Genomic DNA, 55,863 nt, shown 5'->3' with positions numbered 1-55,863 from the left:
CGACGGCGCCCGCGTAGGTGAGCCCGAAGGGAACCACGCCGCGCAGCAGGAGCAGGTGCAGGCCCGCGCCCAGGCCGACGATCAGGGCGAACTCGGCCGCGCGGACGAGGCCGGCGATCACCACCGGCGAGATCGCCTTGGCGGGCAGCGACACCACCGTCTCGGCGAGCGGTACGGAGGCCGCCCCGGGCTCGGCGCGGCCCGCGGCCACGGTCTCGCCGCGTCCGGCCACCTCGAGGAGCTCACGGACGTCGAAGGCACTCATCGGTCGCATCCCCGCCGTCTTGCGGCCTAATCCCGGTCGCCGCGAATGTCGCAAGACTGGCTATCGGAATGCTTAAGGAGCGGCCGCCGCGGCGGTGCTTCTCCGCTTGACCGCAAAGGTCTGGCCGCAAAGGACCGGATCACGTTCGCGCGACGCAGCGCAGGGCGGGTTCGAGCGGCTTCAGGCCGGCTCGACCCGTCCGGGCTCGGCCGGCAGCGCGGGGCGGCCGGCGCGCGCGCGGAAGGCGGCGGCGTAGCCCGAGAGCACGTCGGCACCCATCCGCTCCATCGAGAAGCGTTGGCGTACGGAGTCGCTGAGCGCCTGGAAGCGGGCCCTGCGGCGCTCGGGCGCCTCGTCGAGGACGCGGGCGATGGCGTGCTGGAGCGCGACCGGGTCGCGGGCCGGGACGAGGTCGCCGGCGGCATCCCCGAAGATCTCGGGAATGCCGCCGACGTCGGTCGCGACCATCGGCTGCGCGGCGGCCGCGGCCTCGAGCACGACGTAGGGGAGGGACTCGGCAAACGACGGCACCACCATGATGCGCCCGCGGGCGAGCACCGGGCGGATCGCCTGGGCCGGCTCGAAGGCGATCGCGCCGGCGAGCCCGAGCGCCTCGGCCGAGGCCTGGAGCAGGCCGGCATCCGGGCCGGAGCCGACCATCAGCAGCCGGACCTCGCGCCCTTCCGCGCGCAGCCGCGCCAGCGCCTGGAGCAGGACCGGCAGGCCCTTGGCCTCGCGCAATTCGCCGACATAGAGCAGCTCGAACGGATCGGCGGACGGCGTCACGGGGGCGAATTCGGCCTCGCTCAGGCCGTTGTGGACGATGCGGCCGACGCGGCCATGGCTGCCGACATAGGCGCGGTGGCGCCCGGCGACGTACTCGCTCTCGAACAGGAACACGTCGGTGCGGCGCGCCAGGATGCCCTCGGCGCCCATGTAGAGCCGGTGCAGCAGGGTGCCGGGCCGGTAGTTGTAGCTGCCGCCGTGCGGGGTGTAGGCGCGGATCATCGGCCGGCCGGCGGCCGCCGGCGCGAGGCGGGCGTAGACGCCGCCCTTGGCGCCGTGCCCGTGCAGCACGTCCGCCGCGACCGCATCGGCGCGGGCTGCCACCGCGCGCAGGCAGGCGAGGTCGGAGAGGTGCGGGTTGCGCCGCATCGCGATCCGCGTGACGCCGAGCGCGAGGCAGGGCGCGAGGTCGGAGAGCGCCTGGACGGCACGTTCGCCTCCGGTCGTCGCATCGCAGACGATCCCGACCGCGTGGCCCGCGGCGGCCTGCAGCCGGGCGAGGTCGACCACGTGCCGGAACAGCCCGCCCACGGGCGCGCGGAAGACGTGCAGGATGCGGTGGGAAATGGTGTCGGCGGGGCTGACGGACGGGACCACGGCGGACGTCTCCAGGCGGCGCTCGGCCGGCCCGGAGGTTGTCCCATGCCGGCGATGTCCACCCGGTTAAGCGCGCGGAGGCCGGCGGACCGCGTGATCGGACGGGTCCTGCGTTTCGGCGATGACGGTCAACGTCCGGCTAACGCGGGCGTCCGCGATGCCGCGCGCCTTGGAGCATTTTCCAGCCAGGTGGATACCGGCTCGCGTGAAGAAAATGCGACCACTCGAATGCTCTAAGCAGGCATTCGTGGGCCGCCCCACGAATGCCTGATTCGATCTCTTCGATGTCGCATCATTTTTTCGCGCGAACCGGCTGCCACTTCGCGCAATGATGCTTAGAAGAACCGCTCCTTGACGACGATGGTGTCGCCGGGACGCACGGGATAGGTCATCGGCACGATCCCCGAGACGAGCCTGTCGCGGCCCGGCTCGCCCGTCGGCCCGAGGCCCTGGCCCTTGCCCTCGCGGGTGAGCACGGCGTAGTCGCGCGCCGCCCGCGGCCCGAAGCCGGCGGCGATCGCGACCGCGGTCTCGACCGTCATGCCGCTGACGTAGGGGTACTGGCCCGAGGTGGTGACCTCGCCCAGGATGTAGAACGGGCGGTAGGCATCGACCTCGACGGTGACGTGCGGCTCGCGCACGTAGCCCGCCGCGAGCTTGCCCTCGATGGTGCGCGCGGCCTGCCCCGTGGTCTGGCCGCCGATCGCGACGACGCCGATCAGCGGCATCGCGATGCGGCCGCCGCCGTCGACGGCGTAGATGTTCGACAGGTTGTCCTGCCCGAACACGATCACGCGCAGGCGGTCGCCCGCCGAGAGCGTGTAGCGCGCGCCGATCGAGCCGGTGCCGGTGGCGTCGAGCTGGTCGGTCCGGAAGTCCGGCCGCAGGCAGCCCCCCAGCGCGAGGCTGGCGGATAGGGCGAGGAGGAGTGCGCGTCGGTTCATCACCACAGCCGTCGTGATTGCCTGATGACCGGTCGGTAAAACGTTAGGGTTAAGGAATGCTGACGTTCCGAAACGGGCAGGTCGCGCCGGCGCCGCCCTTAACCCTCAAGCAACCTTAACGGGTTCTACTGCAGGGACGTCCGGGTGCCCGGCCCACCATCGGCCCGGCATCGCGAAAAGATCGTGCGAAGAGTATCGAGCCATGTCCCGTATCGTCCCGCGCGCGACAGCCCATGCCGACCGGCCGCCGGTCGCGGAACGGCCGGCCGACGGCCTGAGCCTCGCCCAGGTGCCGTCGCTGCTGCGCCGGTCCTGGATCTGGATCGCCGTGCCGACGCTCGTCGCCGCCGGGCTCTCGGCGGTGTTCGTCCAGGTGGTGTCGCCGCGCTACACCGGCGAGGCGAAGCTGCTGCTGGAGAGCCGCGAGGCAGCCTTCACCCGGACAGTGCAGGAGCGGGCCGAGCAGGCTCTGCCGATCGACGAGCAGGCGGTGGCGAGCCAGGTTCAGGTGATGATGTCGCGCGATCTGGCCCGCGAGGCGATCCGCCGGCTGAAGCTCGTCGGAAACCCGGAATTCGACCCCGGCGCCGGCACGATCGGCCCGGTGCAGCGCACGCTGATGCTGCTGGGGCTGGCCGCCAACCCCCTCGACCGTCCGGCCGAGGATCGGGTGCTGGAAGCCTATTTCGAGCGCCTGCTGGTGTTTCCGGCGGGCAAGTCGCGCATCCTCTCGGTCGAGTTCCGCTCAAAGGACGCGGACCTCGCGGCCCGGGGCGCCAACACGGTGTCCGAACTCTACATCGCCGCGCTGGAGGCCGCCAAGGTCGACACCGCCCGCTACGCCTCGACCTGGCTCGGGGGCAACATCGACTCCCTGCGCAAGCGCGTCGCGGAGGCCGAGGCGCGGGTCGAGGCCTACCGGGCCGGCAACGGGCTCGTCGGCGCCACCGGCTCGACCGGGCAGCCGCTGAACGCGCAGCAGCTCGGCGAGCTCTCCACCCAGCTCTCGCAGGCCCGCATCCTCAAGGCGGATCTGGCCGGCCGGGCGAAGGCCGTCAAGGAGATGATCAAGGACGGGCGCGCCTTCGAGATCCCGGATGTCGCCAACAACGAGGTGATCCGGCGCACGGTGGAGAACCGCATCACGGTGCGTGCCCAGCTTGCCCTCGAAGCACGCACGCTGCTCCCGGCGCACCCCCGCATCAAGGAACTGACCGCGCAACTCGCCGACCTCGACGCCCAGATCAAGGCCTCGGCCGAGCGCGTCGGCCGGACGCTGGAGAACGACGCTAAGATCGCGGCCTCCCGCGTCGAGAGCCTGCAGGCGGCCGTCGACGGCCAGCGCGACGTCGTGGTGAAAGGCAATTCCAGCGAGATCCAGCTTCGCGCCCTGGAGCGCGAGGCGCGGGTCCATCGCGAGCAGCTCGAATCCTACCTCTCGCGCTACCGCGAGGCCTCGGCCCGCGACGGCGAGAGCGCGACGCCGGCCGATGCGCGCATCATCTCGCGGGCGGTGACGCCGGAGCTCCCGTCGTTTCCCAAGAAGCTCCCGATCGTCGCCTTCGCCACCCTGCTGACGCTGATGGTCTCGGCCGGCGCGGTCATCGCCCGCCAGCTCCTGTCCGATCCCGGCGGCCGCGCGCCGCTGGCGCGCGAGGACGAGGTGGCAGAGCCGGCCGAGGCGCACGCCCCGGCCGTGCGGCCCGACCGCTTCGCCTTCCCCGAGGCCGCCCCGCCCGCGCGCTGGGCCGCGGCCGAAGCCGGACCCGCCGCCGAGGCGGTGGCGGAGGACGCGACCCGCGCGATGCCGGAGCCGGCGACGGCCCCGCAGGCGGCGCCCGCCACGCTGCACCCGTTCCCGCAGCCGGCCGCGCCCTTCGACCTCGCGCCGCTGATCGCCCGCATCGAGGCCGCCCCGCGGACGGGCAGCGGACGCACGCTCCTCGTGGTCGAGACGCGGCAGGCCGGCCGGCCGGCACCGGAGGGGCCGCGCCTCGCGGCCGCCCTTGAGGCGGCGCTCTCGGCCCGCGCCGCGACGCTCGGCCTCGACCTGAACGGCCCGGCCTCCGGCATCGACGCGCCGGGGCTGACCGACCTCGTCGCGGGCCAAGCCGCCTTCCTCGACGTGATCCAGGCGGAGCCCGGCTCCAGGCTGCACCGGATCGCCACAGGCTACCTCGAGACCGAGGTGCTGTTCGAGGAGCCGGATGCGGTGGCGATCGCCGTCGAGGCGATGGCCGAGGCCTACGACTGGGTGATCTGCCGCCTGCACGCCGAGCCCGGCGCGCGCGATCTGCTCGGCGCGCTCGGCGCGCTGATGGACACCGTCGTCATCGCCTCGAACGCGGCCATCGACGACCCCGACCTCGGCGACCTGTTCGCGATGGCCGAGGATTCCGGCGCCGGCCAGGTCCTGGTCGCCCAGGACCGCCCCGCCGAGGCACGCATCGCCCGCCCCGAGCCGATGCCGCTCCGGCTGTCGGCGGCCTGATCGGGCGGGTCGCGCAGACGTTTGCGCGTTCCGCGGCCGACCCTCCGCAAAAACCTCAGCCCGCCTTCAGCCGCCGCACCCGCCGAACCAGGTCGTACAGGCGCGGGTCGCGCTTGATCCGGCGCTTCAGCCGGGTGAGCCGCGTCGCGATCAGGCCGTAGGCGTGGCCGCGCAGCGTCACCGGCAGCACCACGTCGACGAGCGGGATGGTCTCGTCGCAGATGCTCGCCTTGTAGCGCGCCTCGCCGACGCCGAGATCGAAGGCGCGGCGGCCGCGCGCGGTCTGCTCGCGCACGAGGTGGTGGAGCAGCAGGTCGCCGGGGCTGAAGCGGGCGATGTCCGGATCGGCGTCGAAGGCCGTCATCATGCCGCTGTAGCGGCCTGCGTCGACGGCGCCGCCGAAGACCGCGAGCACCCGGCCGCCCGCGGCGAGCACCAGGGCGTGGACCTCCATCGCCGGCCGCTCGCCCGCGGCTGCGGCGGCGAGGAAGCTGCGGATCGCCGGGTCGGCGTAGGGGTCGCCGATGCCCATCGCGGCAAAGCGCGCCGCCTTCTGCGCATGGAAGGCGGCCAGGAACCGCTCGGCTTCCGCGCGCGTCCCGGCCTGCCGGTAGGCGATCGCCCCATGGGCCTCGACGAGGCGCTTCTCCTTCGAGCGCAGCTTCTTGCGCGCATCCGCGCTGAAGGCGCGGCGGACCGTCGCCTCCGGATCGGGCCCGAGCATCAGGCCGTAGCCGTCGCTCGGCGCGGGCTCGCCCACGAGCGCCAGCGGGTTGACCGCCCCGTCCCAGGTCCGTGGCTGGTGGCTGAGCGCGTAGACGTCGATGCCGGCCGAGCGCCCGATCGCCACGAGCGCCGCGGTCACGTCCTCCACCGGCACAGCCGCCGCGTCACGGCCGGAGAACAGCGGCAGGTGGTAGTTGGCGTGGTCGCCGCCCAGCATCCTGGCGATCGCGACGCCGCGCGTGCGGGCGACGGTGAGCGGCATCAGGATGCGCGGCCGGCCGGCGTGGTCGCGCAGCACCACGATCCGCAGCGCCTCCGGCGCGCCCTTCGCCCGCTGGTAGGCGCGGACCCAGTCGAATCGCTGGTAGGGCGTCGCGAGGCAGCCGGGATCGGCCTCGAGCCCCCGCCACAGGGCCTCGACCGCGTCGAGGTCGGAGAACACCTCGGCCGTCAGGCCGCCGGCAACCCGCGCGCGGGCCATGGTCGCTCCCGTGAGATCCCGGCCCATCGGACCCTGCGCGAGAACCGTCATGACACATCCCCGTCCGCCGGGCCGCCGCACGAAGCCGCGCACCCGAGCCCGTCCCGTTCTGGGCGTGGGCGTTTAAGCCGCGGTGTACGGCGCGGCGCGATCACGGCGCCGCCGCCGGGCAAGCGCGGGCGTGGATAACGGAACGTTGCCGCGGCGCCCGGCGCGTTCACCACGCTCCGTCGGGCGCCGAGCCGCAACCGCAGCCCCGGAACCTCAGCCTTTGTTTACGCCGAACCCGGAAGGCTGACGCCGCCCTTCACGCGCCGAGGCGGTGCCATGCTGTCCTCCCGAAACCGTCACCGGCTGTTCGAGGCCGGGTTCCGGGCAGTCTCGGCCACCGGCGCCGACCGCTGGCTGGCGCCGGCCGCCCGCGGTCTCGGGGTGATCCTGACGTTCCACCATGTCGGCCCGGAGGCGCCGGCCGGTTACGCGCCGAACCGCCTGCTCTCGATCACGCCGGACTTCCTCGACGCCACGCTGCGCGAACTCCACGCCCGCGGCTTCGAGATCGTCGGCCTCGACGCGGTGCCCGAGCGCCTCATGGCCGCGCGCGACCGGCCGCCCTTCGCGGTGCTGACCTTCGACGACGGCTACCGCGACAACGTCGTGCACGCGGCCCCGGTGCTGCGCCGTTACAGTGCGCCGTGGACGCTGTTCGTCACCGGCGACTTCGCCGACGGGCACGGCCGGCTGTGGTGGATCGAGCTGGAGCGGGCGATCGGCCGGCTCGACCGCGTCCGCGTCGCCATCGGCGACCGCAGCGTCGACCTGCCGGCGCGCAGCCCGCAGGAGAAGAGCCTGGCCTTCGAGGCGGTCTATCGCGACCTGCGCGGCGGATCGGAGGCGCGGCTCCTCGACCGGATCGCGGCGCTCTGCGCGGAAGCCGGCTTCGCGGCGGGCGCGGCGGCGACGGAGCTCTGCCTGTCGTGGGACGACCTGCGGGCGCTGGGCACCGACCCGGCGGTCACCTTCGGCGCGCACACGAAGAGCCATCCGATGCTGGCCAAGCACGACCCGGCCCTCGCCGCCCGCGAGATCGGGGCGGGGCGTGACCGGCTCGCGGCCGAGCTGGCGCGGCCGGTGCGGCACCTGTCCTATCCCGTCGGCGACCCGACCTCGGCGGGCGCGCGGGAATTCGCGCTCGCCCGCGACTTCGGCTTCGACACCGCGGTGACGACGCGGCCGGGGCACCTGTTTGCCGGCCATGCCGGCCACCTGCACGCCCTGCCGCGCGTCTCGGTCAACGGCTGCCACCAGTCGCGGGCCGCGCTCGCCGGCCTGCTCTCGGGCGTGCCGTTCCTGGCCTGGAACCGGGGCAGGCGGCTCAACGTCGCGTGACGGGTCGGGCGCGTCAGCGCCGGCGGCGGCGGTGCCGGTAGGCGCGGCCCTCGCCGCTGCCGGCGGTGAACACCGCGCTCTGCCGGCCGCGGCGGACGCGGTAGCGCCCGCGCCGGCCGCCGCGCGCCTCCTCGGCCGGTTCCTCGGCCCGGGGCGTCGCCGCCGCGGTCGCGGGGAGGGTGGGGGCGGCCGGCGTCTCGCCCGCCGCGTAGCCGCCGGCGACGTTCTTGGCGGCGGGACCGAACAGCGCGAGGCACTGGTTGTAGGCGAGGTCGTTCTTCAGGCGCTCGCATTCGCCGACCGATCGCGGCGTCCCTTGCGCCGCGGCGGCGAGCCCGAGGAGGAGCAGGCCGGCGAGGGCGGCAGGCGGCGTCGGGTGCGGCATGGACGGCATCTGGACGGGGTGCGGCGGCGCGCGGCGCGGGGTGGCCGCTTGTCGCGCCCGAGTGCGGCGAAAACGCGGGCGCCTCAGCGGTCGGGCCGCTCCATCCACTTGATCACGGGCATCAGCGGGAAGATCCAGGCGATGCCGAGGATGCTGTAGAGCACGGTCTGGATCAGGGCGGGGGTCTCGGCGATGCGGCTGTCGGCCAGCGCCATCGCGAGCGGCGCGTAGACGATGACGAAGGCCATGATCCCGATCGTCCCGATCAGGGTGCGGGTGCGGCGGCGCATGCGGTTCCTCTCGAGAGCGTCCGCGGGGGGTAGCGCCGGGCCACGGGGATGGCAACGCGTCGCTCCGGCGCGCCCTGCGTCAAAGCCGGGCGTTGCCGCGGGCGCCGGCTTTGCCTAACCCGTCTCGGACGTTTCGCAGCGCGTGATCCCCCTCCGATGAGCCCTTCCGATTCCCAGCGCCGTGCCGGCGCCGTCCGTGCGTGGCTCTTTGTGCTCGCCGCCCTCGTCGTCGCGATGGTGGCGGTCGGCGGCGCGACGCGGCTGACCGGGTCCGGCCTGTCGATCACCGAGTGGCGCCCGGTCACCGGCGTGGTGCCGCCGCTCTCGGCCGCCGACTGGGCGATGGAGTTCGGGAAGTACCGCGACACGCCGCAATACCGCATCCTCAACCAGGGGCTGGGGCTGTCCGACTTCAAGGTGCTCTACGCCTGGGAATGGGGGCACCGCCTGCTCGGGCGGATCGTCGGCCTCGCGTTCTTCCTGCCGCTGGTCGCGTTCTGGTGGCGCGGGATGCTGAGCCGGCGGCTCGGCCTCGGCCTGCTGGCGCTCGGAATCCTCGGGGGCGCACAGGGTGCGATCGGCTGGATCATGGTGGCCTCGGGCCTTCAGCCCGGCATGACCGCGGTCGCGCCGATCAAGCTCGCCCTGCACCTGACCATGGCGAGCCTGATCCTGGCGGGCCTCGTCTGGCTCGCGGCCGGCGCGCGCGGCGACACCGTCGCCCCGGTACCGACGCGGCTGCGCGCCGTGGCGCTCGGCCTGCCGGCGCTGGTGCTGGTGCAGATCTTCCTCGGCGGGCTGGTGGCCGGCTCCCATGCCGGCCTCGTCCACAACACCTGGCCGACCATGGACGGGGACCTGATCCCGCCGGCGGCGACGCTGTTCTCGGTCAGGCCCTGGATCGAGAACTTCGTCGACAACGCGACCCTGGTGCAGCTCGACCACCGCCTCTCCGCCTACCTGCTGCTCCTCGTCGCCATCCTGCACGCGCTCGACGCGCGCATCGCCCGGCCCGGCAGCCCGGCGGCGCGCCGCGCGGCCGGGGTCGCCGGGCTCGCGCTGGCCCAGGGCGCCCTGGGGATCGCGACGCTGCTTCTTGGCGTCCCGCTCTGGGCGGCGCTCGCGCATCAGGTGCTGGCGATGGCCGTGCTGGCGATTGCGACCGTCCATGCACGCCTGAGCCGCGGCCTCGCGCAGGCGCCCCGCGCCGTGAGCCCGATCCCCGCGCCGTTCGGCTTCGAGGGGCTCGCCGGCCGAGGGGCGTGAACCCGACCGGGCACCGGTCGGCGCTTCGAGCGGTACGACGCGTCGCTCCGCCCAAGAAAAACCGGGGACGGGCCATGACTGCGCAGTCCGACCGTGGAACGGGCGCCCTGGAAAAGGCTTAGTCTCCGGACGTTGCAGGAGGCCGTGATGTCCCTGGCGGAAGACGGGCGACCGCTGTCCCTGACCTGGCACTATACGCCGCGGGAGGTCTTCGCCGACGGCGTGGTGCACGGCCTCGGCGTCCTCCTCGGCCTCGCCGGGGCGGTCGCCCTGGTGGCAACGGCGCTGACCGGGCATCTCGGCTGGGGCGAGCGCGTCGCCGTGGCGGTCTACGCCATGGCCCTGGTCGCGATGCTCGCCGTGTCGGCGACCTACAACCTCTGTCCGGTGAGCCCGCGCAAGTGGCTCCTGCGCCGCGCCGACCACGCGCTGATCTACCTGATGATCGCGGGCACCTACACGCCGCTCGTCGCCCTGGTCGGCACCGGGCCGGTCGCCTGGGGCTTGCTGGCCTTCATCTGGATCGTGGCCGGCATCGGCATCGCCGTGAAGCTGCTGCTGCCGGGCCGCTTCGACCGGGTATCGATCGGGCTCTACCTGCTGCTCGGGTGGAGCGGGCTGTTCGCCTACGAGTCGGTGATCGCGGCGCTGCAGCCGACGGCCCTGTGGCTGCTGGCGGCCGGCGGGGTGCTGTACTCGGTCGGGGTGGTCTTCCACGTCTGGCGTGGGCTCCCGTTCCAGAACGCGATCTGGCACGCCTTCGTGCTCGCGGCCGCAGCCTGCCACTACGGAACGGTCTGGGCGAGCCTCACGGGTGCCGCGGTGGCCTGATTGCCTACGGGGCGACGATCCAGGGGCTGACGACCCGCATGGCGGCCTGCTGCGGGGCCAGGGCGGCGGGCGTCCGCGGCGTGCTCTTCAGCGTCTCCACGAACCTGCGAGCCTGATCGGCGGGGAGGGCGGCGGGCGGCGCCATCAGCGCGGCGAGTTGCCTGCGGGTGCTGCGATCGACGTAGCCGGACCGCTCGACCGGCACGAAATCGCGCAGCGTATGAGCCGTGTCGGGGTCGCCGGTGAAGACCCGGGCGCCGGTGTTCAGGACGACGATGTCGCCGGGCCGCAGGGTCTCGTCCTTCATCAGGGCGGCGACCGGGCCGGCCTTCATGTCGAGCGGCGTCTGACGATCGGTGATGCGCACCTTCAACGGCTCCGCGCCAGGCAGGGCGGCGTAGCGGGTCCGCACGTGCTGGCGGGAGGCCCGGCGGCCGTGCCGGCGATACGCGCCGCCGTCGTAGGCGGACTGGCTCGGCTGCACCGCCTGCGCTGCGGGCCGGCCGCCGCCGAACAACGCTTCGAAGAACCCCAACTCGGCCGCCTGCGCGGACATGACGGTGCCGGCGAGGAGGCCGCCGGCGACCAGGGCGGCGCGGGCGTGGCGGTTCCGGAACGGCATGGTCGTCCTTCCGAGGGGGTTTTCGCTGCGCGCGGACGGGTTCCGCGGGGCCCGTGGCACCGCATCCATCGGTTAACGGAAGGTCAAGCGGGACAGTTCCCGCAATCGCGAGATCGGCCACCGGCCGCGGCGGCGCGAAGACCGGCTCTCGCGTCGATCGGACCCCGTCATCGGACGGCGCACCCAAGACGGGCGCTGGCGCGCTCAGGCCGGCGCGGCCTGCTCGCCCTCGCCGATGCAGTCGAGCGCGCGCTCGACGGCACTCACCGCGTCGAGCAGGTGCTGCACCGTCCGCTCGACCTCGAGCGCCGGGCGGCCCATGGCGGCGGCACGGGCGCCGACCGCCTCGAGCTGTTCCAGCAGCGTCAGGAGGTCGCCGGCCACGGCCACGACCTCGCAGCGGGCGAGTTGCTGCACGGGCGTGCGCGGACGGAAGGGCAGGACGTTGCTCATCGGGTCGTTTGTCGCCGGAACCGGGGGACTTGGCCAGGGGCGGCCCGGCGATCCTCCACACGAATGCCCGGCGGCGCGGCGGCCAAGCCACGCCGTGGTGAGTTTTTCGTGGCGTGCCGACATCACATCGTCGGCAACCTTCGGCGGCGTCGCACCTCTCGCCTTGACGCGGACACGCAAGCCGGACCACCTCGCCGCCGGACGATCCTTGCCGCAAGACTATGCCTTCCCGCAAAGACCATCCCCGAAGACGCCCCAGGACCCGCGATGCGCCCCACCTCCCTCGTGCTTGCAGCCACCCTTCTCGGCGGGCTCTCGACCTGCAACAGCGTCGACGGCCCCGACAGCCGCAGCGGCCTGGCGGAGACCTTCAACACCGACAACTACCGGCGCTCGAACGACACCAACGGCACCCAGACCCGCCCCGACGTGAACCGTGCCTATACGCAGCCCTCGCTCCCCTCCATCGCCAACCGCGGGTTCTGAGGCTTATCGGCGATCGAAGACCCGTTCCTTCGACGGATCGCCGGCCGCGCATCGCTCAGCGTCTGCCCAGCGCGTCGGCGAAGGCCGCGATGCGGTTGCGGGCGTAGGTCGGCAGGCCGGCGCTGATCGAGGTGCCGGTGTTGAAGCTCGAATGGCCCATCAGCACCTGCGCCGGCAGCAGGTTCTTCAGCACCGGCACGCGGGCGTATTCCGCCTTGCGGTCGAGCACGTCGGCCTTGATCGCCAGCGCCATCCAGGTGGTGACGACGGTCTTGGTCGGGTCGCCCGGCAGCGGCTGGAGCACCGCCAGGAACTTGCCGAAGCGCAGGATCTGGTTGACCCAGAAGATCGTCTGCTCCAGCCCGCCGGTCACCTCGGTGTCGAGCCTGGTCAACGGCGCAAGCGCCGCCGCCCGCTCCGGCGACAGGGCGCGCAGCTCGCTCTGGAATGCGACGAACTCGGCGATCTTCTTGGCGGTGCCCTCCTCCAGCTTGTTGGCGAGCTTCACGCCGAGCGGCAGCTTGCCTTCGAGGTCGTAGCGGGACTCGATGCAGACCGTGCCGGGCTCGCACCACGGCCGGTCGGGGCGCCGCGCGAAGGCGGCGGCCGGGTCCTTGGTCGGCGTCGCGTCGGCGGGATCGAGCGCCTTGTGCCGGATCGCCGGGTCCATGGCCTGGACGAAGCCGAGCCGCGCCAGGGCCGAGACGTCGATCGCCTCGGGCGGACGCGCCACCACGAAGCGGCCTTCCGCCACGTAGACCTTCAGGGCCTCGTGCCGGGCTTTGGCGACGCCGTTCACGGTGACCGTGTAGTCCGGCTCCCTGTAGCCGGGGAACGGCGCCAGCGCCGCGGCCTCGGCCGGCTTCGTGCGCACCCAGTCGAGGTACGGCGTCAGGCCGCTCTCCGGCGCCGACGGGGTGTCGCGGTGATCGGTGAACAGGATCGTGCCGGGCTTCAGGCTCGCCGGATCGACGGCCGTGACCGAGGCCACCTCCCGGATGCGCCCGCTGCCGGCCGCGGCCGGCGCCGTCGCGGCCATACCAGGCTGCGCGGGCGGGCGGGCGCCCTCTTGTGCCGCCGCGGGGAGGGCGCCGGCCAGGGGCGCGAAGGCGAGGAGGGCCGCTGGCAAGCGGGCCGGAAACAGCGTCCGCACGTCGGGAACCTCGCAGGGATCGGGGAGGGGGCCGCGTCAGTAGCGCGGGTCGTCGCCGAAGAAGTAGTCGGGATCGCGGCGGCGCGGGCGCGCGTCGTCGCCGAAGGGCGAGCGGGCGGTCTGGCCGGGCCAGGGCCTGTAGCCGCCGTCGAGGTCGTCCTGCGCCCGGCGGTCGCGCGCCCGGGGCCGGAGGTCGCCGAACGGGTCGAGGAGATCCGCCTCCGGCGCGCGGCTGCCGAAGGCGTCGCCCGCGGCGGAGGCGCCGTCCTCCGTCCCCGAGAGGTCGCCGTCCTCGGCGTCCGGCCGCATCGCGTAGGCGTCCTCGCGCGGCAGCAGGCGGTATTGGGTGTCGGCCATGCGGCCGTCGGCGCCCGTGCGGAAATGCTCCGTGAAACCGCCGCCCGCGAGGCGCTGGCCGCTGCGCGGATCGACGCTGATGTCGGCGAGGAACCGGCGCGCCTCCGCCGAGGGGGGCGCGAGCGGCGTCCTGGCGACGCCGTTCGCCCACGCCGCCTGGAAGATGGCGCCGGCGACCGGCACCGCGACGTGGCCGCCGGTCTGGCCGCGCCCGAGCGTCCGGCGGGTGCCGTCGGCGTTGTCGTAGCCGACCCAGACCACCACCGTGATCTCGTTGGTGAAGCCGGCAAACCACGCGTCGTTCTCGTTCTCGGACGTGCCGGTCTTGCCGGCGACGTAGGCCGAGACGCGCGACAGCGCCGCGGCCGTGCCGTGGTCGGTCACGCCCTGGAGCATGGTCTTGAGCTGGTAGAACGCGACGCGGTCGGCCGAGCCGATCCGCACCGGCGCGCGGGCGGCGTGGGCGTAGACGGGCTTGCCGTCGCGCTCGATGCCTTCGAGCGCGTAGGGCGCCGGCCGGACGCCCTCGTTGGCCACCGCCGCGTAGAAGCCGGCGAGATCGAGCATCCGCACCGGCTGGGCGCCGAGCACGAAGGGATAATACGGCTCGCACGCGGCGTAGATCTGCGCCTCCAAGGCGATCTCGCAGACGCGCTGGAGGCTCGCCGGCGCCGTGGAGGCGATGCCGCCCTGGAGCAGGCGCGCGGTGACGAGGTTCTTCGAGAATTCGAGGCCCCGCCGCAGGGTCGTCGGCCCGGCGCCGCCGCCCTCGTAGTTCTTCGGCGACCAGGCCTCGCCCGCCCCGCCGATCGGCGGCAGGGTGACGGGCGCGTCCATCACCAGGGTGTTGGGCTGGAGGCCGGCGTTCAGCGCGGCGAGGTAGGTCAAGGGCTTGAGGGTCGAGCCCGGCTGGCGCACGGACTGCGTCACCCGGTTGAGCTGGCTTGCCGGATAGGAGAACCCTCCGGTCATCGCCAGGATGCGGCCGGTGCGGTTCTCCAGCACCAGCGCCGCGCCCTGCACGGAGGGCTTCACCCGGAGCTCGGCGCGCAAGCCCTTGCCGTCGCGCAGCTTCACGCGGACCACGTCGTAGGGCTGGAGCTTGCCGCGGGCGATGCCGGGATCGAGGGTCGCGACGCGCCCGTCGCCGAGCCCGACCCTGACGCCGTTGCGGCCGGTCTCCAGCACAACGGCGAGCGGCCAGCGCACGTCGTAGAGCACCGGCCGCGCGCTCTCCAGCGCCCGCAGCCACAGCGGCTTCTTCGCGGGCTCGGCCGCGGCCACGGCCTTTCCGCGCGCGGGCTTCGCAGCCGCCGGCTTGATCTGGAAAGGCTTGGCCTCCACCCCGGTCACGCCGGGCGCCGCCTGCGGGGAGGCCTCGGGGGCGGATGCGGCCGTCTGGAGCCTGCGCACGCTGTCGGCGAGGTTGAGTTCCGGCCCCGAAAACGTCTGGCGGCCGGTGCCGCGCTCGTAGGTCGCGAGCCCGTCCTGCAACGCGCCCTCGACCGCGCGCTGCAACCCGGCATGGATCGTGGCGCGCACGGTGAACGAGGCGGCCGTCAGCGAGTCGAGGCCGGCCAAGGTGCGCGCCTCGCGGGTGAGGTGATCGACCACGTAGAACCCGGAATCGCGCCGCGCGGCCTCGATCGGCTTCAGCCCGAGGTCGGCGGCGACGGCGGACGCCATCTCGGATTCCGTGATCGCGCCCTCGTCCTTGAGCCTCGCGAGCACGTAGGCCCGGCGCTCGCGGGCGCGCTCGGGATACCGGTCGGGGCTGTAGAAGTTCGGGCCCTTCGGCATGGCGGCGAGCAGCGCCGCCTGCGGCAGGCTGAGCTGCCCGGCCGAGACGCCGAAATAGCTGCGCGCGGCCATCTCGATGCCGTAGGCGCCGCGCCCGAGATAGATGCCGTTGAGGTAGAGCCCGAGGATCTCGGGCTTCCCCAGGATGCGCTCCAGCCGCGCGGCGACGATCATCTCGCGGATCTTGCGCTCGTAGGTGACGTCGTCGCCCACCGACAGGTTCTTGACCACCTGCTGCGTGATGGTCGAGCCGCCGGCCGGCCTGCCCGGCGAGGCGAGGTTGGCGATGAAGGCGCGGATCACCCCGCGCTCGTCGATGCCGTGGTGGCTCTCGAAGCGCTTGTCCTCGGCGGCGATGAACGCCTTCCGCACCAGCGCCGGCACGTCGGCGATCGGCACGACGAGCCGGCGCCCGTTCGGCTCGAAGGTCTCGGCGAAGGGCTGTCCCGAGGCGTCGAGGATGCGGGTCATCCCCGGCAGCGCCTTGTCGCGCAGGGCCTCCGCGCTCGGAAGGTCGGTGGTGGCGCGGTTGTAGAAATCGATCACCGCGCGGGCGTCGAACGGCGCGTCCTTCGGGTTCTCGCCCTTGCAGAACTGGCGGTAGCTCGTGTTCAGCTCGGCCAGATCGAGCCCGTGCAGGATCTTGGGCGCTGCGGGCCCGGCCACCGCGCTCGGGTCCTCCATCGCGGTGGCGATCAGCTCGTCGAGGTTGATGTCCTCGATGTCGAAGGCTTTGCGCATGTGCGCGCAGCCGTCGCGCAGGATCTGCACCACCGCCGCGGAATCGGTCTCGGGGTCGAAGCGCGTCCGCACCGCCTCGGGCTTGGTCGTGACCTGGCTGAGCGTCAGCGCGGTGGCGAACAGCTTGATCAGGATGGTGTTCATGCGATCCGGGGCACCGGCACGGCTGGGTTTCCTGGTTCGCCGACCCTTGGGCGCGTGCGCCTGAACAGGGGGTGCACAACGCGGCTGTTTTATGGAGGGGACGCGAGCGGGAGCGGTCGCGGGCCGCTCGGTCGGGCGACCGTGTTGACGTGCTGTCGGGACGGGATACGGTGCGGCGCGATGTTCGAGTGGGACGAGCCGAAGCGGCTGACGAACCTCGCCAATGCACCGGCTCGATTTTCGCGACGCCGGGGCCTTGTTCGACGGACGACCGCGGCTTGAGGGCCCGGCAAGCTATCGCGATGAGCCGCGTCTATCGACGGTGGCGATCTTGGACGACGCGTTCGTCACGCTGATCTGGACGTGGCGCCACGAGACGCGACGGGCGATCTCATTCAGGAGGGCACGGGATGGGGAGCGAGACGCATATCGTCAGGTATTCCGCGGCCGCGTTGAAGGCGATGGTTGAGCGTGGGGAAAGTCGGACCGACTGGGAGCGGGTCAAGGCGATGACCGAGGCCGAACTCGAGGCGGCGATCGCCTCGGACCCGGACGAGGCCGGCTTGGTGGTCGATTGGAGCAAGGCCGTCTTCCACCCCGGAACGGAGGCCGAGACGGCGACGACCATCCACCTCGACCCGGACGTGCTGACGTTCTTCCGGAGCCTGGGACGCGGCTACCAGGCGAAGATCAACGCCGTTCTGCGCGCATACATGGATCACGCGCGGACATAGGCGGGTCCCGCGACCGCTACGACGGGCGCGGCGACGCGGTGCTCCGCCTCCACGATCTCGCCCCCGGCCCGGCATCGTCCCGCCGGACCGCGCCCTGCCGATCGACCTGCTCACCGGCGCGCAGAAGAGGCCGATACGGACGGACGCCACGGCTTCCGGGTCGGCGGCCTCGACGCGCGGCTGAAGCGAAGGCCGGCCGGATCGGCCTGCCGCCTCGCGCTTCCGCCTGCGGCGCGATAGGGGGAGCACGAAGCGAGACGCCCATGATCCGACGCCACCTCCCGCCCGACGCGACCATCGCCGACGTGCTGTCCGGCCTGGAGGACGGCGAGGCGTATCTGCGCGCGGTGCTCGCCACCATGCGGATGTGCCAGAAGCATTACGGCGACGCCTTCGTCCGCATCGGCGTGACCGCGAAGGGCGGCCCGCCCTCCTACCGGATCGACAGACCCGACCCCGGGACCACCCCCGGCGGCGCGGAGAGCCCGGAGACGCGGGCCCTGTTCGGTGCCTATGGCGGCCGGTCGCACGACCGCTTCACGGCGATCAACACCGCCGAGACCCGCTGGAGCAGCCGGGCGCTGGGCATGGCCGAGATGCTGGCGCTCCACGACCGGTTCCGCCGGCCGAGGGGCGGCCCGGCCTGATCGGTCGGAGCGGAGGACTGGAAGCGCCGGGCCGGGGTCGGAAGCGGAGCATCGGCCCGGCCGTCGCATCTCGGACACGGGCAACCCACGGGATGCGGGCCGCCCGGATACCGGCTAGAACGGGCCGGACGCCCGCCCTCCAGACCGCGAACGGACCGCCATGCCAGGAACGCCCCGCGTCGGGATCATCCCGGTCACGCCCTTCCAGCAGAACTGCACCCTGATCTGGGACGCGGCGACCAAGCTCGGCGCGGTGGTCGATCCCGGCGGCGACCTCGACCGGATCGAGGCGGCGATCGCCGAGCAGGGCGTCAGGATCGAGAAGATCCTGCTGACGCACGGGCATATCGACCATGCCGGCGGTGCGGCGGAGCTGCGCGAGCGCCTCGGCGTGCCGATCGAGGGCCCGCACGAGGCCGACCGCTACCTGCTCGACGCGCTGCCCGCGACGGGGGCCAGCTACGGGATGGACGGCGCGCGGGCCGTCACGCCGGACCGCTGGCTCGACGAGGGCGACGCCGTCACGATCGGTCCGCTCGCCTTCGACATCCTGCACGCCCCCGGCCATTCGCCGGGCAGCGTGGTGTTCGTCAGCCGCGACGCCCGCTTCGCGCTCGTCGGCGACGTGGTGTTCAAGGGCTCGGTCGGCCGCACCGACCTGCCGGGCGGCGATCACGACCAGCTCATCCGCGCGATCCGGGAGAAGGTGCTGCCTTTGGGCGACGACCTCGCCTTCATCCCCGGCCACGGCCCGACCGGCACGCTCGGCGAGGAGCGCCTGACCAATCCTTTCCTCCAGAGCTGAGAGCCTCATGGACAAGCGCCCGATCGGTCGTTCCGGCCTTACCGTCGCCCCGCTGTGCCTGGGCGCCAACGTCTTCGGCTGGACCGCGGACGAGGCGACCGCGTTCGCCGTCCTCGACCGCTTCGTCGAGGCCGGCTTCGGCTTCATCGACACGGCGGACGTCTACTCGCGCTGGGCGCCGGGCCACGCCGGCGGCGAATCGGAGGGCGTGATCGGTCGCTGGTTCGCATCGCGCGGCCTGCGCGAACAGGTCGTCCTGGCGACCAAGGTCGGCATGGACATGGGGCCAAGTCCTTCGGGGGAATCCCGGGTCGGCCTCGGCCCCGCCCGGATCGCGGAAGCCTGCGAGGCGTCGCTGCGCCGGCTGCGGACCGACCGGATCGACCTCTACCAGTCGCATGCCGACGATGCCGGGACGCCCCAGGAGGAAACCCTGCGTGCCTACGAGCGCCTGATCCAAGCCGGAAAGGTTCGGGCGATCGGCGCCTCGAACTTTTCGGCCCCGCGCCTGCGCGAGGCGCTCGACATCGCCGCGCGCGAAAACCTGCCGCGCTACGAATGCCTCCAGCCCGATTACAGCCTGGCCGAGCGCGGCTACGAGGCCGCGCTCGAACCGCTCTGCCGCGCGGAAGACCTCGGGGTGATCGGCTACTTCTCCCTCGCCGCCGGCTTCCTCACCGGCAAGTACCGCTCGGGGGACGCCGCCGCCGGCCGCGCCCGCGAGAACCGGGTGGCGAAGTATCTCAACCCCCGCGGCTTCGCGCTGCTCGATGCGCTCGACGCGGTGGCGGCCGGGCACGGCGCCAGCCCGGCGCAGGTGGCGCTCGCCTGGATCATGGCCCGGCCCGGCATCACCGCGCCGATCGCCAGCGCCACCTCGGTGGCGCAGCTCGACGAATTGCTCGGCGCCGTGACCCTGCGCCTGTCGCCCGAGGCGGTCGCGCGCCTCGACGCGGCGAGCGCCGGCGGGATCGCGCCGTGAGCGGGACCTGACGCGACGTTGCGCGGACCCCGCGAGAATGCGAATGCGAGCTTGGCCGTGCCGGGCCCGGAAACGATGCATTTTCAAGGCGGAACGCCTATATGGAATGGGTTGAATGAATCGCAGGCGCGGGCGCCCCCGGACGGTCTCAGGACCCTCGTGCTCAGACCGGCCTGCCCGAGGACCTTGATGGCTGACCAATCCCCGAACGACGTTCCTCCGGGTTCCTTGCCGCCCGCCGAATTCGTCGATGCCTACGGCGCGGAATCGATCCGCGTGCTCAAGGGGCTGGACGCGGTGCGCAAGCGCCCCGGCATGTATATCGGCGACACCGACGACGGCTCCGGCCTCCACCACATGGTCTACGAGGTGGTGGACAACGCCATCGACGAGGCGCTCGGGGGACATGCCGACCTCGTCACCGTGACCTTGAACGCGGACGGCTCGTGCACGGTGTCGGACAACGGCCGCGGCATCCCCGTGGACATCCACAAGGAGGAGGGGGTGTCGGCGGCCGAGGTCATCATGACCCAGCTCCACGCCGGCGGTAAGTTCGACCAGAACTCGTACAAGGTCTCGGGCGGCCTGCACGGCGTCGGCGTCTCGGTGGTCAACGCCCTGTCGCAGTGGCTGCGCCTGCGCATCTGGCGCAACGACCGCGAGCACACGATGGAGTTCCGCCACGGCGACGCCGTGGCCCCGCTCAAGGTGCTCGGTCCCGGCCACGGCCGGCGCGGCACGGAGGTGAGCTTCCTGCCCTCGACGGGCACCTTCACGATGATCGAGTTCGACTTCGCGACGCTGGAGAAGCGCCTGCGCGAGCTCGCCTTCCTGAATTCCGGCGTGCGCATCGTGCTCACCGACGCGCGCCACCCCGAGCCGAGGCGCGAGGAGCTGTACTACGAGGGCGGGATCGAGGCGTTCGTGCGCTACCTCGACCGCTCGCGCAAACCCATCGAGGGCATCGTCAAGCCGGTGATGGTGCGCGCCGAGCGCGACGGCATCCGCGTCGAGGTCGCGCTGTGGTGGAACGACTCGTTCAACGAGACCGTGCTGCCGTTCACCAACAACATCCCGCAGCGCGACGGCGGCACCCACATGGCGGGGTTCCGCGCCGCGATGACCCGCCAGATCACCGGCTACGCGGAATCGTCGGGCATCGCCAAGCGCGAGAAGATCACGCTCACCGGCGAGGATTGCCGCGAGGGCCTGACGGCGGTGATCTCGGTGCAGGTGCCGGACCCGAAATTCTCCTCGCAGACCAAGGACAAGCTCGTCTCCTCCGAGGTGCGCCCGGCGGTGGAGAACGTGCTGAACGCCGGCCTTTCGAACTGGCTGGAGGAGAACCCGGCCCAGGCGCGCTCGGTGATGGGCAAGGTGATCCTGGCAGCCTCCGCCCGCGAGGCGGCGCGCAAGGCGCGCGAGACCGTGACCCGCAAGGGCGCGCTCGACATCGCCTCGCTGCCGGGCAAGCTCGCCGACTGCCAGGAGCGCGACCCGAGCAAGTGCGAGATCCTGCTGGTCGAGGGCGACTCGGCCGGCGGCTCCGCAAAACAGGGGCGAGACCGGACTTTTCAGGCGGTGCTGCCGCTGCGGGGCAAGATCCTCAACGTCGAGCGGGTGCGCGCCGACCGGATGCTGGGCTCGGCCGAGATCGGGACGCTGATCACCGCGCTCGGCGCCGGGATCGGGCGGTCCAGCACCGACCGGGAGGGCTTCAACCCGGACAAGCTGCGCTACCACCGCATCATCATCATGACGGATGCGGACGTGGACGGCTCGCACATCCGCACCCTGCTGCTGACCTTCTTCTTCCGGCAGATGCCGGAGTTGATCGAGCGCGGGCACCTCTACATCGCCCAGCCTCCGCTCTACAAAGCCGAACGCGGGCGCAAGGCGCTCTACCTCAAGGACGAGCGCGCGCTGGAGGACTACCTGATCGACCAAGGCGTCGATGGCGCGACGCTCACGCTCGCCTCGGGCGCCGCCTTCGCCGGGCCGCAGCTCAAGGTGCTGGTCGAGGAGGCGCGCGCCTTCCGTGGCATCCTGCTCGGGCTGCACACCCGCTACGACCGCTCGGTGGTGGAGCAGGCGGTGCTCGCGGGCGCCTTCCGGCCCGAGGCCGCCGAGCGCGCCGGCGAGGCCGAGGCGCTGGCCGACACCACCGCCCGGCGCCTCGACGCCATCGCCGACGCGATCGAGCAGGGCTGGCAGGGCGAGGCGTCGGAGGGCGGCTACCTGTTCGGCCGGACCTTGCGCGGCGTGCGCCAGGTCGCGACGCTGGATGCCGGCCTCATCGCCTCGCAGGAGGCGCGGCGGCTGAACGACCGGGCGGAGGGCTTGCGCGAGATCTACGGCGAGCCGGTCACGTTCGCGCGCAAGGGCGAGTCGACGACCCTGCACGGGCCGGTGGCCCTGTTCGAGGCGGTGATGGCGTTCGGCCGCAAGGGTCTCCAGCTCCAACGCTACAAGGGCCTGGGCGAGATGACCGCCCAGCAGCTCTGGGAGACGACGCTCGACCGCGACATCCGCTCGCTGCTCCAGGTCAAGGTCAAGGACACGACCGACGCCGACGACCTCTTCGTCAAGCTGATGGGCGACGTGGTCGAGCCGCGACGCGAGTTCATCCAGGAGAACGCGCTCAGCGTGGCCAATCTCGACGTGTGATGCGGCCGATGGTCGGTTGCCGCGCGTGCGCCCCGACGCAGCGGACACCGGTCCGTTGCAGGCAAGCGCGTCGGAACAGGGACGCGAGAGCTGTCCTATTCCGCCGCCGACGGCATCGCCGGCGCCGACTCCGCCCGCACCGCGGCGTCCGGCAATCCCCATCCCTTCACCAGACCGTAGACCGCGGGGATCACCACCAGGGTCAGCACCGTCGAGGACACCATGCCGCCGATCATCGGCACGGCGATGCGCTGCATCAGCTCGGAGCCCGAACCGGTGCTCCACAGGATCGGCAGGAGGCCGGCCATGATGGCGACGACCGTCATCATCTTCGGGCGCACCCGCTCCACCGCGCCGACCATGATGGCGCCGCGCAGGTCGGCCCTGGTCAGGGGCAGCCCCGAGCGGGCGCGCTCCGTCCGGATCTCCGCCAGCGCGTGGTCGAGGTAGACCAGCATGATCACGCCGGTCTCGGCCGCGACGCCGGCGAGCGCGATGAAGCCGACCGCGACCGCCACCGACAGGTTGAAGCCCATCCCCCACATCAGCCAGACGCCGCCGACCAGGGCGAAGGGCAGCGACAGCATGACGATGAGCGTCTCGGTGAGCCGCCGGAAGTTGAGGTAGAGCAGCAGGAACACGATCAGCAGCGTCAGCGGCACCACGAGCTTGAGCCGCGCGGTGGCGCGGTCGAGGTATTCCGCCTGCCCGCTCCAGTGCAGCGTCGTGCCCTGCGGCAGGCTCACTGCGTCGGCGACGGCCGCGCGCGCCTCGGCCACGTAGCCGCCGAGGTCGCGCCCGGCCACGTCCACGAAGATGTAGACGGCGAGTTGCCCGTTCTCGGTGCGGATCTGGGTCGGCCCGCGGGCGCGCTGGATCTGCGCCACCGCGCCGAGCGGCACGGTGCCGCCGTTCGGCATCGGCACCTGGACCTCGGTGGCGATGGCTTGCGGGTTCGACCGGAAGGCGCGGGGATAGCGCAGGTTGACCGTGTAACGCTCCCGGCCCTCCACCGTATTGGTCACGCTCTCGCCGCCGAGCGCCATCGCGATCACGTCCTGCACGTCGCCCACCGTCAGGCCGTAGCGCCCGAGCGCCGCGCGGTCCGGCGTGATGTCGAGGAAGTAGCCGCCGCCGACCCGCTCGGCGTAGGCGCTCGACGTGCCGGGCACCGCCTTCACCGCCGCCTCGACTTGCCGGGCGACAGCCTCTATCCCGGTGAGGTCCGTGCCCAGCACCTTGATGCCGACCGGCGTGCGGATGCCGGTGGCCAGCATGTCGATGCGGGCGCGGATCGGCTGGGTCCAGGCGTTCGACACGCCGGGGAACTGGAGCGCCGCATCCATCTCCGCGCGCAGGCTCGCCAGCGTCGTCCCGGGGCGCCACGCCGCCTTCGGCTTCAGGGTGATGAGGGCCTCGAACATCTCGCTCGGCGCCGGGTCGGTCGCGGTCGCCGCGCGCCCGGCCTTGCCGTAGACGGAGGCCACCTCGGGGAACGCCTTGATGATGCGGTCCTGGGTCGCCAGCAGGTCGCCGGCCCGGGTCGTCGCGATGCCGGGCAGGGTGGTGGGCATGTACATCAGCGTGCCCTCGTCCAGCTCGGGCATGAACTCCGACCCGAGCCGGCTCGCCGGCCAGACCGTGGCCCCGAGCACGACGAGCGCCGCGAGGATGGTGACCGCCCGCGCCCGCAGCACGCCGGCGATGACCGGGCGGTACAGCCGGATCAGCAGGCGGTTGACCGGGTTCTTGTGCTCCGGGACGATGCGGCCGCGCACGAACACGACCATCAGCGCCGGCACCAGCGTCAGCGAAAGGATCGCAGCCGCCGCCATGGCGAAGGTCTTGGTGAAGGCCAGCGGCGCAAACAGCCGGCCCTCCTGGTTCTCCAGGGTGAAGATCGGCAGGAAGCTCACGGTGACGACGAGCAGCGAGAAGAACAGCGCCGGGCCGACCTCACCGGCAGCCTCCACCAGCACCGTGATCCGGGACCTGCCCGGCGGCGCCCGCTCCAGGTGCTTGTGCGCGTTCTCGATCATCACGATGGCCGCGTCGATCATCGCGCCGACCGCGATGGCGATGCCGCCCAGGCTCATGATGTTGGCGCCTAAGCCCAGCGCCCGCATGCCCGCGAGCGCCAGCAGGATGCCGACCGGCAGCATCAGGATGGCCACCAGCGCGCTGCGCAGGTGCAGCAGGAAGACCACGCAGACCAGCGCCACGATGGCGCTCTCCTCGGCGAGCGTGCGCTGGAGCGTCGCGATGGCGGATTCGATGAGCTGAGACCGGTCGTAGACCGGCCGGATCTCGGTCCCCACGGGCAGGCTCGCCACGATCTCGGCAAGGCGCGCCTTCGCGCCCGCGATGACGGCGAGCGCGTTCGCGCCGACGCGCTGCAGCACGATGCCGCCGGCGACCTCGCCCTCGCCGTCCATCTCGGTGATGCCGCGGCGCTCGTCCGGTCCGAGCTCGACCCGGGCGATGTCCCCCACCCGCAGCGGCGTGCCGTTGTCGGTCTTGAGGACGATGCTCTCGATGTCGGCCGTGCTCTTGAGGTAGCCGCGCCCGCGCACCACGAACTCGAACTCGGACAGTTCCACGGTGCGACCGCCGACGTCGGCGTTGCTCGACCGGATCGCGTCCCGGAGCCGTCCCATCGAGACGCCCTGCGCGCGCAGGCGGCCGGGGTCGACGACGACGTTGTACTGCTTGACGAAGCCGCCGACGCTGGCGACCTCGGCCACGCCCTCGGCGCGCGAGGCGCCGAAGCGGATCACCCAGTCCTGGAGCGCGCGCAGTTCGGCGAGCGTGCGCTGCTTGGCGACCACGACGTACTGGTAGACCCAGCCCACGCCCGTCGCGTCGGGCCCGAGCGTCGCGACCACGCCCGCCGGCAGGCGCCGTGCCGCCCCGTTGAGGTATTCGAGCACCCGCGAGCGCGCCCAATACAAGTCGGTCCCGTCCTCGAAGATGACGTAGACGAACGACACGCCGAAGAACGAGAACCCGCGCACCGCCTTCGACCTCGGCACCGTCAGCATGGCGGTGGTGAGCGGGTAGGTGACCTGATCCTCCACCACCTGCGGCGCCTGCCCGGGATACTCGGTGTAGACGATGGTCTGCACGTCCGAGAGGTCGGGGATGGCGTCGAGCGGCAGCGTGCGGACGGCGTAGAGGCCGGCGGCCACGGCGAACACGGTGCCGATCAGCATCAGGACGAGGTTGCGGGCCGACCAGCCGATCAGGCGGGCGATCATCGCGACGCCTCCTCGGACGTGGCCGGGGCGTCGGCGGCCGCCAGGCCCCGGAGGGCGGCCTTGAGGTTGCTCTCGGCGTCGATCAGGAAGTTGGCCGCGGTGACCACCCGCTCGCCGGCCCGCACGCCGTCGCGGATCTCGACGTAGCCGTCCCCGCGCGCGCCGACCGCGACCGCGCGCGGCTCGAAGCGGCCCTCGCCCCGGTCGATGAGGACGACCTGCTTGGCGCCCGTGTCGATCACGGCGTCGTCGGGCACCGCCACCACGGGCTTACCGGCACCGGTCGCGATCTCGACCTCGGCATACATGTCGGCCAGCAGCGTGCCGTCGGGATTGGGCAGTTCGATGCGCAGGCGCGCCGTGCGGGTCTCCCTGTTCAGTTGCGGGTAGACGACCCCGACCCTGCCCGCGACGGTGCGGCCGGGGAGGGCGCGGACGCGGACGGTGACCGCCTGTCCGACCTTGACGCTGTCGAGGTCGTGCTCGGGCACGTCTGCCATCAGCCAGAGCTGGGACAGGTCGGCGATCCGGAAGAGCACCAGGCCGGCCGGCGCCTTCATGCCCGCGATGGCGCCGCGCTCCAGAACCGTGCCGTCGCGCGGGGACGACCACGCGACCGCCATCGGCACGGTCCGGGTGCGCTCCATCGCGGCGATGGCCTCGGCCGGGACGGCGAGGTTCCGCAGGCGACGGCGCGCGCCGTCGAAGCCGGGATTGGCGATGAACTGGGCGGCGGCCGCGTTGATCTCCGGGGCGTAGACCGAGAGCAGCGGCTGATTCTTGCGCACGCGGTCGCCGACCGTCACGTCCTCGACGTGTTCGACGAAGGCGTCCGCGCGCGTCGCGACCACGGTGATGCGGCGGTCGTCGGGCTGGATCGTGCCGGGCACCCGGACGGGCCGGCTCACGACGCGGCGCTCGACCGTCTCGGAACGGACCCCGGTCCGCTGAATCCTGCCGGGCGAGAGCCGGACGGTCCCGTCGTCGCCGTCCTCATCCGCGTAGACGGGGAGGTAATCCATCCCCATCCCGTCCTTCTTCGGTGTCGGAGAGGTGTCGGGCAGCCCCATCGGGTTGCGATAGAAGCGGATGCGCCGCGCGCCGCGCGCCGGGGTTGCCGAGGCCGCCACGGGCATCTCCGCCGGCATCGCCGCCTCGGGCTCGTCGTCGTAGCGGACGTCCTCGCTCGCGTGCACGGCGCGATAGTCGCGTCCGTCGCCCGTGCGTGTCGGCTCGCTCGCGTAGGCCGGCCGGCCGTCCGGGTCCTGGTAGTAGGCCACCGGCCCGGTCGCCTTCCCCGCGGCGGCCGTCGCCCGGGCGGCCGGCGTCCGTTGCGGCAACGCCGCCAGCGCCCGTTCGACGAACGCGGGCAGGGGGCGGCCATCTCCGCCCGCCCAATAGCCGGTGCCCCCCGCCGCGAGCGCGGCGAGGGTGCCGGCCAGCCAGGCCGACCGGCTCACTTGACGGCCTTGAAGACCAGCTTGTTCTCGACCGTTCCGGTCTCGCCCTGGACCTTGGCGGCAAGCGACAGGCGCCACCCGCCGGCCATCGAGAGCTTGGCCTTGAAGCGGTAGATGCCGGGCTCGGTCGAGGGCATCGGCTCGATCCTGGAGGTCATCTCCTCCATGCTGTCGGGCGCCATGTCGAGGCGCCTGGAAAAGATCACGGCGTCGGGCACGGGCTTGGCCGTCCGCTTGTCGACGAGGCGGACATCCAGGACGGCCTCGCCCTGCTTGACCTCGTTCTTCACGAGCTGGAATTCGTAGTCCTCGATGCCGGCCGAGGCGGGGCCGACGAGGGCCGCGCCGGTCAGGGCAAGGCCGAGCGACGCCGCCAGGGGCGCGCGGAAAAAGACGGTCTTCGTCACGATGGAGATCTCCCGAACACGATGAGGGCCGCGCGCCAGGGCACGCGGCGGCGACCGGCGCTCACGCCGGCATCGGGCTCAGGATCGAGGGGGCTCGGAGGGAGGCGCCTGCGCCAGGCTGCGGAAGGACGCCGCGCCGTCCCAGCGCGTGCCCTGGACGACGGCGGCCCGCGTCGGCAGGCCGACCGCGCCCGGGAGGCGGGCGGCGACCTTGGCCAGGCAGAGCGCCATCAGCGGGCAGCCCTTCGCGCAGTCGGGCATCGCCGGCGTCTCGTGCGGGCAGCAGGGCATCGCGTCCATGGCCATCCCGGCCATGTCCCCGTCCTGCATCGCCTGCGCGTGGCCTTGTATCGCCTGCGCGTGGCCTTGCACCGCCTGGGCGGAGCCTTGCATCGCCGTCGGCGCGCGCATGTCCGCGGCGGCCGCGGAGGCGGCCACCGGCGCGAGGGCGAGGCTGAGGACCGCAAGCAGCGGGAGCAGCCGCCGAAGGGCGAGCCAGAGGGTCACGACGGCATGATGCCACATCGCGCGATGACGAGATAGGGTGGCCGAGGCGACATTCCGTTCCGGTGGCGGCCGGTCAGGCCGGCATGCGGCGGGCGCTGGCCGCGACGGAGCCCGCCGCGGTCGCGGCACCAAGCCCTCAGCCCGCGTCCGGCTCAGCGCGCATGAAGCCGAAATCGCAGCCTTCGTCGGCCTGCTCCACGGTCTCGTAGAGCAGCCGCGCGTAGCCGCGGGCGGCCCAGGCCGGGCGCTCCGGCGTGCCGGCCTCCGCGCGGCGGCGCGCCAGTTCGGCGTCCGCGACCAGCAGGTCGATGCGGCGGCCTGCCGTGTCGAGGCGGATGCGGTCGCCGGTGCGCACCAGCCCGAGCGGGCCGCCGTCGGCCGATTCCGGGGTGACGTGCAGCACGATCGTGCCGAAGGCGGTGCCGCTCATCCGCGCGTCGGAGATGCGGACCATGTCCTTCACGCCCCGGCGCCCGAGCTTCTTCGGGATCGGCAGGTAGCCCGCCTCCGGCATGCCCGGCGCGCCCTTCGGGCCGGCGTTCTGGAGCACGAGCACGTCGGAGGGCCCCACGTCGAGGCCGGGGTCGTCGATCCGGGCAGCCATGTCGGGGATGGACGAGAACACCACCGCGCGGCCCTCGTGCTGGAGCAGGTCCGCGCTCGCGGCGCTGTGCTTGATCACCGCCCCGCGCGGTGCGAGGTTTCCGCGCAGGATCGCCAGGGCGCCGAGCGGCGTGATCGGGTCGTCGACGGAGCGGATCACGTCCTGGCCCGGCACGTCCTCGGCCGCCGCGACCACGTCGGCGAGCGTGCCCCCGGCCACCGTGCCGGCATCGAGGGCGATCAGGTCGCCCAACGCCCGCATCAGCCTGGGCACCCCGCCGGCATGGTGGAAATGCTCCATGTAATGCGCGCCCGAGGGCTTGAGGTCGACCAGCACTGGCACGGCGCGGCCGAGTTCGTCGAAGGCGTCGAGGTCGATCCGGTGCGGCGTGCGGTTGGCGATGGCGGTCAGGTGGATCAGCCCGTTGGTCGAGCCGCCGATCGCCTGGAGCACCACCTGCGCGTTGCGGAAGGCGGCCGGCGTCAGCAGGTCGCTCGGGCGCGGTCCGCCCGACACCGCCATCTCGGCGGCGCGCCGGCCGCTGGCCTCGGCGAGCCGCACCCGCTCGGCGTGCGGCGCCGGGATCGTCGCCGCCATCGGCAGCGACAGGCCGAGCGCCTCCGCGAGGCAGGCCATGGTGCTCGCCGTCCCCATCACCATGCAGGTGCCGACGGACGGCGCGAGGCGGCCCTCGACGGCGGCGATCCCGGCCTCGTCGAGGGTGCCGGCGCGATGCGCGCTCCACAGCCGGCGGCAATCGGTGCAGGCACCGAGCACCTCGCCCCTGTGGTGGCCGACGACCATCGGCCCCGTGGGGATCACGAGGGTGGGCAGGTCGGCGCTCGCCGCCGCCATGATCTGCGCCGGCAGGGTCTTGTCGCAGCCGCCGATCACGATCACCGCGTCCATCGGCTGGGCGCGGATCATCTCCTCGGTCTCCATCGCCATCAGGTTGCGCAGGAACATCGAGGTGGGATGCGAGAACGCCTCGTGGATCGAGATCGTCGGGAACACCATCGGCATGGCGCCGGCGAGCATCACGCCGCGCTTGGCCGCCTCGATCAGCGCCGGCACGTTGCCGTGGCATGGGTTGAAGTCGCTCGCGGTGTTGGTGATGCCGACGATCGGCCGGTCGAGCGCGTCATCGGAATAGCCCGCCGCCTTGATGAACGCCTTGCGCAGGAACAGCGAGAACCCGGCATCGCCGTAGCTGGTGAGACCCTTTCGCAGGCCCTTGCTCATCGTATGCTCCCTCGTTCGGGTCCGGGTTCACAGCGCTTCACGGCCCGGTCAATGCTCCAGCGCCTCCGGATTGACGAGGTTCCGCGGACGCTCGCCGGCGAGGATGCATAGCATCGCCTCGGCCGCGCCGAGACCCATGGCGCGCAGGCTCGTGGCGGTGGTGCCGGCCACGTGCGGCGTCAGCAGCAGGTTCGGGCAGGCGTGGAGCGGGTGGTCGGGCGGCAGGGGCTGTTCCTCGAACACGTCGAGCGCCGCGCCGCCGAGCCGGCCGGCGTTCAGGGCCGCGACCACCGCGTCGGTGACGACGATCGGGCCGCGGGCGACGTTGATCAGCACCGCCGACGGGTGCATCCGCGCGATGAGCGCGGCGTCGACGAGGCCGCGCGTGGCCTCGGTGAGCGGGCAGGCGATCACCACCGCGTCGCTCTCGGAGAACAGGGTCGCGCGGTCCACCGGCTCCACGAGGCCGCCGTGGTCGGACGCGGTGCGGGAGGCCGCAAGCACGCGCAGGCCGAAGCCGTGGCGGGCGATCCCCGCGACGCGCCGGCCGATCCCGCCCATGCCGAGGATGCCGAGCGTCGTGCCGCCGATCTCCGACAGATCGTCGGCCAGGGTCTTGGCCGGCAGCCAGCCGTCACGGCGCAGCGTCGCGTCGATCCGGTCGATCCGCCGCCGCAGGGCGAGCAGCGCGGAAAAGACGTGCTCGGCCACGGCTCCCGTGTTGCTGCCGGGCAGGTTCGCCACCGGGATGCCGCGGGCGGTGGCGGCGGCCATCGGCACGAAGTCGAGCCCGACCCCGTGGCGGACGATGCCGCGCAAGCCCGGCGCGTGGTCCAGGATGTCGTCGGGAAGCTGCGCCCGCACGATCATCCCCGTGGCCTCGCCTGCCATCCTCCGCAGGGTGGCGGGCGCGGTGTCCGGCGCGACGACGACGCGGGCATGGGGCGCCAGCATCGCGACGGCGTCGGCATGGATCGGGTTCGTGAGCAGGACCAGGGGGAGGGGATGCGGCAGGGGATCGGGCAACGGGCGTTCCTTCGTCGGGCCTGTCTCGCCCGGCCCCATGCAAGCCTCAGCCCGTGTGGCGGGCGAGCGTCACCGCGGTGTCGCCGTAGGGGCGCCGTTCCAGCTCCGAGAACCCCGCGGGCAGGGCGAGGACGGCGCTCGCCGTCTCCTCGACCACCACGAGCGCGCCCGGCGCCAGCCAGCCGCCCTCCGCCGCGGCTTGCAGCGCCGCCGGCGCGAGGGCGCGGCCGTAGGGCGGATCGCAGAACAGCAGGGAGAAGCGCCCGGTGGTGCCGGACGGGCCGAGCTTGGTCGCGTCGCGCCGGAACAGGCGGGTGCGCCCCTCGGCTCCGAAGCTCTCGATGTTCTCGCGGATCACCGCGCGGGCCTCGGGCCCTTCGTCGACGAGCAGCGCGTAGGCCGCCCCGCGCGACAGCGCCTCGAAGCTGAGCGCGCCCGTGCCGGCGAACAGGTCGAGGATGCGCGCACCCGGCACCGGGTCGTCGTAGGCATGGGCGAGCACATTGAACAATGCCTCGCGCAGGCGGTCGGAGGTCGGCCGGATCGCATCGGAGCGGGGGGTGGCGAGGCGCCGGCCGCGCCAATCCCCGCCGACGATCCTCACCGCCCGCCGCGGCCGGGCGGACGGCCGCCGCCGCCGCCGGGCCGGCCGCCGGGCTTGCCGCCGAAGCCCCCCGGCTTGGCTCCGAACCCGCCGGGCTTGGCCCCGAACCCGCCGGGTTTGCCGCCGAACTTGGCGCCCGCCGGACGGCCCGCCCCCCCGCCGGGCCGGCCCTGGCCGCCCTCGGAACGGCCCTTGAACCCGCCCTCGCCGGCGCGCGCCTTGAAGCCGCCCTCGCCGCGGGGCTTGAAGCTGCCCTCGACGCGGCCCTTGTAGCCGCCCTCGCGCTCGCCGCCGGATTTGGCCCCGAAGCCCCCCGAAGGTTTTCCGCCGAACCCGCCGGACGGCTTGCCGCCGAAGCCGCCGGGCTTGCCGGCTCCGAAGCCGCCCGGCTTGCCGGCTCCGAACCCGCCCGGCTGGCCGGCCGGCTTCCTGCCCTGGTAGCCGCGCGCCTCCGGGCGTCCGCCCTCGGCGCGGCCGCCTTCGCGGCGCTCGCCCTGATCGCCGCGCGGGGCGGGGCGCCCGGCATCCGCGTTGAAGCGCGGCGCGGAGGGCCGTTCGCCGCGGGGCGCCCCGTCGCCGTCGTCCCGGCGGCGCTGTGGTTTTGCGCCGTTCTCGTCGCGGGCGTAGCGGCGCTGCGGCGGCGGCGCCTCGGCCGGGGCCGGGCTCGCCGACAGGCGCTCGACGAGGACGCGGCGCTCGCCCGCGTTGATCGCGCCGACGCGCTCGCGGCCGCGCTCGGCCGCGAGCGCGCGCTCGGCCTTCGGGTCGGCGCCGCGGCGCGGCACCTTGGACGGCCGGAAGCCCTCCGGGTTCCCGGCCTCCTCGGCCCGCCAGACCGAGCGGCGCGGGCCGGCGCCCATGCCGCCGGTGGGCACGCGGGCCGGCGTCGCGGGGCGCATCGGGCGACCGCCCGAGGGCGCGCGGGCGCGGGGCGCGTCGTCGTCCCGGCGCGGGCGCGCGTCCGGGGCCGGCGTCTTCTTCGGCGCGCCGAAGGGCGCGATCGGCTCGCGCACCGGGCTCTCGAAATCGACGCCGGCCTGGCTTGCCAGGCTCTTGCCGAGCTGCTCCTTGAGCACCTTGGTGCGGATCTCCTCGGTGAGCCCGACTTCGAGGTCGCCGAGCTGGAACGGCCCGAACGAGAGCCGGATCAGCCGGTTCACCGACAGCCCGAGATGCTCGAGGATGCGCTTGACCTCGCGGTTCTTGCCCTCGCGCAGGCCGAGCGTCAGCCAGACGTTGTCGCCCGTGGCGCGGTCGAGGCTGGCCTCGATCGGCCCGTATTCCATGCCGTCGATGGTCACGCCCTTGCGCAGCTGGTCGAGTTCCATCTGCGTGATGTCGCCGAAGGCGCGCACGCGGTAGCGGCGCAGCCAGCCGGTGTCGGGGTGGGCGATCACCTTGGCGAGCCCGCCGTCGTTGGTGAGCAGCAGCAGCCCCTCGGTGTTGATGTCGAGGCGGCCGATGGCCACGACGCGCGGCATCTCCTCGGGCATCGCATCGAACACGGTCTGGCGCCCCTCCGGGTCGCGGGCCGTGGTGACGAGGCCGCGCGGCTTGTGGAACACCCACAGCCGGGTGCGCTCGCGCGCCGGCAGCGGCTCGCCGTCGACGGTGATGGCGTCGGCGTCCGTGACGTTGATCGCGGGCGAATCGAGCACGCGGCCGTTGAGGGTCACGCGCCCTTCCGCGATCATCGCCTCCGCATCGCGGCGGGAGGCGATGCCGGCCCGGGCGATCGCCTTGGCGATCCGCTCGCCCTCGAAGGTCTCGGGCGGCGGGACGGCGGCCGGCTCGGGTTCGGCGACGGGAACGGGTTCGACCGCCTCGGACGGGACAAGGTCGGCCGCGATCGGCTCGGGCGGCTCGGCCGGCGCCGCTTCGGCCACGGCCGGGCGCCGGCGCAGGGGGGCATCGCCGCCGCGATCCTTGACCAACGGCTCCTTGGCCACCTTTTCCTTGACGACCTTCTTCCCGGCCACCGTCTCCTGGGCGGGGGCCATCTTGTCCTTGGCCAGCCGCGCGTTGGCGTGGCGGTCCTTCGGGCGATCGCGGGCGACCCGCTCCCGCGGCGGCTCGCCGTCGTCCTCCGAGCGGACGTTCGCGTCGGTCGCCGGGCTCCAGGGCTCGGCCGGGGAAGCCTCCGCCGGAGACGCCGCGGCGGCGCGGTTCGCCTGCGCGTCGGGCGCCTGAATCGTATCGGACCCGCGGACGGGCTCGTCCGGGGTGGGGGTCGTCGGATTGTCGCTCATCGGCAAGCCCATAACAGAGCGTGCCCCCGCGCGCGAGACGCAAGCCGCCGCGCGAGACTCAAGCCGCCGCGTGCGGGGCCGGGCAGCCCGCCGCCGAAGGCCGCGCCTGTCACGCGGGCGGGCTGTCGGCGGGCCGCGCTTCCCCGTCGCGCCGCCGGCCGATAGGACCATCCGCGTGCCCGACTCGATCCCCGCCCGCCAGACGCCCCCCCGCGAGACGCCCCTCGACCTCGCCTTCGCGGCGGCGCGCCGCGCGGCGGCGGCCGGCGAGGTGCCGGTCGGCGCCGTCGTCGTCCGGGACGGCCAGGTCCTCGCCGTGGCGCACAACCGGCCGCGCGCCCTCAACGACCCGACCGCGCATGCCGAGATCCTGGCGATCCGCGCCGCCTGCGCGGCGCTCGGCGAGGACAGGCTGCCGGGCTGCGACCTCTACGTGACGCTGGAGCCCTGCCCGATGTGCGCGGCGGCGATCGGCTTCGCGCGCATCCGGCGGCTCTATTACGGCGCCGCCGATCCGAAGGGCGGCGGCGTCGAGCACGGTGCCCGGGTGTTCAGCCAGCCGACCTGCCACCACGCGCCGGAGGTCTACGGCGGCTTTCGCGAGGATGAGGGCGCCGCGCTGCTGCGCGACTTCTTCCGCGATCGGCGGGCGTGAGACCGGCGACCGCGCCGCCCCGTCACGACGGATCGGGCCGGGCGGCGATGGCTTCGATCTCGATCAGGTAGCCGTGGTGGAGGCCCGGCACCGGCACCACCGAACGGGCGGGGCGGGCCTCGCCGAAGGTCTCCGCGTAGACCCGGTCGAAGGCCGGCCAGTTCTCGACGCCGACGAGGTAGGCCGTGACCTTCAGCACCCGCTCCGGGCCGCTTCCGGCTTCCGTGAGGATCGCCATGAGGTTCGCGAGCGCCTGTCGCACCTGCTCCGCGAACGGCCGGTCGACGGTGTGGCTGCCGTCGGGGCGGACCCCGAGCTGGCCGGAGACGAAGACGAGGTCGCGCCACGCCACCGCTTGCGCGTAATGGCCGGCCGGTTCCGGCACGGCCTGCGTCGCGATGCGCTCGATCGAATTGTCCATGTCGGAGATCACCAGCCGTTGATGCGGGGCCACGTGGCGTGCGGGCGCCCGGCGGCGTCGAGCACATGGTAACGGTCGTGCTGCGCCCCCGTGGCGCAGGCGTGGTTCGGCAGGATGCGCAGGCGGGCGCCCACGGCAAGCTCCGGCAGCGCCGCGGGCGAGCCGGCGCGGAGCGCCACGATGCCGTGCTCCTGGTTGGCGTCCCGGACGATCAGGTCGGGATAGGGCCGGCCGGCGCGGTCGCAGACGAGGCCGTAGCCCTGGTCCACCGCCTGCCGCGCCGTGCCGCGGTCGCGCGACAGCGCCATCCAGCCGGCATCGACGATGATCCAGCCCTCCGCGCGCCGGTGGCCGATCACGGTGGCGAGCACCGAGAGCGCGATGTCGCCGACGACGCAGCTCCCGATTCCCGCCTGGAACAGGTCGCCGAACATGAACACGCCGGCGCGCATCTCGGTCACGCCGTCGAGGTGCCTCGCGAACCGCGCGGTCGGGGTCGAGCCGACGCTGACCACGGGGCAGGGGAGGCCGGCCGCGCGCAGGTGCCCGGCCGCGCGCGCGGCCGCCGCCCGCTCGGCCTCCGCGGCATCGGCGATCGCCTGCGGATCGCTCAGGCCGTAGCTGTCGCCGGCATGGAGCAGCACGCCGCGCAACGTCGCGCCGCCTGCCACGAGGGTACGGCCGATGGCTGCGAGCCCGTCCGCATCCTCCGGCGCGACCCCGGAGCGGTGCCCGTCCGCGTCGACCTCGATCAGGACGGGGAGGGGATCGCCGCTCGCCCGCACCCAGGCCGCGACCGCCTCCGCCTGCGCCACGCTGTCGAGGATCACCGCGAGGTCGGCCCCGTGCCGCCGGATCGCGCCGACCCGGCCGAGTTTCTGCGGCGCGATGCCGACGCCGTAGATCAGGTCGCGCACGCCGCCTTGCGCGAAATACGCCGCCTCGCGCAGCGTCGAGACCATGGCGGGACCGCTCGCGCCCGTCATCGCGCGGCGCGCCACGTCAAGGGATTTCGCGGTCTTGAGGTGGGGCCGGAAGGCGACGCCGAGGCCGGCGAGCCGTGCCTTCATCCGCGCGAGGTTGGCCTCGAGCCGGCCCTCGTCGAGGAGCAGGCAGGGAGTGTCGAGGTCGTCGAGGGCGCGGCCTGCGCCTCGAAGGCCTGCTCGGTCACGCTCATCGCGACCCTTCTCCCGTTGCGGTCGTGCCGGGCGCGATCCGCATTCCCGCCGCGTTCCCTCGCGTGATCCCTCTCGCCGGCGCATCCCCGGCGCCCGGCGGGAGGGGGCAATGGCTGCGTGCGGGCTTGCTCTGATATAAGTCCATCGGTCGATGATGCCCCGGCCGGCGTCTTCAAAGGCCCGTTTCCGACGACGCCTTCATCGTACCGTGTCGAGCACCACGAACAGGCCCGGCCCAACGGGCTTTTTCGTGGCCGGAGGGAGCCTGAACCCATGCCAACCCTGCGCGTCGTCGGCATCGGCACCGGCAATCCCGAGCACCTCACCCTGCAGGCGGTCGCCGCGCTCGCCGACGTCGACGCCGTCTTCGTCCTCGACAAGGGCGCCGACAAGGACGCGCTCGTGGCGCTCCGCCGCGGGATCTGCGCCGCGCATATCCGCAAGCCGTATCGCCTCGTCGCCGCCGCCGATCCGCCGCGCGACCGGCGGCCGTCCGACTATGCCGGCGCGGTCGAGGCGTGGCACGCGGCGCGTGCCGACCTCCTCGGCGGCCTCATCCGAGCTAACCTCGGGGCAGGGGAGATCGGTGCCTTCCTGGTCTGGGGCGATCCGGCGCTCTACGACAGCACGCTGCGCATCCTCGACCGCATCCTCGCGCGGGACCCGGCCGCCTTCGCCTATACGGTGATCCCCGGCATCTCCAGCGTGCAGGTGCTGGCGGCCGCCCACCGCATCCCCCTGAACCGGATCGGCGGCCCGGTCCACATCACCACGGGCCGGGCGATCGCGGGCGGCCTGCCCCCGGGCGCGGGCAGCACCGTCGTGATGCTCGACGCCGACCCGAGCTTCGACAACCTCGACCCGGAGCTGACGATCCACTGGGGCGCCTATCTCGGCTCGCCCGACGAGCTCCTCGTGACCGGGCGCCTCGGCACGGTCGGCCCCGAAATCCGCAGGCTGCGCGCCGAGGCCCGCGCCCGTCACGGCTGGATCATGGACGTGTATCTGCTGCGCAGGCCCGAAGACGCGTGAGGGTGCGGCGACCGGACCGCGGACGGATCGGCGCGTCGGCGGTGGATGCTCCCGCCAAGCAGGGATGGGGCAGGGGGCCGAGAGCGCCCTCGCCCGCCGGAAGCGCCCTCGCCCGGAGCGCGGCTCGACCCCGGGCGAGGCCGAGGGCGGGCTGCGCCATGCCGGCCATCTCAGGACGGGCCGGGCCTGGAGGCACCCCCTCGCCCGGGCGATCCTACCCTTTTAGTTCCATAATATATCTTATGCGAATTGCGGACGGGCTGCAGGAACGGTTTATTGGGGGCGTCGGCTTAAAATGGCGGTGGCCTGTCATCGATAAATGGCAGTCGCACGGAAGGATACTCATATATTTGAGTGACTTGGCGACCTTCTCTAGGGTCCCCAATCGCTTGCACACGTAGCATCCTTTCCACAGCGCCAATTATCGATAACCCTCTTTTCTAACAGTGATTTTTGCGGACCCTTTTGTTGGCCGGGAAGCGATTGCGGACCCGATTGCGGACCCTGGGGGGCGAGATTGAACAGGATGTTTAACGCGCCGCTCGTAGGCTAGGTGGTCTGGAGCGCGATCAGTAGGCGCGCAACGTCTCAATCCAGACCGGAATGTCGGCAGCAGCAATTTCCGCCTGCACCTCATCATAGATGGAACGCAGCTTTTCGGGATTGCTCTCCAAGCCAAACCGACGCTTCAAGTAAGCATGTAGGCCTCCGAGCCTAAATCCGAAATACACTGCTTCGTAATTCGGCGCCCCATACCCAGCATCGGGGTATTCTTTAACTACAAGTCTAATCAAAGCGAATATATAAGCCTCGCGCAGGCCTATTAGGCCTGATGTTGGTAGTCCACGCCCCGCGCTTTCGGCTGCACTGCTGAACACACGCAGCTTGTATCGTTCGGGCACGGCGCCGCGACGCCGCCAGCCTGCGACGGTTGATGGGTCAATCCCGAGCTGATCCGCCAACTCTCGATCTAGCTCCACCCCAGCCTCACGCTTGAGGCCATCAATCTCGTCGTCAACGCCAGCCGCCATGTTGCGTAACATTTCAAAGAGTGTCATACGTCATGTTATGACATGTTGTGCGAGCCTAACATGAACGTTGTCATTCACGACAGCCTCGCCGCCTATGAGCGGGAGTACAATCTTGTGCGCGGCGCCCTGACCTCTCGGGGGACATCGCTGAACGCTTGGTTGTGCGAACAGGGGATCAACAGGCAGCTCGCCTACCGGGCGCTTAAAGGGCAGTCGCTGGGTCGCAAGGCCGTCTCTGTCCGTGCGCAGATCCTGAGAGACATTCTTGGCGCGGCTGCCTGACATGGTGGAATGGCTGTCAAGCGTCGATCTTGCAGCTACCGCCGGCATTTCGGAGCGGAAGGCGCGTGCTCCACTTGCGCGTTCTCTTCGCGATCCAGGTTATCAGTGGCGTGGTGCGCGGCTTGCCGTCGTCGCTCGGTACGGTCGTGGCGGACTTCGTGGCGAGCAATACCGTGTCCGCGCCGACAGCCTTCCCGTCGACCTTCGGCACCGTTGGGAAGAGCTTCAACGGGCGTTGAAGCCCGAGCCTCTTTGCACTGACGACGCGCTTGAGCTGCGCGAGTGGCGCTTCAGCGTGATCCGCCCTGCCCTCGCCTTCAAGGCCGGGACATCGGAGCGCGCCGCGGCCGTCCGCGAGATCGCCGGGCGCGAGGACACCCCGTTCGTCATGACTTCGGCGGCCGGCGTCGTGCTCGGTGCGATCGACCGTTGCGTGCGGTTCCGCCACAACGGGCTCGTCATCGGAGCGCCCGGCGTCGGCAAGACGCGTGCGCTGGAGGAGGCCGTGCGCCGTTCCGAGACGATGGAGGGGCCGCACGTCGGGCTCGTGACCGTCACCGGCGTGATGGGCAACTCGGCCATGGCGGTGCTGGAAGAGATCGCCCCTCACCTCGGCGTGCGCACGGTCTACGGCGTCGCCGCGACGCACAAGCTCCTGTGCAGCCGGGCCAGCTCCTTTCCCGTCTTGCTGTTCGACGAGGCTCAGAACCTCAGCCTACGCTTGTTGCGTGATCTGCTGACGATCAGCGAGCAAGCACGCGTCCAGATGCTGTTCCTCGGCAACGACGAGGCGCTCAAGTTCGTCAACTCGCAGAAGGCGGCCATCGGGCAGATCGCCCGGCGCCTGCCGGTTCGGGAAGAGATCGACTGCATCCTCGACGCGGACGCGGATCTGCTCGCGGGCCAGTACGACGTCGAGGGGCCGGAGGCGTTCCGGCTGTGCCGCGCCCTCGCCGAGGCTCACCACGCGGACGGCATCGGCAAGGTGCTGCCGATCGCCCGTGCCGCCGCCGAGGCGGCGGGCAGCCGGACGGTCCAAGTCGATCACCTGCGCGAGGCGCTGTCGCTCTTCCCGCACCTCTCGCGTGACCTCGCGCGGGCCACGGCGGCTCCGAAGGTCGAGCGCCAAAGCAGCTTCAAGCGCCTGCCCAAGCGGCGCTGATCCCCCTTCCCCCCTTCGTCGCGTACCCCGCGCCGGGGTCAACCCGGCCGTTCCCTTCATCAGTGAGGCCATCCCATGAACCATCACGTCGAGCCGGCCGCGATGTCCGCAGGTGCAGAGACCCTACCGCGTCAGCTCCGCTTCGATCCGGACGGCTATCCGATCGGGCCGGAGATCCCGGAGGCGTTGCTGACCCGCTGGAAAGGCATGCTCGCGAGCTGCGCCAAGGCGCAGGCGCGAATGCACAATTCCTATGAGCGGCTCTTCAAGGATCGCGAAGCCTGCATCCGCGTCATGGGCGGCCTCTTGGAGGATGCGAGCGGCATCGCGGACGATCTCCGCAAGCTTGCCGACCTGTTCGGCCAGGCCGTGAACGCCGAGGGCGTCGAGGGCAAGCTCGCCGAGGCCCTTCGGCTCGTACACAGCTCTATGACGACGATGTCGTACCGCATCGACGCTCTGGAAAAGCAGGGCGACGCGGCGCGCGAGAGGTATCACCTGTGATCCGGCCGGCGCAGCTCAAGCTCCTGGACCGCGCCCGCGCCGCGGTCGCGCCGGACGCGGCCGAGTTCGCCGAGATGCTGCAACGCTGGGGCGACGCTCAGAGCGTAGACGCGCTCTCGGCCGCCGGCTTCGAGCGGTTCATGGATTATTGCACCGTCTGCGGCTTCCGCGATCGGCAGCGGCCAGTGCTGTCCAAGGTGACGATCAAGGCTTTCGATCTCGCATGGTATGAGGCGGGTTTCACGCGCAATCAGATGATCACACATTTTCATTCCGGTGGTTTTCGCGAGTTGAAGGACGTGGACGGCCAAAAGCTCTTATACCTTATGGCCAATCTTGAGCGCTCGACGTTCCGCATCGAACGTTTCGAGTATTTCCGAACGCCTAAGATCACTTCCGCGCAACTTCGTCTATTGCAGACCGCGCGGCGGAAGATCGGGCAGCCAGATGATCGGTATTATCCGATGCTGCAAATCTTCGGGGCAGCCAACACCGCCGCGAGCCTCGATCAACGCGGCTTCGACCTGATGATGGCGGCCTTGCGGCGTGACGGCTTCGAGGATCGCGCCCGCGCCCCGAGCGGCCCAACCTTTGGAGCACGCCCCGGCTTCGCCTCCCCGGAGCAGGTCGATCTGATCCGCACCCTATGGCGGGAGTGGATCGGGCCGACCGCCGAGAGCGAGGCCGCTGTTGAAGCCGGCTTGAACGCGTGGCTGGAGCGCTACCATCGCGCGTCGTCGCTCCGCTTCGTCACCACCAGTGCGGCCGGGAAGGTCATCACGGCCTTGCGGGCGATGAAGGCCCGCAAGCGCGAACCGCGCCTCGCCTAGAGAAGCGCCGTCCCTCAACCCGGAACCTTGATTGCCGGGAGGCCACGTTGGATATCGCCGGCCATCCCGATAGCGAACTGTGCGCAACGGCGGAGATCCGGCAGCGCGATGCCCACCATCGTGAATTCATCCCGCTTTCGGCGGGTGTACTTCCCGGTGGCGAACATAAGGTGGGTGCCGTCCTCGCTCATGCCGAAACACACCTTGTGTGCGACGATGTTTCGAGTTTCTACCCATTTCTCGTAATTGTAGGAAACCTCTTTGACTGTTTTAGTCATATCGTCGTTCTGAAAGTGATCGTAAATCTCCCGTATGCGTGAGATCTTCGTGCGTGTGTCGAACCGATCGACGACAAGTCGGCCTACATCGTCATCGACCCCCATGAGGGCTATCAGCCACATGGTCAGGGCCGCTTCCATCAGCGCCCACGCTCGAAACATGACGACGATATCCCCGTTGACGTTGTCGGGGAACGGCTTGCTGATCTGAGCGAGCCAGTCTGCATCATCGTCTGACGGCGGCATCTTGGACATCTGTTCACCCCACGGTTGCCAGAGCTATAGTGGATTTGGCTGAGCCAGCCGTCCGTCGCACGTCGACGCGGGACGCGGCGCCCCCCTCGGCTACTTCCCCGCTCCGCCAATAGGTCCCGGATTGGCCTCAAGTGCTTCAATTCCGGCTTCAAGGAATTCAGGCGGCGGGATTGACAGTCTGAAAGCACGACGGGGCTGTACGGCCAAATTTGGAGGTGCTGCGCCTAACGCACGCATCCCGACCTCGCCCCGGTGGACTTTACGATGTCAAAGAGCGCCGGGCGCGGCGCCGGCATTGCCGGCGATGGCCGCCCGGAAACCACTGGGCTCGATCGTCAGGGACGATCCGAGCCGTCAGAGGATTTCGACCCACACCCCGCCGGCCGCCTCGATCCCCATCACCTTGCCCGCCCGCGAGCGCGTCCCGCCGCCGTCACTGCCGGCGACCGTCGCGTCGTCGGCGATGAAGCAATCCTTCAACAGCCCCGCCCGCGCGACGGGATCGCCCGCGAGGTTGGCGTAGAGGAACACGCCGCGCCGCACCGTGATCCGCTGTGCCCCCGCCGCGCCGCCGGTGTTGTCGATCGCTTCCTCGGCACGGCCCGCCGCCACCAGCCCGGCCGCCGTTGCGCCCGGCGCCGCATAGCCGCCCGCCAGCGCCACCAGCGCGCCCCGCACGATGCGCGCCCCGGCCGCGACTTCCAGCGACAGCATCATGCTCTCGCGCCGCTGCGTGTCCCGATCTTGTGTCAGCGCCATCCGACCCTCCACCCTCGCCTTCGTTGCTCGTCAGCCCGCTCGATCCGGCCACCGCGCTTCGATCCGTCGCTCACGCCCGCGGGCGCGGGACGGCCCGTGCCTCGGCGGCGAGGCTCGCCGCATATTCGGCTTCGTCCAGGCCGAGATTGGCGCAGATCGCACGCTGCTGATCGTTGAGGCCGGTCGCACCGGCTCGGCCCAACTCCCGGCCGGCGCGCTGGGCCGTCTCGCTCTCGCCCCCCGACACGATCACCGGCAACGCGCCGATCAGCGCGGCCGTCGTGTCGAAGGTGTTGAGTGCCATGGTGACGTAGTGGCCGCGCGTGGCCGGGGTGACCTTGCCGCCCGCGACCGCATCGTCCACCAGGCGCTCCGCCCGCGCCTTCGTGGCGTCCGCATCACGCGCGGCGAGCTGCGCTGTGGCGGCGTTGAGGGCCTGCACCGTCTCCTCGTGGATCGTGCGGCCGACGTAGCGGTCCAGCGGCACCTCGGCAGCGTTGGCGGCCCGGCCGGACGCATCCTTCAGCGCCTGTGCAGCCGTCAGCGCCTCGCTCTCGCTGGCGGTCTCCGGCAGGCCGAGGATCTTGCACAGCGAGGCCAGCAGCGAGAGGCCCTGTCGTGCGTTCAGCGCCTTCAGGTCGAGGTTGGGCCGGTGCACCAGGCCGGCGGAGAGGAGCGCCACCACGTTCTGCGCCGTGTCGCGGGTGTGGTTGAAGACCGGGGAGAGGAAGCGGTACTCCCGCGCCGCGATGGCGGTGCCGGCCCGCGCGGTCCAAACGACCCGCCCCCAGATCTGCCCGGCGCGCACCGCCAGCTCCTCGATCCAGCCGGCGGCCGGGGCACCGCCCACGCCCTTGTCGCCGATCTCGCTGGCGTGCTCGAAGTCCACCACCAGCGGCAGGCCGTGCGCCTCTGTTGCGGCCACGACCGCGGCCGGATCGGCGATGGTGAAGCGGCGGCCGTCGCGGCCCGCCAGGAGTGGACCGGCCGGCAGGAGTTGCACCCACTCGGGTGCGCCCGTGCCGCCCTCGACGTTCAACGCGAGACCGGTGGCGGTGGCGGTCGCACAGTCGCCGGAGGTGAGCGGATCGCGGCTGTTCAGAGCCAAGGCGAGGCCGGCAAGCCGGACATCGGCCGGCAGGAGTGGATCGGCGACCGCGGCGGCGGCGATGTGGCGGCTGAGGTCGCAATGATGGTTGGTCACCATCCCGGCCAGCATCGCCACATAGACCGCCTCCAGCCGAGCCGACATCGCGGCTTCGGTCGCGGCGAATTCCCGACACACGGCTTCGTGCGTCTCGCGGGTGACGTAGCCGTCCGGCGTTTCGGTCGCGCCAGCCTGGAGCGCGTCTACCGCCGCATGCACCGCCGCCTCATCCGCCGTGGCCGGCAGGCCGAGTGTCCCGCGCAACAGGACGGCGAAGGCGGGGCTGGACGCGGCGGGTGACACGGTGGCAGGTTCGGCGGTGCGGATCGGCTGGCTCATGGGGACAGCCTGATCCGGGGGGGCGTCCTGAGGCACAGAGGCTCGCGTCTCCGTGGAAATGCGGACCCCTGTGCTGCGCGCTGCCGGGAACCGTCCATATCCGCCTTTTCCGCGCGCCCCGACACTTGTAAGCTCCCGCCCGGTCGAGCGAGCAAAGCCGGACATGTTCCGCGAGGGAGTTGCGCCCCTCCGGCCGCTCACATCGCGCTCTTACACCGCCTACCCGTCTTGCATCGCCGGGACGCGCGTCCTCCGACAGCGCCCGTGCCCTGCGCGGTCGCGGAAGACACCGGTCTCGATCTTCCCCGAACACGCCGACGCTGCTAGCCTCCCGCCCGGCCGAGCCACGGACAACCGGACATGTTCCGCGAGGGAGTTCCGCCCCTCCGGCCGCTTCCATCGAACGCCGATCTGGATGCCGTGCTCCCTCGATCGCACCGGGGATGGGCGCCCCCGTGCCTGTTCTCTCCAGTCGGTCGCTAGCGTCCCCGAAGGATGCGTCCCGGTCGGGACGCGCGAGGTAACCTTCGGCATGGAACGTGAACCGGTCGTGGCCTCCGACCCGTTCGGAGAGGGAACCGAACTGCCGGACTGGTTGACGGGCCCGGCCGACAACGCTGACCTGCCGGCGATACTGCGGAGCTTCGCCGAGACGGTCGGACGCCTGGATGCCCTGCGCCTCGCATACGCGCTTGGTGGCACGAAGCAGAACCTCTCGGTCCAGCCCTCCGGCACCGATGCCATCAGCACCGTGATCGGGCAGGATCGGGCTCGTGCACTCGGCCGGGCGATGTGCGGGGCCTCGGCTTCGATGCGGGTGACGATCCCCTTCGGCCCGTTCAGCCGTGCAGCGAAGCTGCGGTTGCAGGTCCGGAGGCGCGCAAGGCCGAGCTGGAGCAGCTCATCTCCGGCATCCGGGCGAGCGCGGAAGGTGCCGCTGCGGCGGTGAAGGAAGCGCTCGGCGCCGACCTCTCCGCGGAAGGGCAGAAGGCGGGCGCGAGTTACGCGACGGGCCTCGCCACGGGCGGCGCGGCGGCGGAGGCCACGGCGACCGGGACGGCCACGTCCGTCAAGGGCGCCCTCGGGGTCGACGCGGCGGCCGAAGGGCAGAAGGTCGGCGCGAGCTATGCGGCCGGCATCGAGACGGGCGGCGCGGCGGCAGTCGCCGCGGCGGCAGCGATGGCCGCCCGCGTGAAGGCGGCGCTCGACGGCGCCGGCGGCGGGGCCGGCGCGGGCGCGGTGGCTGCGGCATCCGGCGCGCGGACGCCGTCGGCCGGTGTCCGGGCGATCCGGCAATCGCTGTCCGTCCCGACGATCTCACCGGCGGGCGTCGCCGCGATGCGCCAGGCGGCCGTGATCGGCCCGACCCAACCGGCCGCCGTGCGGACCGCTTCGGTCGGCAACAGGGAGCCCGAAGCCGGCCGGGGCACCGGCCGCGGCGGCGGGACGGGCGGTAGCGGCACCACGGTCAACGTCGGCGGCATCACGGTCAGCGGCGCGGGCGACCCGGAGCGCGTGGCCTCACGCGTCGGCGCGCGCCTTGCTGCCGCGATCGACCGCACCCGCTCCGGTGCGCTGCATGACGGGGTGGCGTGAGTAGGGAAGGGAAGAACCGATGATCTTGTCCATTTCCCCCGTGCAAGGTGTCGAGCAATCATGAGCGGCGTCAGCATTTCCTACGACCTCTCCGGCATCGTCGCTGTCGATGCGCTGCTTGATCGGCTTGACCCTCTCGATGGCGCCGAGTTGCTGGAGGCTATGGCCCGTCTAGTCCAAGGGCAGACCCGGCGCCGCATCTATTCGGAGAAGACAGGGCCGGACGGTACGGCTTGGCCTCCCAACAGAAAGGGGACTTCAATCCTTGTTGCTTCGGAGGCATTGGCCAAATCGATTGATTATAAGGTCAATGGGACGGAAGCGATCGTTGGATCGGGCTTGCGGTATTCCCGCATTCATCAATTCGGCGGCGTCATCCGACCGAAGGCGGGCAAGGCCCTCGCTTTCAAGGTCGGCGGACGGAAGGTCGTCGCCCGTAAGGTCACAATCCCGGCGCGTCCCTACCTCGGGGTGTCCGACGCCAACGCCGTAGAGCTACTGGATACGGCCGTTCGGTTCATGCGGGATGTCATCGGCCGGTAGCCTTCTTCTCAGGCCGTTGCCGCCGCGACGGATGCCGGGGCATCGAGGCCGCTCCTCACCGCCGCGGTGGGCCCGATCGGGCCTGACCTGAGTTCCTTCTCCCGCCCATCTTGAAAGCTGTTCCATGAAGCTCTCCGAACTCCAGGAAATGCTGCGGTCCTACGGCAGCGAGTACGCGACGATGCAGGCGGAGCTGTTGCTGCCCCGGATCGCGCCGGCGGACGGCATCGCCTTCGACGCGCTCGGCGCTTTGGCGCAGGAAGAGGGCACCGCGGCGGTGGTCGAAGTGCTGGAGCTTGCCGAGAAGGTGACGCCGCGAGCGCCGATCGGCTTCGCCCACGTGCGCGCTGCCATTCGCCACCGTTACGACGGCACCGACAAGGGCACAGGCACCCTGCGCCAGCTCGGGCGGATGCCGTGGCCGGACATGGTTCAGGACCGAATTTGACGGGAGCTTCAATGAGCGGTGAAGCAGCGATCGAGTTGACGATGCAGGCGGTGGCCATCCCGGTTTCAGGTCGGCTCTTGCTGCCGCTCCGGGTCCAGGTCCAGGGGATCGAAGCCGTCCTGGTATCCGCAGACGCTTACGACGCGCTGTTTCAGGCCGCACGCAAGAGCGTCGGAACCCGATCGAGGATCGAGCGCGATCCGGAGGTGCAACGCTTCGTTGACGAGCGCCTTTCGACGCACGAACTAACCGTTCTGCGTGACGAGATCGCGAAGCAATTCGGCTCGGAACGCACGCCGTCGTCGTCCGGTCTCAACCGCTATGCCGTCGCGCGCCGCAGGCTGGCGGAGGCTGTCACGATGCGCGCAAAGGGCCGGCGCAACTCGCGAGGTCCCCGATAATCCCGGATATTCTCGCCAGTTTCGGACCGCTGCCGCCAGTTAGCGATGACATACACAGCATGGTGTTGCCGGCCCGCCCGCGCCAGCCTTGCGACACCTTTCTCTGCGATGTCTTGGCGCGTGCCCGCACCCCTGCCCTGCCTCCCGCGTTGAAGGCGGCAAACCTCAGACGCGGGACACGCACATGGCCGACGGCTTCGACGGACTCTCCGACAAGGCGCTCTCGATCTTCACCTTCGCGGCCTATCACCGGCTGCTCAGCGGCGAGACGGTGTCGTCCGTGATCCGCAAGGACGGCGCCGGGCACGAGGCGGACCCCGAGGGCGTGTCCGAGCTGGAGGGCCGTGGCCTCGTCACGGCCAGCGAGACCGGGATCGCCCTCGGAGCGGAGGCGCAGGATTTCGTCGAGACGCTGGTGCTGGCCCTGCGGCGCGAGGCGGGGCGCTGAGGGCGTTCCCGTTTCCTCGGACGAGGCAGGGGCGCCGGGCCTCCGAGGCGCCGGCCTCTGGCCATCGCGCCGCGAAAACCTATCTGGTCTCGTTCCAGACTGCGCGATGCCGAGCGACCACATGAGCATTGAGACCGCATGAGCATTCCCCTCACGCTGACCGTGAACGGCACGGTGCGCGACCTCGTCCTGGAGGATTCGCGCGTCACCTTGCTCGACCTCTTGCGCGAGCGCCTTCACCTCACCGGCTCCAAGAAGGGCTGCGACCGCGGCCAGTGCGGCGCCTGCACGGTCCTGGTGGACGGACGGCGGATCAACGCCTGCCTGGCGCTGGCCGTGAGCCTCGACGGCGCCACGGTGATCACCATCGAGGGGCTGGCCGCGTCCGGCGGCGAATCCGGCGACGCGCTGCACCCGGTTCAGGCGGCCTTCATCGCCCATGACGGCTTCCAGTGCGGGTTCTGCACGCCCGGTCAGATCATGAGCGCCGTCGGGCTGATCGCGGAGGGACAGGCCGGCACCGATCCCGAACGGGTGCGGGAAGGCATGAGCGGCAACCTCTGCCGCTGCGGCGCCTATGCCGGCATCAGCGAAGCCGTGCTCGCGGCCCAAGGAATCGCGCTGCGGGAGGATGCGGCGTGAACCTGTTCGATTACACCCGGCCCGCCAGCGTCGCCGAGGCGGTCGCGGCGGCGGCCGTGCCCGGCGCGGCGTATCTGGCCGCCGGCACCAACCTGCTCGACCTGATGAAGGGCGGCGTCGTAACGCCGACGCACCTCGTCGACGTGACCCGCCTCCCCGGCCTCGACCGGATCGAATTCCTGGACGACGACGGCGTGCGCATCGGCGCGCTGGTGCGCAACGCCGACCTCGCCCACGACGCGCGCTTCGCCCGGGCGTACCCGGCGGTGGCCGAGGCGCTGCTCTCGGGCGCCTCGGCGCAGTTGCGCAACGCCGCCACCACCGCCGGCAACCTGATGCAGCGCACCCGCTGCCCGTACTTCTACGACCCCGCCTCCCCCTGCAACAAGCGCGCGCCGGGCGCGGGCTGCGCGGCGACCGGCGGCGCGACGCGGCTGCATGCGGTGCTCGGCTGGAGCGAGCACTGCATCGCTACGCACCCCTCCGACCTCTGCGTGCCGCTGGCAGCACTCGACGCCGTGGTCGAGGTCGCGGGCGCGGCCGGCACCCGCGACGTGGCGCTCGCCGAGTTCCACCGCCTGCCCGGCGATGCGCCCGAGCACGAGACCGTGCTGGCGCCGGGCGAACTGATCACCGCCGTGCGCCTGCCGCCTGCGGCGGCGGGCTTCTCGGCGCATGCCCGCTACCTCAAGGTCCGCGACCGCACCTCCTACGCCTTCGCCGTGGTCTCGGCGGCGGCAGCCCTGCGCCTGGATGGCGGCCGCATCGGCGAGGCGCGCCTCGCGCTCGGCGGCGTCGCGCTGAAGCCCTGGCGCGCGCACGAGGCGGAGCGGCTGCTCGCCGGCCAGGCGCCGGAGCGCGCGGCCTTCCAGGCTGCGGCCGACGCGGCGCTCGCCGACGCCAAGCCCTCCGGCGCGGCCAACGCCTTCAAGATCGAGCTGGCCCGCCGCATCCTGGTGCGCGCGCTGACGCTGGCCGCGGCCGGAACCCCCGATCGGGTGCCGGCGCTGCCGGGCTCTCCCTTCGCTTCTTCCTTCGCCCCCTCCCCCGCAGGAGCCGCCCATGGCTGAGATCGCCCTCGCCCCCTCCCCCGGGCGCGCCCGCCACGGATCGAGCGTCGGCCAGCCGCTGACCCGCCGCGACGGACCGCTGAAGGTCACGGGGCGGGCGACCTTCGCCGCCGACAACGTCGCCGCCGGCACGCTGCACGCGGCGCTCTGCGTCGCCCGCATCGCCCGCGGCCGCGTCACCCATCTCGACCTGGCGGCGGCGCAGGCCCATCCCGGCGTCGTCGCGGTGATGACGCCGGAGAACGCGCCCAAGCTCGCCCAGCATCCCGACGAGAAGGCGCACGGCTTCATCTTCCGCCTCGACCTGCTGCAGGATTCAGCCGTCCGCTACGCCAACCAGCCGGTCGCGGTAGTGATCGCCGAGACGCTGGAGGCCGCCACCGAGGGCGCACGCCTGCTCAGCCCCCGCTACGAGGCGGAGCCGCCGCGCATCGGCCTCGACGCGGAGCCGCCATTCACGCCGCCCGGCGTCGGCGCCGGCCAGCCGCCGGAGGAGCTGCACGGCGACGTCGAGGCCGGCCTCACCGCTGCCGACAAGCGGATCGCGGCCACCTACGAGACGCCGGCGCAGTACCACAACCCCATGGAGCCGCACGCGGCGGTCGCGTCCTGGGATGACGACCGCCTGACGCTGCACACGCCGAGTCAGGGCATGGCGATGGCGCAGGGGCGGCTCGCCGGGCTGTTCGGCATCCCGCCCGGCAACATCCGCATCGAGAGCCCGTTCCTCGGCGGCGGCTTCGGCTCGAAGGGCCTGATCTCCGGGCCGCAGATCCTGGCCTGCATGGCAGCCCGCCTCGTCGGCCGCCCGGTGAAGCTCGTGCTCGCGCGCTCGCAGATGTACGGCCCCGTCGGCCACCGCGCCCAGACCCGCCAGAGCTTCCGCCTCGGCGCGGATGCGGGCGGAAAGCTGACGGCGCTCGAGCACAAAACGCTGACGGCCTCGAGCCGCTTCGACGACTTCTTCGAGCCGGCCGGCAGCGTCTCGCACACCCTCTACGCCAGCCCCGCCATCGCGGTCCGCCACGAGGCGGTGCGGCTCGACACCGGCACGCCGCTGTTCATGCGCGCGCCGGGCGAGGCCTCGGGCAGCGTCGCCCTGGAGAGCGCCGTCGACGAGATGGCGCTCGCTTGCGGCATGGACCCGCTGGACTTCCGGCTGACGAACTACGCCGAGGTCGAGCCGATCTCGGGCAAGCCGTTCTCCTCGAAGTCGCTTCGCGAATGCTACGTGCAGGGCGCCGAGCGCTTCGGCTGGGCGGCACGGCCGAAGGCGCCGCGCCAGACGCGCGATGCCGACGGGCTTCTCGTGGGCTGGGGCATGGGCACCGCGACCTTCCCGGCGCTGATGTTCGAGGCGGAGGCGAAGGCCGAGCTGCGCGCCGACGGCACCGGCACGATCGAGACCGGCGCGCACGACATGGGCCAGGGCGCCTGGACGGCGCTCGGCCAGATCGCCGCCGACGGCCTCGGGATCGGCCTCGACAGCCTGACCTTCAAGATGGGGTCGTCGGACCTGCCGAACGCCGGAATCGCCGGCGGCTCGGCCCACACCGCGACCGCGGGCGGGGCGATCCACGCGGCGGGGCAGGCGGTGATCGGCCAGCTCGGCGACCTCGCCACCAACGACCCGGCCTCCCCGCTCTACGGCGCGGGCAATGCCGGCGTCGTCGCCCGCGACGGGCGGCTGATCCGCCGCGACGATGAGACCCGCAGCGAATCGTTCCAGGACATCCTAGCGCGCGCCGGCCGCGCAAGCCTCACCGCGACGGGCAAGGCCTCGTCCGACCCGGCAGCGGCCAAGACCTACGCGATGCACGCCCACGGCGCGGTCTTCGCCGAGGTGAAGGTCGATCCCGACCTCGGCCAGATCCGCGTCACGCGCCTCGTCGGCGCGTTCGCGGCCGGGCGCATCGTCAACCCGCGGCTGGTCACGAGCCAGTATTACGGCGGGATGATCTGGGGGCTGTCGTTCGCGCTGCACGAGCACGCGGCGATGGACGCCCGCACCGGGCGCTTCCTCAACGACGATCTCGCCGAGTACCACATCCCGGTCAACGCCGACACGCCGGCGATGGAGGCGATTCTGGTCCACGAGGACGATTCCCACGTCAACGCGCTCGGCATCAAGGGGGTGGGCGAGATCGGCATCACCGGCACGGCCGGCGCCATCGCCAACGCGGTGTGGCACGCCACCGGCGTGCGCGTGCGCGACGTCCCGATCACGCTGGACAAGCTCCTGGGGTGAGGCTGGTGACGCGGCTCCGCGGAATTTTCGACCTACACCAAGCTGCGATGAGAACAACGCATCGCGGCTCGGTCACCGCGACTGCGGGGCGACGATGCTCCGCCCGCCATCGCCGGCCATGACCTGTCGGCTTCGATAGGAAGAGATAAGATAGTCATGATGAACGATTTGGATGCAGCAACCGGGACTTGTGGAGCGACGTAGGCTGCCGAAGCCGTCCATTCACCATTCGAGTTGTAGCGACCCTTTGAAGGTGCGCGGCGCGCCGATGCCGAGACCATTGGCGGCCGATGCGTAATAGCGGTGATCGGCGACGTTATCGATACCGAGGCGGAACGTGGCGCGCGTGCCCGGACCGACGCGTGTCCGGTAGCGCAGGCCGAGGTCCACCCGCGCCCATTCAGGGATCTTCTGCGTGTTCTCGAGGTCGACGTACTGCGCGCCAAGGTAGTAGACGCCCGCCGTCAGGGTCAGGCCCTGTACGGGCGGAAGGTCGTACTCGCCATAGAGGCTCGCCTGAAACCGCGGCACACCAATCGGCGCGTTGCCATCGGTTCGTACGTCTCCGGTCGCCTCGGCCTTCGGGTCGAGAGCCATCACGCTTGCGACGAGGCGGGTTCCCGGCCTCACCTCGCCAGCGAGGCTCGCCTCGATGCCGTCGTGCCTCTGAAGACCGTTTTGGACAAACAGGAGCGTCTTCGCGTCGAGATATTCGAGCGCGCGCTCGATGCGAAAAGCGGCGATCGTGCCGATCAGCCCGGCGAACTCGGCCTTGGCGCCGACTTCAAACTGTTCGGAGGGAACGGGCGGCAACACGGAATTGAAGTTGACGGCACCGATCGGCGCGACGCCCCCGCGCTGAAAGCCTTGCGCGTAGCTGGCGTAGATCAGTGTGTCCGGGGTCGGATGGAGCAGGAGTGCCGCGAGCGGCACTGCCTTCTCCTGCGTGTCCCGGCCGATGCCATCCCCCGTCGTCGTGTCGAAATCGGCGTTTCGGATTCTGACGTAGCGCAGGCCGCCGAGGAGTTGAACGATGCCGCCGGGCAAAGTGACGAGATCGGTACCGTAAGCGGTCGTGACGAGCGTGTCATTGCTCAGCCGTGCAGGGCCGCCTTGGACGACGGGCCGTGGGTAGTAGACCGGATTGAAAAGGTTCGATGCCAGGGCGTCGCCGAAAGCGCCGGTCGAGGCGAAGGATCGGTCGTTTTCGATGTCTATACCCACGTTGACTTCGTGACGCAGTGCTCCGGTCTCGATCCGTCCCCGCACGTTGGCCTGCCCGCCGTCTCCACTGGTTTCGCTGTTGAAACGAATGGGCAAGAGCGCGTAGTCGCCGGCTGCGTTGCGGATCGTCGGAGCGGTGGCGAGGAAGTTGTTGACGAAGAATGATCTCCGGTAGTGTGTGGAGAGCATCCAGACGTCGTTGATGTCGACCTCCGCCTTGACGAAGCCGAGGTACTGCGGGTTGTCCGTGAAGCTCCACCGCTGCGCGTAGTTGCGGTCGGCCCGGATCGCCCGCGGCACCGGAATGCCTGGCAGGAGCGAGAAGGGAAGCTGGTCACGGTCGTTGAAGTTTGCCGCGTAGACGAAGTCGGCGGAGAGGCGCACCCGGTCGCTCGGGGCGTAGTCCAGGTTGATCTGCGCGAGTTCGTGCCGCAGCCGCGTTCCGTTGTGGAACGCCCCGTCATTGAACGCGCCGTTGAACCGGATGCCGAACTCGTTGCGCTCGCCGCCGCGGCGAGAGATGTCGACGTTGGTGCCGAGATAGCCCGGTGCGATGTAGCTCGACGTGACGGAGGTGTAATCGAAGGGCAGCACGCGCTTCGGGACGAAGTTGATGATGCCGCCGATGCCCTGCGTCGCGCCCGTGCCAAACAGGACGGCCGCCGGACCTTTCAGGATTTCGATGCTTTGAATGCCTTCCAGCGCGAACTTGCTCAGAAATCCGACCTGCGCACCGTCGTAGAGGCGATCGGCCGCCGACACCTCGAAGCCTCTGATGTAGAAACGGTCGTCATAATAACCGAATGTATTTTGCACTGTGACGGAGGCATCGTTCTTTAAGATGTCGCTGGCCACTTGCGCCTGCTGATCTCGGATCAGTTTGCCTGTAAAGCCCGTTGTTGCAAATGGGATATCGACGACACGCTTGTTGCCGAGAATGCCAGTGCTGGTGGTGCTTCGCGTGAGGCCGCCCGGAGCATCCCCAGGAATATCGTATTGATCGAGGCCGATAGACGATCTACGGTCGATGGTTCTTTCTCTTGAGACCTCGACCGAAATTTCTTCGAGCATCGTCGTGGCCGCCGCATCCTGGGCTTGGGCCGGAGCCCACGCGACGAGCGTCGATCCCGCCAGGACTGTCCCGATCAGCAGCTTGTTTCTACGGTTCGATGACGCAAGCATGATGGTCCTCGAGGCTTGGAAGGCTGTCGAGGGTTGTTAAAGGGGCGCCCCTTCTGCCGAAACCCGAGGAGACGCTATCTCGAGGTTGAATATCGGTGCTCGACCTTCATTTTTCGCAGCGTGTTGCGGAAACGCACTTTGTACTTAGAATGAATTAAGATAATGAACCATGAGACTGGCGCGGCGCACTTGCCTTGATCGTCGACTGCGTCCAGGTTTCATGAATCCGAAAGACGCGTGCGCGTCCAGCCGCCGGCGTGTAGCTCCCGGTCGCGAGGACTTGGTATTCGACGATCTTCGAGCGTGCTCCTGTCCGCAGAGACGGACTTTCTGGTTCGATGCGTGTACGGCCGGAACGTTCGGCCGGTGCAGAAATCGGAATCCCCGCACCGGGAGGTTGCCGCTCGGGGAGCTCGCGCGCTCTCGGTGCCGATCATGGGGTCGAGCGTTGCATCGAGGCGACTGCGACGACGGGGCCGTCAGAGGCTACGCCCTTTGACTGGCCGACTCCCTACCCCGCCCGATCCGCCGCGCGCCGCCGAAGCGGTTGAGGAAGCGCGGCTCCTTCTCCGGGGCGATGCGGATGGCCAGGTGCAGCGTGCCGCCCTCCTCCATGCGCCGGTCGAGCACCTCGGCGTTCTCGTAGAGCCAGTGCAGCGCCGCGCCGTCCTCTGGGGATAGGACCACCGCGAAGGTCGAGCGCGCCTTGGCGATCCGCGCCTCGATCCGGGCGATGAGCGCCTGGAGCCCCTCCCCCGTCAGCGACGAGACCAGCACCGGCGCCGCACCGTCGCGGTCGTTGCGGCCGTGCGCCGAGAGGTTGGCGAGCCGGGTGCGCTCTCCCTCGTCGAGGAGGTCGGCTTTGTTCCAGACCTCGATGATCCGGTCGGCGGAGGTCTCGATGCCGAGCTCGTGCAGCACGGTGCCGACATCCTCGGCCTGCGCCTCGGAATCGCCGTGGCTGACGTCGCGGACATGCAGCAGGATGTCGGCCTCGATCACGTCCTCGAGCGTCGCGCGGAAGGCGGCGATCAGCGCGGTCGGCAGGTCGGAGATGAAGCCCACCGTGTCGGACAGGATCACCGTCTCGCCGTGCGGGAGCTTGGTGGCGCGCGCCGTCGGGTCGAGGGTGGCAAACAGCATGTCCTGCGCCACCACCTCGGCCTTGGTCAGCGCGTTGAACAGCGTCGACTTGCCGGCGTTGGTGTAGCCCACGAGCGCGACGATCGGGTAGGGCACCCGCGCCCGCCCCTGCCGGTGCAGGCCGCGGGTGCGGGTGACGGAATCGAGGTCGCGCTCGATCCGCGTCATGCGCTCCTGAATCATCCGCCGGTCAGCCTCGATCTGGGTCTCGCCGGGCCCGCCGAGGAAGCCGAAGCCGCCGCGCTGGCGCTCCAGGTGGGTCCACGAGCGCACGAGCCGGCTCTTCTGATACGCGAGATGCGCGTGCTCGACCTGGAGCGTCCCCTCGCGCGTCGAAGCGCGGCGCCCGAAGATTTCGAGGATCAGACCGGTGCGGTCGATGACCTTGGCGCCGAATTCCTTCTCGAGGTTGCGCTGCTGCACCGGCGAGAGGGCGCAATCCATCACCACGAGGCCGATCGCCTCGGCCTTGATCAGGCCGGCAAGCTCCGCAACGCGGCCCTTGCCAAGGTAGGTCGAGGGCCGGATGCGGGCCAGACTCAGCGGGATCGCCTCGATCACGTCAAGTTCGATCGCGGCGGCCAGGCCCACGGCCTCCTCGATGCGCGCCTGCGTCGAGCGCGTGACCGGGGCCGGCCCGTGGGGGGAGAGCGCGGCGGTGCGGCTGAGATAAGGCCCGACGACGAGGGTGCGGGTCGAGGCGGCAAGTTCGCCCTCGGGTGCGGCCATCGCCTGGAGCCGGGCCTCGCCGGCGGTCAGCATCTCGGTCATGGAATCCTTGTGCCGCCGCCCAGGCGGGGCGGCCGCGTCATGCGTTGCAAGGTCCTCGAGATGGGGATCGGCCGGCGGTGAGCCAAGGGCTGGCTCAGGCCGGCGCCTTCTCGGGCGCGGCCTCGTCCGGCTCGAACAACTGCACGGGGTGGCCCGGCATGATCGTCGAGATCGCGTGCTTGTAGACGAGCTGCGAATGGCCGTCGCGGCGCAGCAGGACGCAGAAGTTGTCGAACCACGTCACCACGCCCTGCAGCTTCACGCCGTTCACGAGGAAGATGGTCAGCGGAATCTTGTTCTTGCGGACGTGGTTGAGGAAGGTGTCTTGAAGGTTCTGTGCGCGTTCGCCCGCCATCTTCTTATCCTTTGTTGTTTTTGCGCCCGCCGTGTGAGCGGGTTTGATCGTCCGACAAGTCATTGCCTTAACCGGCCCGCGTGCGGACCGAAGTTCCGCATTACGCGTTCAATTCTCGCTCCGATGCAAGACCCGAACCGACCCCGCGCGCTACGCAGGCCGCGCGATCCTCGCCGGTCCGGGCCGGGGTCTGCGGGCGGCTCAGGGGCCGATCCCCAGGGACTTGAGCTTGCGGTGCAGCGCCGACCGCTCCATGCCGATGAATTCGGCGGTGCGCGAGATGTTGCCGGAGAAGCGCGCGATCTGCGCCACGAGGTACTCGCGCTCGAAGATCTCGCGGGCCTCGCGCAAAGCCAGGCTCATCAGCTTCTCGCCGCCGGCGCCGTTGGGCGTCGTCGGCACCAGCGCGCCGATCTCGGAGGGCAGCATCTCGGAGGTGACCTCCTGCTCCGGGTCGGCCTGGGTGAGGATCATCAGCCGCTCGACGTTGTTCTTGAGCTGGCGCACGTTGCCCGGCCAGT

The 55,863-nt window shown here is 71.4% G+C and carries 54 protein-coding genes (1 of these 54 only partly in view); 26 read left to right on the top strand and 28 right to left on the bottom strand.

Annotated features, from left to right (window positions below; genetic code table 11):
* The 3 genes from ACFE86_RS02175 to ACFE86_RS02165 all read right to left on the bottom strand — a co-directional run.
* Positions 1–265: the beginning of an undecaprenyl-phosphate glucose phosphotransferase gene (locus ACFE86_RS02175; RefSeq protein WP_375453693.1), read on the bottom strand. It extends 1,268 nt beyond the left edge of the window; only the first 265 of its 1,533 coding nucleotides appear in the window; it begins with the start codon at positions 263–265; the stop codon falls past the left edge of the window.
* A 180-nt stretch (positions 266–445) separates the two neighbouring features.
* On the bottom strand, positions 446–1,648 hold the full coding sequence (locus ACFE86_RS02170; protein WP_375453692.1) for a glycosyltransferase family 4 protein: 1,203 nt from the start codon (positions 1,646–1,648) through the stop codon (positions 446–448).
* Between the two features lie 335 nt (positions 1,649–1,983).
* Complete coding sequence (locus ACFE86_RS02165) at positions 1,984–2,592, bottom strand: polysaccharide biosynthesis/export family protein (protein ID WP_375453691.1); 609 nt, start codon at positions 2,590–2,592, stop codon at positions 1,984–1,986.
* Positions 2,593–2,794: 202 nt separating this feature from the next.
* Between ACFE86_RS02165 and ACFE86_RS02160 the strand changes: the two genes are divergently transcribed.
* Positions 2,795–5,083, top strand: coding sequence for a GumC family protein (locus ACFE86_RS02160; protein ID WP_375453690.1), 2,289 nt, complete (start codon positions 2,795–2,797; stop codon positions 5,081–5,083).
* Between the two features lie 55 nt (positions 5,084–5,138).
* Here ACFE86_RS02160 and ACFE86_RS02155 read toward each other — a convergent pair whose 3' ends face one another.
* Complete coding sequence (locus tag ACFE86_RS02155) at positions 5,139–6,341, bottom strand: GNAT family N-acetyltransferase (RefSeq protein ID WP_375453689.1); 1,203 nt, start codon at positions 6,339–6,341, stop codon at positions 5,139–5,141.
* A gap of 276 nt (positions 6,342–6,617) precedes the next feature.
* Between ACFE86_RS02155 and ACFE86_RS02150 the strand changes: the two genes are divergently transcribed.
* A complete protein-coding gene (locus ACFE86_RS02150) occupies positions 6,618–7,679 on the top strand; it encodes a polysaccharide deacetylase family protein (RefSeq protein WP_375453688.1) in 1,062 nt (353 codons plus the stop codon).
* A gap of 13 nt (positions 7,680–7,692) precedes the next feature.
* Here ACFE86_RS02150 and ACFE86_RS02145 read toward each other — a convergent pair whose 3' ends face one another.
* A complete protein-coding gene (locus ACFE86_RS02145; RefSeq protein ID WP_375453687.1) occupies positions 7,693–8,064 on the bottom strand; it encodes a hypothetical protein in 372 nt (123 codons plus the stop codon).
* An 83-nt stretch (positions 8,065–8,147) separates the two neighbouring features.
* Positions 8,148–8,354: a DUF2842 domain-containing protein gene (locus ACFE86_RS02140; protein WP_375453686.1), complete on the bottom strand. Its 207-nt coding sequence runs from the start codon at positions 8,352–8,354 to the stop codon at positions 8,148–8,150.
* A gap of 156 nt (positions 8,355–8,510) precedes the next feature.
* Between ACFE86_RS02140 and ACFE86_RS02135 the strand changes: the two genes are divergently transcribed.
* Positions 8,511–9,620, top strand: a complete 1,110-nt coding sequence (locus ACFE86_RS02135) for a COX15/CtaA family protein (protein ID WP_375453685.1) — start codon at positions 8,511–8,513, stop codon at positions 9,618–9,620.
* A 147-nt stretch (positions 9,621–9,767) separates the two neighbouring features.
* A complete protein-coding gene (locus ACFE86_RS02130; RefSeq protein WP_375453684.1) occupies positions 9,768–10,451 on the top strand; it encodes a hemolysin III family protein in 684 nt (227 codons plus the stop codon).
* Between the two features lie 4 nt (positions 10,452–10,455).
* Here ACFE86_RS02130 and ACFE86_RS02125 read toward each other — a convergent pair whose 3' ends face one another.
* Positions 10,456–11,073: a hypothetical protein gene (locus tag ACFE86_RS02125; protein WP_375453683.1), complete on the bottom strand. Its 618-nt coding sequence runs from the start codon at positions 11,071–11,073 to the stop codon at positions 10,456–10,458.
* A gap of 204 nt (positions 11,074–11,277) precedes the next feature.
* Entirely contained in the window at positions 11,278–11,526 is a 249-nt protein-coding gene (locus ACFE86_RS02120) for a hypothetical protein (RefSeq protein WP_375453682.1), read from the bottom strand.
* 267 nt (positions 11,527–11,793) lie between these two features.
* On the opposite strand from ACFE86_RS02120, the gene ACFE86_RS02115 reads away from it, so the two are divergent.
* Positions 11,794–12,012 carry a hypothetical protein gene (locus ACFE86_RS02115; RefSeq protein ID WP_375453681.1) on the top strand — a complete coding sequence of 73 codons (219 nt, stop codon included), beginning with the start codon at positions 11,794–11,796 and terminating at the stop codon, positions 12,010–12,012.
* Positions 12,013–12,067: 55 nt separating this feature from the next.
* Here ACFE86_RS02115 and ACFE86_RS02110 read toward each other — a convergent pair whose 3' ends face one another.
* Both ACFE86_RS02110 and ACFE86_RS02105 read right to left on the bottom strand, forming a co-directional pair.
* Positions 12,068–13,165: a hypothetical protein gene (locus ACFE86_RS02110; protein WP_375453680.1), complete on the bottom strand. Its 1,098-nt coding sequence runs from the start codon at positions 13,163–13,165 to the stop codon at positions 12,068–12,070.
* A 36-nt stretch (positions 13,166–13,201) separates the two neighbouring features.
* Complete coding sequence (locus ACFE86_RS02105; RefSeq protein ID WP_375453679.1) at positions 13,202–16,207, bottom strand: penicillin-binding protein 1A; 3,006 nt, start codon at positions 16,205–16,207, stop codon at positions 13,202–13,204.
* A gap of 223 nt (positions 16,208–16,430) precedes the next feature.
* Here ACFE86_RS02105 and ACFE86_RS02100 point away from each other — a divergent pair, with 223 nt between their 5' ends.
* From ACFE86_RS02100 to gyrB, 6 genes are all read left to right on the top strand, one after another.
* Positions 16,431–16,676 carry a BrnT family toxin gene (locus ACFE86_RS02100; RefSeq protein ID WP_375453678.1) on the top strand — a complete coding sequence of 82 codons (246 nt, stop codon included), beginning with the start codon at positions 16,431–16,433 and terminating at the stop codon, positions 16,674–16,676.
* Positions 16,618–16,941, top strand: coding sequence for a BrnA antitoxin family protein (locus ACFE86_RS02095; protein WP_375453677.1), 324 nt, complete (start codon positions 16,618–16,620; stop codon positions 16,939–16,941). The genes ACFE86_RS02100 and ACFE86_RS02095 overlap by 59 nt, the downstream gene beginning before the upstream one ends.
* Positions 16,942–17,204: 263 nt before the next feature.
* Positions 17,205–17,588, top strand: a complete 384-nt coding sequence (locus tag ACFE86_RS02090) for a hypothetical protein (RefSeq protein WP_375453676.1) — start codon at positions 17,205–17,207, stop codon at positions 17,586–17,588.
* A gap of 160 nt (positions 17,589–17,748) precedes the next feature.
* Positions 17,749–18,393 carry an MBL fold metallo-hydrolase gene (locus tag ACFE86_RS02085; RefSeq protein WP_375453675.1) on the top strand — a complete coding sequence of 215 codons (645 nt, stop codon included), beginning with the start codon at positions 17,749–17,751 and terminating at the stop codon, positions 18,391–18,393.
* Between the two features lie 7 nt (positions 18,394–18,400).
* Entirely contained in the window at positions 18,401–19,375 is a 975-nt protein-coding gene (locus ACFE86_RS02080) for an aldo/keto reductase (protein ID WP_375453674.1), read from the top strand.
* Positions 19,376–19,564: 189 nt separating this feature from the next.
* Positions 19,565–22,042, top strand: a complete 2,478-nt coding sequence (gene gyrB / locus ACFE86_RS02075; protein WP_375453673.1) for a DNA topoisomerase (ATP-hydrolyzing) subunit B — start codon at positions 19,565–19,567, stop codon at positions 22,040–22,042.
* 95 nt (positions 22,043–22,137) lie between these two features.
* On the opposite strand, the gene ACFE86_RS02070 is transcribed toward gyrB, so the two are convergent.
* From ACFE86_RS02070 to ACFE86_RS02035, 8 genes are all read right to left on the bottom strand, one after another.
* Positions 22,138–25,299, bottom strand: a complete 3,162-nt coding sequence (locus ACFE86_RS02070) for an efflux RND transporter permease subunit (RefSeq protein WP_375453672.1) — start codon at positions 25,297–25,299, stop codon at positions 22,138–22,140.
* Entirely contained in the window at positions 25,296–26,759 is a 1,464-nt protein-coding gene (locus tag ACFE86_RS02065; RefSeq protein WP_375453671.1) for an efflux RND transporter periplasmic adaptor subunit, read from the bottom strand. Before ACFE86_RS02065 ends, ACFE86_RS02070 begins: the two co-directional genes overlap by 4 nt.
* Complete coding sequence (locus ACFE86_RS02060) at positions 26,756–27,166, bottom strand: FixH family protein (protein ID WP_375453670.1); 411 nt, start codon at positions 27,164–27,166, stop codon at positions 26,756–26,758. Before ACFE86_RS02060 ends, ACFE86_RS02065 begins: the two co-directional genes overlap by 4 nt.
* A gap of 78 nt (positions 27,167–27,244) precedes the next feature.
* A complete protein-coding gene (locus tag ACFE86_RS02055; protein ID WP_375453669.1) occupies positions 27,245–27,673 on the bottom strand; it encodes a hypothetical protein in 429 nt (142 codons plus the stop codon).
* A 136-nt stretch (positions 27,674–27,809) separates the two neighbouring features.
* Complete coding sequence (locus tag ACFE86_RS02050) at positions 27,810–29,519, bottom strand: IlvD/Edd family dehydratase (protein ID WP_375453668.1); 1,710 nt, start codon at positions 29,517–29,519, stop codon at positions 27,810–27,812.
* Between the two features lie 48 nt (positions 29,520–29,567).
* Positions 29,568–30,545 carry an NAD(P)-dependent oxidoreductase gene (locus tag ACFE86_RS02045; RefSeq protein WP_375453667.1) on the bottom strand — a complete coding sequence of 326 codons (978 nt, stop codon included), beginning with the start codon at positions 30,543–30,545 and terminating at the stop codon, positions 29,568–29,570.
* A 46-nt stretch (positions 30,546–30,591) separates the two neighbouring features.
* A complete protein-coding gene (rsmD, locus tag ACFE86_RS02040; RefSeq protein WP_375453666.1) occupies positions 30,592–31,149 on the bottom strand; it encodes a 16S rRNA (guanine(966)-N(2))-methyltransferase RsmD in 558 nt (185 codons plus the stop codon).
* The gene (locus ACFE86_RS02035) at positions 31,146–33,398 is read right to left on the bottom strand and encodes a pseudouridine synthase (RefSeq protein ID WP_375453665.1); all 2,253 of its coding nucleotides are present in this window, start codon (positions 33,396–33,398) and stop codon (positions 31,146–31,148) included. The genes rsmD and ACFE86_RS02035 overlap by 4 nt, the downstream gene beginning before the upstream one ends.
* A 175-nt stretch (positions 33,399–33,573) precedes the next feature.
* Between ACFE86_RS02035 and ACFE86_RS02030 the strand changes: the two genes are divergently transcribed.
* Positions 33,574–34,053: a nucleoside deaminase gene (locus ACFE86_RS02030; protein WP_375453664.1), complete on the top strand. Its 480-nt coding sequence runs from the start codon at positions 33,574–33,576 to the stop codon at positions 34,051–34,053.
* Positions 34,054–34,075: 22 nt separating this feature from the next.
* Here the strand turns inward: ACFE86_RS02030 and ACFE86_RS02025 are convergent, their stop codons facing one another.
* Positions 34,076–34,474: a RidA family protein gene (locus tag ACFE86_RS02025; protein WP_375453663.1), complete on the bottom strand. Its 399-nt coding sequence runs from the start codon at positions 34,472–34,474 to the stop codon at positions 34,076–34,078.
* Between the two features lie 8 nt (positions 34,475–34,482).
* Positions 34,483–35,586, bottom strand: coding sequence for an alanine racemase (locus ACFE86_RS02020; RefSeq protein ID WP_375453698.1), 1,104 nt, complete (start codon positions 35,584–35,586; stop codon positions 34,483–34,485).
* A 339-nt stretch (positions 35,587–35,925) separates the two neighbouring features.
* Between ACFE86_RS02020 and cobF the strand changes: the two genes are divergently transcribed.
* Positions 35,926–36,684, top strand: a complete 759-nt coding sequence (gene cobF / locus ACFE86_RS02015; RefSeq protein WP_375453662.1) for a precorrin-6A synthase (deacetylating) — start codon at positions 35,926–35,928, stop codon at positions 36,682–36,684.
* A gap of 569 nt (positions 36,685–37,253) precedes the next feature.
* Here cobF and ACFE86_RS02010 read toward each other — a convergent pair.
* Positions 37,254–37,742 (bottom strand): hypothetical protein, encoded by a 489-nt coding sequence (locus tag ACFE86_RS02010; RefSeq protein WP_375453661.1) that lies wholly within the window; start codon positions 37,740–37,742, stop codon positions 37,254–37,256.
* 33 nt (positions 37,743–37,775) lie between these two features.
* On the opposite strand from ACFE86_RS02010, the gene ACFE86_RS02005 reads away from it, so the two are divergent.
* From ACFE86_RS02005 to ACFE86_RS01990, 4 genes are all read left to right on the top strand, one after another.
* Positions 37,776–37,997: a hypothetical protein gene (locus tag ACFE86_RS02005; protein ID WP_375453660.1), complete on the top strand. Its 222-nt coding sequence runs from the start codon at positions 37,776–37,778 to the stop codon at positions 37,995–37,997.
* On the top strand, positions 37,981–39,159 hold the full coding sequence (locus tag ACFE86_RS02000; RefSeq protein ID WP_375453659.1) for an AAA family ATPase: 1,179 nt from the start codon (positions 37,981–37,983) through the stop codon (positions 39,157–39,159). The genes ACFE86_RS02005 and ACFE86_RS02000 overlap by 17 nt, the downstream gene beginning before the upstream one ends.
* Before the next feature lie 75 nt (positions 39,160–39,234).
* Complete coding sequence (locus ACFE86_RS01995) at positions 39,235–39,663, top strand: hypothetical protein (RefSeq protein ID WP_375453658.1); 429 nt, start codon at positions 39,235–39,237, stop codon at positions 39,661–39,663.
* Positions 39,660–40,493 (top strand): regulatory protein GemA, encoded by an 834-nt coding sequence (locus ACFE86_RS01990; protein ID WP_375453657.1) that lies wholly within the window; start codon positions 39,660–39,662, stop codon positions 40,491–40,493. The genes ACFE86_RS01995 and ACFE86_RS01990 overlap by 4 nt, the downstream gene beginning before the upstream one ends.
* Positions 40,494–40,507: 14 nt before the next feature.
* Here the strand turns inward: ACFE86_RS01990 and ACFE86_RS01985 are convergent, their stop codons facing one another.
* From ACFE86_RS01985 to ACFE86_RS01975, 3 genes are all read right to left on the bottom strand, one after another.
* Positions 40,508–41,026 carry a hypothetical protein gene (locus ACFE86_RS01985; protein ID WP_375453656.1) on the bottom strand — a complete coding sequence of 173 codons (519 nt, stop codon included), beginning with the start codon at positions 41,024–41,026 and terminating at the stop codon, positions 40,508–40,510.
* Positions 41,027–41,380: 354 nt separating this feature from the next.
* The gene (locus ACFE86_RS01980; RefSeq protein WP_375453655.1) at positions 41,381–41,785 is read right to left on the bottom strand and encodes a hypothetical protein; all 405 of its coding nucleotides are present in this window, start codon (positions 41,783–41,785) and stop codon (positions 41,381–41,383) included.
* Positions 41,786–41,855: 70 nt separating this feature from the next.
* The gene (locus ACFE86_RS01975) at positions 41,856–43,271 is read right to left on the bottom strand and encodes a phage protease (protein WP_375453654.1); all 1,416 of its coding nucleotides are present in this window, start codon (positions 43,269–43,271) and stop codon (positions 41,856–41,858) included.
* Positions 43,272–43,803: 532 nt separating this feature from the next.
* Here ACFE86_RS01975 and ACFE86_RS01970 point away from each other — a divergent pair.
* From ACFE86_RS01970 to ACFE86_RS01930, 9 genes are all read left to right on the top strand, one after another.
* Positions 43,804–44,220, top strand: coding sequence for a hypothetical protein (locus ACFE86_RS01970; protein WP_375453653.1), 417 nt, complete (start codon positions 43,804–43,806; stop codon positions 44,218–44,220).
* Positions 44,217–44,867, top strand: coding sequence for a hypothetical protein (locus ACFE86_RS01965; RefSeq protein WP_375453652.1), 651 nt, complete (start codon positions 44,217–44,219; stop codon positions 44,865–44,867). The genes ACFE86_RS01970 and ACFE86_RS01965 overlap by 4 nt, the downstream gene beginning before the upstream one ends.
* Before the next feature lie 60 nt (positions 44,868–44,927).
* The gene (locus tag ACFE86_RS01960; protein WP_375453651.1) at positions 44,928–45,410 is read left to right on the top strand and encodes a phage virion morphogenesis protein; all 483 of its coding nucleotides are present in this window, start codon (positions 44,928–44,930) and stop codon (positions 45,408–45,410) included.
* Positions 45,411–45,534: 124 nt separating this feature from the next.
* Positions 45,535–45,858, top strand: a complete 324-nt coding sequence (locus ACFE86_RS01955; protein ID WP_375453650.1) for a hypothetical protein — start codon at positions 45,535–45,537, stop codon at positions 45,856–45,858.
* Between the two features lie 11 nt (positions 45,859–45,869).
* Positions 45,870–46,259: a hypothetical protein gene (locus ACFE86_RS01950; RefSeq protein WP_375453649.1), complete on the top strand. Its 390-nt coding sequence runs from the start codon at positions 45,870–45,872 to the stop codon at positions 46,257–46,259.
* A 184-nt stretch (positions 46,260–46,443) separates the two neighbouring features.
* Positions 46,444–46,707 carry a hypothetical protein gene (locus tag ACFE86_RS01945; RefSeq protein WP_375453648.1) on the top strand — a complete coding sequence of 88 codons (264 nt, stop codon included), beginning with the start codon at positions 46,444–46,446 and terminating at the stop codon, positions 46,705–46,707.
* A gap of 138 nt (positions 46,708–46,845) precedes the next feature.
* Positions 46,846–47,349, top strand: a complete 504-nt coding sequence (locus ACFE86_RS01940; RefSeq protein ID WP_375453647.1) for a (2Fe-2S)-binding protein — start codon at positions 46,846–46,848, stop codon at positions 47,347–47,349.
* Positions 47,346–48,419: an FAD binding domain-containing protein gene (locus tag ACFE86_RS01935; RefSeq protein ID WP_375453646.1), complete on the top strand. Its 1,074-nt coding sequence runs from the start codon at positions 47,346–47,348 to the stop codon at positions 48,417–48,419. Before ACFE86_RS01940 ends, ACFE86_RS01935 begins: the two co-directional genes overlap by 4 nt.
* Positions 48,412–50,667 carry a xanthine dehydrogenase family protein molybdopterin-binding subunit gene (locus tag ACFE86_RS01930; RefSeq protein WP_375453645.1) on the top strand — a complete coding sequence of 752 codons (2,256 nt, stop codon included), beginning with the start codon at positions 48,412–48,414 and terminating at the stop codon, positions 50,665–50,667. The genes ACFE86_RS01935 and ACFE86_RS01930 overlap by 8 nt, the downstream gene beginning before the upstream one ends.
* 222 nt (positions 50,668–50,889) lie before the next feature.
* Here ACFE86_RS01930 and ACFE86_RS01925 read toward each other — a convergent pair whose 3' ends face one another.
* The 4 genes from ACFE86_RS01925 to ACFE86_RS01910 form a co-directional block, all read right to left on the bottom strand.
* A complete protein-coding gene (locus tag ACFE86_RS01925) occupies positions 50,890–53,073 on the bottom strand; it encodes a TonB-dependent receptor (RefSeq protein ID WP_375453644.1) in 2,184 nt (727 codons plus the stop codon).
* A gap of 486 nt (positions 53,074–53,559) precedes the next feature.
* Complete coding sequence (gene hflX / locus ACFE86_RS01920) at positions 53,560–54,987, bottom strand: GTPase HflX (protein ID WP_375453643.1); 1,428 nt, start codon at positions 54,985–54,987, stop codon at positions 53,560–53,562.
* A gap of 94 nt (positions 54,988–55,081) precedes the next feature.
* Positions 55,082–55,342: an RNA chaperone Hfq gene (hfq, locus tag ACFE86_RS01915; RefSeq protein ID WP_375453642.1), complete on the bottom strand. Its 261-nt coding sequence runs from the start codon at positions 55,340–55,342 to the stop codon at positions 55,082–55,084.
* Positions 55,343–55,543: 201 nt separating this feature from the next.
* Positions 55,544–55,863, bottom strand: a 320-nt coding sequence (locus ACFE86_RS01910) for a helix-turn-helix domain-containing protein (protein ID WP_375453641.1), incomplete at its 5' end; no start/stop codon positions are given.

Source organism: uncultured Methylobacterium sp., from assembly GCF_964244095.1.
Taxonomy (GTDB): Bacteria; Pseudomonadota; Alphaproteobacteria; order Rhizobiales; family Beijerinckiaceae; genus Methylobacterium.
Note: the sequence above shows the minus strand (reverse complement) of the source record. Positions and strands in the feature narration are given on the sequence as shown.

What these genes read in the sequence shown, in the direction of transcription:
- ACFE86_RS02165 (WP_375453691.1), bottom strand. Translation starts at nt 2,592, where the DNA reads ATGAACCGACGCGCACTCCTCCTCGCCCTATCCGCCAGCCTCGCGCTG.
- ACFE86_RS02160 (WP_375453690.1), top strand. Translation starts at nt 2,795, where the DNA reads ATGTCCCGTATCGTCCCGCGCGCGACAGCCCATGCCGACCGGCCGCCG.
- ACFE86_RS02155 (WP_375453689.1), bottom strand. Translation starts at nt 6,341, where the DNA reads ATGACGGTTCTCGCGCAGGGTCCGATGGGCCGGGATCTCACGGGAGCG.
- ACFE86_RS02150 (WP_375453688.1), top strand. Translation starts at nt 6,618, where the DNA reads ATGCTGTCCTCCCGAAACCGTCACCGGCTGTTCGAGGCCGGGTTCCGG.
- ACFE86_RS02145 (WP_375453687.1), bottom strand. Translation starts at nt 8,064, where the DNA reads ATGCCGCACCCGACGCCGCCTGCCGCCCTCGCCGGCCTGCTCCTCCTC.
- ACFE86_RS02140 (WP_375453686.1), bottom strand. Translation starts at nt 8,354, where the DNA reads ATGCGCCGCCGCACCCGCACCCTGATCGGGACGATCGGGATCATGGCC.
- ACFE86_RS02135 (WP_375453685.1), top strand. Translation starts at nt 8,511, where the DNA reads ATGAGCCCTTCCGATTCCCAGCGCCGTGCCGGCGCCGTCCGTGCGTGG.
- ACFE86_RS02130 (WP_375453684.1), top strand. Translation starts at nt 9,768, where the DNA reads ATGTCCCTGGCGGAAGACGGGCGACCGCTGTCCCTGACCTGGCACTAT.
- ACFE86_RS02125 (WP_375453683.1), bottom strand. Translation starts at nt 11,073, where the DNA reads ATGCCGTTCCGGAACCGCCACGCCCGCGCCGCCCTGGTCGCCGGCGGC.
- ACFE86_RS02120 (WP_375453682.1), bottom strand. Translation starts at nt 11,526, where the DNA reads ATGAGCAACGTCCTGCCCTTCCGTCCGCGCACGCCCGTGCAGCAACTC.
- ACFE86_RS02115 (WP_375453681.1), top strand. Translation starts at nt 11,794, where the DNA reads ATGCGCCCCACCTCCCTCGTGCTTGCAGCCACCCTTCTCGGCGGGCTC.
- ACFE86_RS02105 (WP_375453679.1), bottom strand. Translation starts at nt 16,207, where the DNA reads ATGAACACCATCCTGATCAAGCTGTTCGCCACCGCGCTGACGCTCAGC.
- ACFE86_RS02100 (WP_375453678.1), top strand. Translation starts at nt 16,431, where the DNA reads ATGCACCGGCTCGATTTTCGCGACGCCGGGGCCTTGTTCGACGGACGA.
- ACFE86_RS02095 (WP_375453677.1), top strand. Translation starts at nt 16,618, where the DNA reads ATGGGGAGCGAGACGCATATCGTCAGGTATTCCGCGGCCGCGTTGAAG.
- ACFE86_RS02090 (WP_375453676.1), top strand. Translation starts at nt 17,205, where the DNA reads ATGATCCGACGCCACCTCCCGCCCGACGCGACCATCGCCGACGTGCTG.
- ACFE86_RS02085 (WP_375453675.1), top strand. Translation starts at nt 17,749, where the DNA reads ATGCCAGGAACGCCCCGCGTCGGGATCATCCCGGTCACGCCCTTCCAG.
- ACFE86_RS02080 (WP_375453674.1), top strand. Translation starts at nt 18,401, where the DNA reads ATGGACAAGCGCCCGATCGGTCGTTCCGGCCTTACCGTCGCCCCGCTG.
- gyrB (WP_375453673.1), top strand. Translation starts at nt 19,565, where the DNA reads ATGGCTGACCAATCCCCGAACGACGTTCCTCCGGGTTCCTTGCCGCCC.
- ACFE86_RS02070 (WP_375453672.1), bottom strand. Translation starts at nt 25,299, where the DNA reads ATGATCGCCCGCCTGATCGGCTGGTCGGCCCGCAACCTCGTCCTGATG.
- ACFE86_RS02050 (WP_375453668.1), bottom strand. Translation starts at nt 29,519, where the DNA reads ATGAGCAAGGGCCTGCGAAAGGGTCTCACCAGCTACGGCGATGCCGGG.
- ACFE86_RS02035 (WP_375453665.1), bottom strand. Translation starts at nt 33,398, where the DNA reads ATGAGCGACAATCCGACGACCCCCACCCCGGACGAGCCCGTCCGCGGG.
- ACFE86_RS02025 (WP_375453663.1), bottom strand. Translation starts at nt 34,474, where the DNA reads ATGGACAATTCGATCGAGCGCATCGCGACGCAGGCCGTGCCGGAACCG.
- cobF (WP_375453662.1), top strand. Translation starts at nt 35,926, where the DNA reads ATGCCAACCCTGCGCGTCGTCGGCATCGGCACCGGCAATCCCGAGCAC.
- ACFE86_RS02010 (WP_375453661.1), bottom strand. Translation starts at nt 37,742, where the DNA reads ATGACACTCTTTGAAATGTTACGCAACATGGCGGCTGGCGTTGACGAC.
- ACFE86_RS02005 (WP_375453660.1), top strand. Translation starts at nt 37,776, where the DNA reads ATGAACGTTGTCATTCACGACAGCCTCGCCGCCTATGAGCGGGAGTAC.
- ACFE86_RS01995 (WP_375453658.1), top strand. Translation starts at nt 39,235, where the DNA reads ATGAACCATCACGTCGAGCCGGCCGCGATGTCCGCAGGTGCAGAGACC.
- ACFE86_RS01985 (WP_375453656.1), bottom strand. Translation starts at nt 41,026, where the DNA reads ATGTCCAAGATGCCGCCGTCAGACGATGATGCAGACTGGCTCGCTCAG.
- ACFE86_RS01980 (WP_375453655.1), bottom strand. Translation starts at nt 41,785, where the DNA reads ATGGCGCTGACACAAGATCGGGACACGCAGCGGCGCGAGAGCATGATG.
- ACFE86_RS01975 (WP_375453654.1), bottom strand. Translation starts at nt 43,271, where the DNA reads ATGAGCCAGCCGATCCGCACCGCCGAACCTGCCACCGTGTCACCCGCC.
- ACFE86_RS01970 (WP_375453653.1), top strand. Translation starts at nt 43,804, where the DNA reads ATGGAACGTGAACCGGTCGTGGCCTCCGACCCGTTCGGAGAGGGAACC.
- ACFE86_RS01960 (WP_375453651.1), top strand. Translation starts at nt 44,928, where the DNA reads ATGAGCGGCGTCAGCATTTCCTACGACCTCTCCGGCATCGTCGCTGTC.
- ACFE86_RS01955 (WP_375453650.1), top strand. Translation starts at nt 45,535, where the DNA reads ATGAAGCTCTCCGAACTCCAGGAAATGCTGCGGTCCTACGGCAGCGAG.
- ACFE86_RS01950 (WP_375453649.1), top strand. Translation starts at nt 45,870, where the DNA reads ATGAGCGGTGAAGCAGCGATCGAGTTGACGATGCAGGCGGTGGCCATC.
- ACFE86_RS01945 (WP_375453648.1), top strand. Translation starts at nt 46,444, where the DNA reads ATGGCCGACGGCTTCGACGGACTCTCCGACAAGGCGCTCTCGATCTTC.
- ACFE86_RS01940 (WP_375453647.1), top strand. Translation starts at nt 46,846, where the DNA reads ATGAGCATTCCCCTCACGCTGACCGTGAACGGCACGGTGCGCGACCTC.
- ACFE86_RS01930 (WP_375453645.1), top strand. Translation starts at nt 48,412, where the DNA reads ATGGCTGAGATCGCCCTCGCCCCCTCCCCCGGGCGCGCCCGCCACGGA.
- ACFE86_RS01925 (WP_375453644.1), bottom strand. Translation starts at nt 53,073, where the DNA reads ATGCTTGCGTCATCGAACCGTAGAAACAAGCTGCTGATCGGGACAGTC.
- hflX (WP_375453643.1), bottom strand. Translation starts at nt 54,987, where the DNA reads ATGACCGAGATGCTGACCGCCGGCGAGGCCCGGCTCCAGGCGATGGCC.
- hfq (WP_375453642.1), bottom strand. Translation starts at nt 55,342, where the DNA reads ATGGCGGGCGAACGCGCACAGAACCTTCAAGACACCTTCCTCAACCAC.